Source organism: Paraflavisolibacter caeni, assembly GCF_025628885.1.
GTDB lineage: Bacteria > Bacteroidota > Bacteroidia > Chitinophagales > Chitinophagaceae > Flavisolibacter > Flavisolibacter caeni.
Genome location: NZ_JAOTIF010000015.1, coordinates 1 through 57,671, shown reverse-complemented (window position 1 = coordinate 57,671; position 57,671 = coordinate 1). Strand labels below are relative to the sequence as shown.

At 40.6% G+C, this 57,671-nt stretch carries 53 protein-coding genes (1 of these 53 running past the window's edge); 15 read left to right on the top strand and 38 right to left on the bottom strand.

Annotation, left to right across the window (positions count from 1 at the left end):
- From OCK74_RS16805 to OCK74_RS16725, 17 genes are all read right to left on the bottom strand, one after another.
- Window positions 1-23, bottom strand: partial view of a diflavin oxidoreductase gene (locus OCK74_RS16805; protein WP_279298222.1) — the beginning only. The gene continues 1,678 nt to the left of window position 1, outside the view; the window shows 23 of its 1,701 coding nt (coding positions 1-23); it begins with the start codon at window positions 21-23; the stop codon falls past the left edge of the window.
- Window positions 24-97: 74 nt separating this feature from the next.
- Window positions 98-937, bottom strand: a complete 840-nt coding sequence (gene cobA / locus OCK74_RS16800) for a uroporphyrinogen-III C-methyltransferase (RefSeq protein ID WP_279298221.1) — start codon at window positions 935-937, stop codon at window positions 98-100.
- An 89-nt stretch (window positions 938-1,026) separates the two neighbouring features.
- On the bottom strand, window positions 1,027-1,941 hold the full coding sequence (gene cysK, locus OCK74_RS16795; protein ID WP_279298220.1) for a cysteine synthase A: 915 nt from the start codon (window positions 1,939-1,941) through the stop codon (window positions 1,027-1,029).
- A gap of 95 nt (window positions 1,942-2,036) precedes the next feature.
- Window positions 2,037-2,981 (bottom strand): serine O-acetyltransferase, encoded by a 945-nt coding sequence (locus OCK74_RS16790; protein ID WP_279298219.1) that lies wholly within the window; start codon window positions 2,979-2,981, stop codon window positions 2,037-2,039.
- 261 nt (window positions 2,982-3,242) lie between these two features.
- Window positions 3,243-3,824 carry a molybdenum cofactor guanylyltransferase gene (gene mobA / locus OCK74_RS16785; RefSeq protein ID WP_279298218.1) on the bottom strand — a complete coding sequence of 194 codons (582 nt, stop codon included), beginning with the start codon at window positions 3,822-3,824 and terminating at the stop codon, window positions 3,243-3,245.
- 38 nt (window positions 3,825-3,862) lie between these two features.
- Window positions 3,863-4,171 (bottom strand): Rdx family protein, encoded by a 309-nt coding sequence (locus OCK74_RS16780; protein ID WP_279298217.1) that lies wholly within the window; start codon window positions 4,169-4,171, stop codon window positions 3,863-3,865.
- A gap of 24 nt (window positions 4,172-4,195) precedes the next feature.
- Entirely contained in the window at window positions 4,196-4,651 is a 456-nt protein-coding gene (locus OCK74_RS16775) for a molybdenum cofactor biosynthesis protein MoaE (protein ID WP_279298216.1), read from the bottom strand.
- Window positions 4,652-4,725: 74 nt separating this feature from the next.
- Complete coding sequence (locus tag OCK74_RS16770) at window positions 4,726-4,959, bottom strand: MoaD/ThiS family protein (RefSeq protein WP_279298215.1); 234 nt, start codon at window positions 4,957-4,959, stop codon at window positions 4,726-4,728.
- A gap of 33 nt (window positions 4,960-4,992) precedes the next feature.
- Entirely contained in the window at window positions 4,993-5,907 is a 915-nt protein-coding gene (locus OCK74_RS16765; protein WP_279298214.1) for a GTP 3',8-cyclase MoaA, read from the bottom strand.
- Window positions 5,908-5,954: 47 nt separating this feature from the next.
- On the bottom strand, window positions 5,955-6,689 hold the full coding sequence (locus tag OCK74_RS16760) for a sulfite exporter TauE/SafE family protein (RefSeq protein WP_279298213.1): 735 nt from the start codon (window positions 6,687-6,689) through the stop codon (window positions 5,955-5,957).
- 4 nt (window positions 6,690-6,693) lie between these two features.
- On the bottom strand, window positions 6,694-8,184 hold the full coding sequence (locus OCK74_RS16755; RefSeq protein WP_341483203.1) for a rubredoxin: 1,491 nt from the start codon (window positions 8,182-8,184) through the stop codon (window positions 6,694-6,696).
- A 162-nt stretch (window positions 8,185-8,346) separates the two neighbouring features.
- The gene (locus OCK74_RS16750; RefSeq protein WP_279298212.1) at window positions 8,347-11,910 is read right to left on the bottom strand and encodes a nitrate reductase; all 3,564 of its coding nucleotides are present in this window, start codon (window positions 11,908-11,910) and stop codon (window positions 8,347-8,349) included.
- A gap of 35 nt (window positions 11,911-11,945) precedes the next feature.
- Complete coding sequence (locus OCK74_RS16745) at window positions 11,946-13,262, bottom strand: MFS transporter (RefSeq protein ID WP_279298211.1); 1,317 nt, start codon at window positions 13,260-13,262, stop codon at window positions 11,946-11,948.
- Between the two features lie 629 nt (window positions 13,263-13,891).
- Entirely contained in the window at window positions 13,892-14,812 is a 921-nt protein-coding gene (locus OCK74_RS16740) for an ABC transporter ATP-binding protein (protein WP_279298210.1), read from the bottom strand.
- A 48-nt stretch (window positions 14,813-14,860) separates the two neighbouring features.
- A complete protein-coding gene (gene ntrB / locus OCK74_RS16735; RefSeq protein WP_279298209.1) occupies window positions 14,861-15,631 on the bottom strand; it encodes a nitrate ABC transporter permease in 771 nt (256 codons plus the stop codon).
- Between the two features lie 83 nt (window positions 15,632-15,714).
- Window positions 15,715-16,974, bottom strand: a complete 1,260-nt coding sequence (locus OCK74_RS16730) for a CmpA/NrtA family ABC transporter substrate-binding protein (RefSeq protein WP_279298208.1) — start codon at window positions 16,972-16,974, stop codon at window positions 15,715-15,717.
- Between the two features lie 118 nt (window positions 16,975-17,092).
- Window positions 17,093-18,625: an alginate export family protein gene (locus OCK74_RS16725; RefSeq protein ID WP_279298207.1), complete on the bottom strand. Its 1,533-nt coding sequence runs from the start codon at window positions 18,623-18,625 to the stop codon at window positions 17,093-17,095.
- Window positions 18,626-19,175: 550 nt separating this feature from the next.
- On the opposite strand from OCK74_RS16725, the gene OCK74_RS16720 reads away from it, so the two are divergent.
- Together OCK74_RS16720 and OCK74_RS16715 are read left to right on the top strand one after the other, a co-directional pair.
- Window positions 19,176-19,814 (top strand): Crp/Fnr family transcriptional regulator, encoded by a 639-nt coding sequence (locus OCK74_RS16720; protein ID WP_279298206.1) that lies wholly within the window; start codon window positions 19,176-19,178, stop codon window positions 19,812-19,814.
- A gap of 111 nt (window positions 19,815-19,925) precedes the next feature.
- Window positions 19,926-20,618 carry a Crp/Fnr family transcriptional regulator gene (locus tag OCK74_RS16715; RefSeq protein WP_279298205.1) on the top strand — a complete coding sequence of 231 codons (693 nt, stop codon included), beginning with the start codon at window positions 19,926-19,928 and terminating at the stop codon, window positions 20,616-20,618.
- Window positions 20,619-20,641: 23 nt separating this feature from the next.
- On the opposite strand, the gene OCK74_RS16710 is transcribed toward OCK74_RS16715, so the two are convergent.
- From OCK74_RS16710 to nirB, 6 genes are all read right to left on the bottom strand, one after another.
- On the bottom strand, window positions 20,642-21,826 hold the full coding sequence (locus OCK74_RS16710; RefSeq protein ID WP_279298204.1) for a molybdopterin molybdotransferase MoeA: 1,185 nt from the start codon (window positions 21,824-21,826) through the stop codon (window positions 20,642-20,644).
- Between the two features lie 10 nt (window positions 21,827-21,836).
- The gene (gene moaCB, locus OCK74_RS16705) at window positions 21,837-22,787 is read right to left on the bottom strand and encodes a bifunctional molybdenum cofactor biosynthesis protein MoaC/MoaB (RefSeq protein WP_279298203.1); all 951 of its coding nucleotides are present in this window, start codon (window positions 22,785-22,787) and stop codon (window positions 21,837-21,839) included.
- A gap of 12 nt (window positions 22,788-22,799) precedes the next feature.
- On the bottom strand, window positions 22,800-23,633 hold the full coding sequence (locus OCK74_RS16700) for an MOSC domain-containing protein (RefSeq protein WP_279298202.1): 834 nt from the start codon (window positions 23,631-23,633) through the stop codon (window positions 22,800-22,802).
- 22 nt (window positions 23,634-23,655) lie between these two features.
- Window positions 23,656-25,032, bottom strand: coding sequence for a UDP-N-acetylmuramate--L-alanine ligase (locus OCK74_RS16695; protein ID WP_279298201.1), 1,377 nt, complete (start codon window positions 25,030-25,032; stop codon window positions 23,656-23,658).
- A 93-nt stretch (window positions 25,033-25,125) separates the two neighbouring features.
- A complete protein-coding gene (gene nirD, locus OCK74_RS16690) occupies window positions 25,126-25,533 on the bottom strand; it encodes a nitrite reductase small subunit NirD (protein ID WP_279298200.1) in 408 nt (135 codons plus the stop codon).
- A gap of 144 nt (window positions 25,534-25,677) precedes the next feature.
- A complete protein-coding gene (gene nirB, locus OCK74_RS16685; RefSeq protein ID WP_279298199.1) occupies window positions 25,678-28,179 on the bottom strand; it encodes a nitrite reductase large subunit NirB in 2,502 nt (833 codons plus the stop codon).
- 267 nt (window positions 28,180-28,446) lie between these two features.
- On the opposite strand from nirB, the gene cobA (OCK74_RS16680) reads away from it, so the two are divergent.
- Complete coding sequence (gene cobA, locus OCK74_RS16680) at window positions 28,447-29,226, top strand: uroporphyrinogen-III C-methyltransferase (protein WP_279298198.1); 780 nt, start codon at window positions 28,447-28,449, stop codon at window positions 29,224-29,226.
- Window positions 29,227-29,263: 37 nt separating this feature from the next.
- Window positions 29,264-30,310: a nucleoid-associated protein gene (locus OCK74_RS16675; protein WP_279298197.1), complete on the top strand. Its 1,047-nt coding sequence runs from the start codon at window positions 29,264-29,266 to the stop codon at window positions 30,308-30,310.
- A gap of 49 nt (window positions 30,311-30,359) precedes the next feature.
- Here the strand turns inward: OCK74_RS16675 and rlmB are convergent, their stop codons facing one another.
- From rlmB to OCK74_RS16650, 5 genes are all read right to left on the bottom strand, one after another.
- Window positions 30,360-31,112 (bottom strand): 23S rRNA (guanosine(2251)-2'-O)-methyltransferase RlmB, encoded by a 753-nt coding sequence (gene rlmB / locus OCK74_RS16670; protein ID WP_279298196.1) that lies wholly within the window; start codon window positions 31,110-31,112, stop codon window positions 30,360-30,362.
- Window positions 31,113-31,673: an NUDIX hydrolase gene (locus tag OCK74_RS16665; protein ID WP_279298195.1), complete on the bottom strand. Its 561-nt coding sequence runs from the start codon at window positions 31,671-31,673 to the stop codon at window positions 31,113-31,115.
- Window positions 31,674-31,838: 165 nt separating this feature from the next.
- Entirely contained in the window at window positions 31,839-33,092 is a 1,254-nt protein-coding gene (metK, locus tag OCK74_RS16660; protein WP_279298194.1) for a methionine adenosyltransferase, read from the bottom strand.
- Window positions 33,093-33,166: 74 nt separating this feature from the next.
- Window positions 33,167-34,630, bottom strand: coding sequence for a DUF4270 family protein (locus OCK74_RS16655; protein WP_279298193.1), 1,464 nt, complete (start codon window positions 34,628-34,630; stop codon window positions 33,167-33,169).
- 40 nt (window positions 34,631-34,670) lie between these two features.
- Complete coding sequence (locus OCK74_RS16650) at window positions 34,671-35,483, bottom strand: glycogen/starch synthase (RefSeq protein WP_279298192.1); 813 nt, start codon at window positions 35,481-35,483, stop codon at window positions 34,671-34,673.
- Between the two features lie 94 nt (window positions 35,484-35,577).
- Here OCK74_RS16650 and panC point away from each other — a divergent pair, with 94 nt between their 5' ends.
- The 7 genes from panC (at window position 35,578) to panB (ending at window position 42,732) form a co-directional block, all read left to right on the top strand.
- On the top strand, window positions 35,578-36,420 hold the full coding sequence (gene panC / locus OCK74_RS16645; RefSeq protein ID WP_279298191.1) for a pantoate--beta-alanine ligase: 843 nt from the start codon (window positions 35,578-35,580) through the stop codon (window positions 36,418-36,420).
- An 87-nt stretch (window positions 36,421-36,507) separates the two neighbouring features.
- Window positions 36,508-36,852 carry an aspartate 1-decarboxylase gene (gene panD, locus OCK74_RS16640; protein ID WP_279298190.1) on the top strand — a complete coding sequence of 115 codons (345 nt, stop codon included), beginning with the start codon at window positions 36,508-36,510 and terminating at the stop codon, window positions 36,850-36,852.
- Window positions 36,853-36,866: 14 nt separating this feature from the next.
- Window positions 36,867-37,895: a lysylphosphatidylglycerol synthase transmembrane domain-containing protein gene (locus OCK74_RS16635; protein ID WP_279298189.1), complete on the top strand. Its 1,029-nt coding sequence runs from the start codon at window positions 36,867-36,869 to the stop codon at window positions 37,893-37,895.
- A complete protein-coding gene (gene rfaE2 / locus OCK74_RS16630) occupies window positions 37,867-38,361 on the top strand; it encodes a D-glycero-beta-D-manno-heptose 1-phosphate adenylyltransferase (RefSeq protein WP_279298188.1) in 495 nt (164 codons plus the stop codon). Before OCK74_RS16635 ends, rfaE2 begins: the two co-directional genes overlap by 29 nt.
- A 510-nt stretch (window positions 38,362-38,871) precedes the next feature.
- The gene (gene ppk1 / locus OCK74_RS16625) at window positions 38,872-40,968 is read left to right on the top strand and encodes a polyphosphate kinase 1 (RefSeq protein WP_279298187.1); all 2,097 of its coding nucleotides are present in this window, start codon (window positions 38,872-38,874) and stop codon (window positions 40,966-40,968) included.
- Window positions 40,949-41,854, top strand: coding sequence for a Ppx/GppA phosphatase family protein (locus tag OCK74_RS16620; protein WP_279298186.1), 906 nt, complete (start codon window positions 40,949-40,951; stop codon window positions 41,852-41,854). Before ppk1 ends, OCK74_RS16620 begins: the two co-directional genes overlap by 20 nt.
- A gap of 62 nt (window positions 41,855-41,916) precedes the next feature.
- The gene (panB, locus tag OCK74_RS16615) at window positions 41,917-42,732 is read left to right on the top strand and encodes a 3-methyl-2-oxobutanoate hydroxymethyltransferase (protein WP_279298185.1); all 816 of its coding nucleotides are present in this window, start codon (window positions 41,917-41,919) and stop codon (window positions 42,730-42,732) included.
- Between the two features lie 10 nt (window positions 42,733-42,742).
- Here the strand turns inward: panB and OCK74_RS16610 are convergent, their stop codons facing one another.
- The 3 genes from OCK74_RS16610 to proB form a co-directional block, all read right to left on the bottom strand.
- Complete coding sequence (locus OCK74_RS16610; protein WP_279298184.1) at window positions 42,743-43,987, bottom strand: glutamate-5-semialdehyde dehydrogenase; 1,245 nt, start codon at window positions 43,985-43,987, stop codon at window positions 42,743-42,745.
- A 98-nt stretch (window positions 43,988-44,085) separates the two neighbouring features.
- Window positions 44,086-45,489, bottom strand: coding sequence for a hypothetical protein (locus tag OCK74_RS16605; RefSeq protein ID WP_279298183.1), 1,404 nt, complete (start codon window positions 45,487-45,489; stop codon window positions 44,086-44,088).
- An 85-nt stretch (window positions 45,490-45,574) separates the two neighbouring features.
- On the bottom strand, window positions 45,575-46,609 hold the full coding sequence (gene proB / locus OCK74_RS16600; protein WP_279298182.1) for a glutamate 5-kinase: 1,035 nt from the start codon (window positions 46,607-46,609) through the stop codon (window positions 45,575-45,577).
- A 147-nt stretch (window positions 46,610-46,756) separates the two neighbouring features.
- On the opposite strand from proB, the gene OCK74_RS16595 reads away from it, so the two are divergent.
- Entirely contained in the window at window positions 46,757-47,029 is a 273-nt protein-coding gene (locus OCK74_RS16595) for a hypothetical protein (protein WP_279298181.1), read from the top strand.
- A 42-nt stretch (window positions 47,030-47,071) separates the two neighbouring features.
- On the opposite strand, the gene OCK74_RS16590 is transcribed toward OCK74_RS16595, so the two are convergent.
- Complete coding sequence (locus tag OCK74_RS16590) at window positions 47,072-47,542, bottom strand: septal ring lytic transglycosylase RlpA family protein (protein ID WP_279298180.1); 471 nt, start codon at window positions 47,540-47,542, stop codon at window positions 47,072-47,074.
- Window positions 47,543-47,898: 356 nt separating this feature from the next.
- On the opposite strand from OCK74_RS16590, the gene trxA (OCK74_RS16585) reads away from it, so the two are divergent.
- The gene (trxA, locus tag OCK74_RS16585; RefSeq protein WP_279298179.1) at window positions 47,899-48,210 is read left to right on the top strand and encodes a thioredoxin; all 312 of its coding nucleotides are present in this window, start codon (window positions 47,899-47,901) and stop codon (window positions 48,208-48,210) included.
- A 25-nt stretch (window positions 48,211-48,235) separates the two neighbouring features.
- Window positions 48,236-48,655: a rhodanese-like domain-containing protein gene (locus OCK74_RS16580; protein ID WP_279298178.1), complete on the top strand. Its 420-nt coding sequence runs from the start codon at window positions 48,236-48,238 to the stop codon at window positions 48,653-48,655.
- 709 nt (window positions 48,656-49,364) lie between these two features.
- Here the strand turns inward: OCK74_RS16580 and trxA (OCK74_RS16575) are convergent.
- Window positions 49,365-49,739 carry a thioredoxin gene (trxA, locus tag OCK74_RS16575; protein ID WP_279298177.1) on the bottom strand — a complete coding sequence of 125 codons (375 nt, stop codon included), beginning with the start codon at window positions 49,737-49,739 and terminating at the stop codon, window positions 49,365-49,367.
- A gap of 100 nt (window positions 49,740-49,839) precedes the next feature.
- The gene (locus OCK74_RS16570; RefSeq protein ID WP_279298176.1) at window positions 49,840-50,433 is read right to left on the bottom strand and encodes a class I SAM-dependent methyltransferase; all 594 of its coding nucleotides are present in this window, start codon (window positions 50,431-50,433) and stop codon (window positions 49,840-49,842) included.
- A gap of 218 nt (window positions 50,434-50,651) precedes the next feature.
- On the opposite strand from OCK74_RS16570, the gene htpG reads away from it, so the two are divergent.
- On the top strand, window positions 50,652-52,541 hold the full coding sequence (htpG, locus tag OCK74_RS16565) for a molecular chaperone HtpG (RefSeq protein WP_279298175.1): 1,890 nt from the start codon (window positions 50,652-50,654) through the stop codon (window positions 52,539-52,541).
- Between the two features lie 113 nt (window positions 52,542-52,654).
- On the opposite strand, the gene OCK74_RS16560 is transcribed toward htpG, so the two are convergent.
- The 4 genes from OCK74_RS16560 to OCK74_RS16545 all read right to left on the bottom strand — a co-directional run bounded on the left by OCK74_RS16560 (window position 52,655) and on the right by OCK74_RS16545 (window position 57,247).
- Entirely contained in the window at window positions 52,655-53,155 is a 501-nt protein-coding gene (locus OCK74_RS16560; RefSeq protein ID WP_279298174.1) for a hypothetical protein, read from the bottom strand.
- Between the two features lie 221 nt (window positions 53,156-53,376).
- The gene (locus OCK74_RS16555; RefSeq protein WP_279298173.1) at window positions 53,377-54,399 is read right to left on the bottom strand and encodes a transglutaminase domain-containing protein; all 1,023 of its coding nucleotides are present in this window, start codon (window positions 54,397-54,399) and stop codon (window positions 53,377-53,379) included.
- A 428-nt stretch (window positions 54,400-54,827) separates the two neighbouring features.
- The gene (locus tag OCK74_RS16550) at window positions 54,828-55,814 is read right to left on the bottom strand and encodes a pyruvate dehydrogenase complex E1 component subunit beta (RefSeq protein WP_279298172.1); all 987 of its coding nucleotides are present in this window, start codon (window positions 55,812-55,814) and stop codon (window positions 54,828-54,830) included.
- A gap of 257 nt (window positions 55,815-56,071) precedes the next feature.
- Window positions 56,072-57,247: an acetyl-CoA C-acyltransferase gene (locus OCK74_RS16545; protein ID WP_279298171.1), complete on the bottom strand. Its 1,176-nt coding sequence runs from the start codon at window positions 57,245-57,247 to the stop codon at window positions 56,072-56,074.
- Window positions 57,248-57,671: the final 424 nt, after the last annotated feature.

The window sequence follows — 57,671 nt, the reverse complement described above, 5'->3', positions numbered from 1 at the left end:
TTCAATTTTGGCGATGCTAACATGAACTTCTGATTATTGTGATTTAAAAGTTATAAATGAGCTCGTGTAATGTACCTCTATTCCAACCGGGTAATTACTATGCTCTCTCAGCTTTGTCTTTATAGGCGACTAACTTACCGGCAACAGGAGCAAAATATTCTTCTCCACTATTACTATTTTTCTGCCATCCGAACTGGTGATGGAGCGCTACCACTTTACCAATTATAATCAGGGAAGGTGACAAAAAAGATCTGCTACCAATTTTTTCCTTGTATTCATTCAAACTACAGGTAAAAACATTTTGTAGAGGGGTTGTGGCCTGTTCTACAACTGCCAACAGTTTATCTGCTGTGATTCCGTTTTCAATCAGTTTGTCAACTAATACACTTAGTGTATCCGCCGACATATAAAATACAAGAGTGTCATTCGTATTTGCCAGTTCTTTCCAATATGCATCTGTAACAATATCTGACTTGTAATAGGTAAGAAAACGCACTGCAGTTGAATAGTTACGGGCCGTTAAAGGTATGCCACTATAAGCAGCGGCACCTAAAGCAGCAGTTACCCCCGGAACTATCTCATAAGGAATCTGGTGTACTGATAGCACTTGCAACTCATCCAAAATATTAGAAAAGATGGAAACATCTCCCCCCTTCAGCCGTACTACTAATTTACCCTGAACAGCATATTGCACTAGCAAATCATTGATCGTGGACTGGGGAGTAGAAGCTCCGCGGCGGCATTGCTTTCCTACATATACTACTTCTGCCCCAGGTGAAACATATTGTTTCAAAATATCTTCACTTACCAGACGGTCAGTTAAAACCACCTCGGCCTTTTGCAGCCAGCGGGCGGCTTTTACAGTTAGCAACTCAGGATCACCGGGACCTGCCGCTACAAGAATCACTTTACCTGATTGTGCTATTTGAGGGATCATTTTTAAGATGGTTGGTTTAATTATGAAGCGGAATGTAATATTGAATTACATTCCGCTCGTTATCTTTTCAATCGATTATTCTGCTTTTATTATTGGAACAAACCTTCAATAGACAGGTATCTTTCACCCGTGTCATAATTGAAAGTCAACACTTTAGAACCTGCAGGAATTTCTGCGAGCTTTTTAGCAACAGCAGCCAAGGCAGCACCAGTGGAAATTCCAACAAGAATGCCTTCTTCTTTAGCGATGCGCTGAGCATATTCAAAAGCTTCATCTTTACTTACCTGAACTACTCCATCCAATGTTTTAGTATTGAGTATAGATGGAACAAAGCCCGCTCCCAAACCTTGCAGAGGGTGAGGCCCAGGATTTCCCCCGCTTAATACAGGAGACAATTCAGGTTCAACAGCTAATACTTTCAATGAAGGAAATTTCTCTTTTAACACTTCAGCTACACCAGTAATATGACCGCCTGTGCCTACCCCTGTAATAACGTAATCCAAACCTTCAGGGAAGTCGGCCAGGATTTCCTTTGCTGTAGTGCGACGGTGAATTTCTGTATTCGCTGCATTATCAAATTGTTGGGGCATCCAGGCATTGGGAGTAGCGGCAACCAACTCTCCTGCTTTTTCAATAGCGCCCTTCATACCTTTTTCACGAGGTGTCAAAACAAACTCAGCTCCATAGATAGACATCAGCCTTCTACGTTCAATGCTCATACTTTCAGGCATCACCAGAATCAACTTATAACCTTTTACAGCTGCTACTAAAGCCAAACCAATACCTGTATTTCCTGAAGTTGGTTCAATAATTACACTGTCTTTGTTTAAAATACCTTTTTGTTCAGCATCTTCAATCATAGCTAGAGCTATGCGATCTTTAATACTTGCGCCAGGGTTACTTCTTTCCAACTTGATCCAAACTTCATGTCCGTTACCAAATAACTTATTCAAGCGTACGTGAGGCGTATTTCCAATAGTGTCTAAAATGTTATTTGCTCTCATCTGGTTTGCTGTTTTTGTTTTGTAGTTTATTTGTTAATCTGTTTGTTGGTATCGTTTGAATGGTTAAGGATGACTTTTTTATACAGGCTTTTATATTAAATCACAAAATTCAATGGTTCAAGAAATGGTTCCTTATCCTTTACCCTTACCTCACTTTTATGATACACTACTGAATTGGCTGGTACGCTGTATGTAAGCCATACATTTCCACCAATAATGCTTCCTGCACCAATAATTGTTTTCCCACCCAGAATGGTTGCGCCGGAGTAAATCACTACATTATCTTCTATTGTAGGATGACGCTTGGTACTTGCGTTCTCTTTGGATACATTCAATGCGCCAAGGGTAACCCCCTGGTATATTTTCACATCGTCTCCTATGACTACAGTTTCACCAATCACTATTCCGGTACCATGGTCTATTGAAAAAGACTCCCCAATTTGTGCTGCCGGATGTATGTCAATACCTGTTTTACTATGGGCATATTCCGAAAAGAACCTGGGTAAAATAGATATTCCCTGCTTCCACATTTGATTGGCCAGCCTGTAAATCACGGTGGCAAAAAATCCAGGATAGGCAGCCAGGATCTCTTCAATACTCTGGGCGGCAGGGTCAGATTTCAAAATAGCCTCAGCATCTTTCAATAGACGTTCATAAATGCCTGGCAATGCATCAAAGAATATCTCAGTTTGTGCGCTCACTTCTTCACCCTTCTCCGATGCATCCTTTTTGATTACCTCTGATAATAGAGAGGCAAAAGTACTCTTCAGCCGGTTTAACTTGATTGTCAATGTATTCAGATCACAACCACATTCGGCCTGACCGACAAATAAAAATTCAAACAGGTTCTCTATAAAATCTTCAGCAGTCTGCTTATCCGGAAAGTATTTAAGCCTTTTGCAGTTGTTTTCAATCAACTGTTCTATAAATGATTGTTGCCCAACTTTCTGGTGCACCAGGTTAAGAAGTACATTGTTCTGAGCAGATATATTGTTTTTTGTATTGGAAGCAGAAAAATCGATGGTTGTATTTTTGCTCATTTATTTGTATTAAAAAGTGAAAGATGAAGATGGTACGTCCACATAAATGAAAGTTTTTAGCGCATCGAGCGCATACAACAACATCGTATTTGATAAGCTGACTGCATGTATTATACTCTACAAAAATAGTAGATTGGCTTGCAAAGATAGGGGTCAAATAGATAACCCACCATTCTTGTAGACTAAATATTTAGAGATTGCTATCTTTTTTGCTATAAAAGTCGTCCAGAGATGAAGATTAGGAGGATAAATGATGAAATGTTAAAATTTATGATGCCCAGGCATTGTATTATAATTTCGGAAAGGATCGGGATTATTCAACACAATTCTTTTCGTTTTACCATTTGCAAGAACACTCTGGAAGCTATTCTGGGTTAAACCATGTTGCAACGCTTTGTCATAAACAGATTTTAACCCTTTGGAAGTGTAAATGGCACAGAAAGGCTCAGCTAAGCCATGATTTTCATATACATAAAACTCATAATTCTCGTCAGCTTTGGCAACAGAGATCAAATTTTGGATCGTATCCGTATCCATATCAATTAGATCACACGCCAATAGCAGGATATCACTCTGAGGAAAGCTCTGGTGAACAGTTAACAGTCCGCGTAAAGGACCATTAATATCTACGTTATCTACCACCAAATGATCTGATGAAAATATTCTTCCATAATCCTCAACCTGCCTGTCATTAATAGAAATGACAACCGGAAGGCCAAGGGCAGGGATCTTATTTGCAACAATTTGAGCCCAGGTTTTACCATCCTGCTGAATTAATCCTTTATCGGTTCCCATCCGTTTACTTTCACCGCCACATAAAATAACGCCAAGAAGATTTTGCATAACAGAATTCCTTTCGTTAAAGTTAGGAGTAAGACCGCTTATTTTCTATCACTATGACCCAGACTTTTGTTTGGTGCTACTTCATCCCGAACCATTTGCTTTAGCTCCTTGATCTCCGGGAAACGGCCACTAGTCTTCCTGTCAAAGATGATTTTATCATTTACTGAAATTGTATACGAACCTGAAGTTTGACTTGGCCGTAGTAATACCCCCTTTATATCGCCGGTGAAACTTGTGAGCAACTCCTGCGCCATGTAGGCTGCACGCAACATCCAGCCACATTTAGGACAATATTCTATAATCACTACACCTTCCATTGAAGAGGAACCAGGGGTAATACTCATCATATATGGGAACTTTACTTTCGCTGTTTAAACGTCATAAATGTGCTTATTCACATCGCCAGTCACCTCGTGACAGTTGCAATTGCCTCCCCATTTTTTGGACCCATCAGAAAAGAACTCGCATTTCCAAATAGGGACTTCATGTTTGATTCGGTCAATAATATAGCGGTTTGCCTCATAAGCCTCACGGCGGTGCGGGGAGGCTGTAATCACCACAACAGCACTCTCCCCTACTGCTACTTTTCCTATGCGGTGCTGTGCGATGGCTATATTTAAAGGCCATTTCGCATTCGCAGCATCTAAAATTTGCCGGATCAACTTCGAAGCCATGGGAATATAAGCTTCATATTCAAGGTAGTCCACTTCCCTTCCCAGGTTATGATTTCGCACCTCTCCACTAAATAAAACCAGGGCACCAGCCTTAGGATGGTGTGCACTAGCCAATAAACCTACGATATCTAAAGGTTGTTCGGAAATGAACATGCAATAATTTGAAAATTTGAAAATAAACCTGTCAGTTTGCTTGACTCATGATCAATTGCCTGCGGCTTTTTCTTCTACCCTCCACTGCTGGGTGGCAGGATCACTATTGTATCCCCTTCATTCAGTTCATAATCCACATCAACGAAATCATCGTTAACTGCAAAACGACAACTTTCCAACAGGGCAGCCGATGAAGGCCTTAGCCGGATCAATTGCCGTTTTAAACCATCAATACTTTGTACATCCTTTTCTAGCTCGAAAGTTGGTTCAAAATATTCTTTTAATCCTGCAAACACCTGAACTTTCATGATCGATATGAAATTAAAAATTGAAATATACTTTTATCCACCTATCTGTAACATACTCAATTCACTACCTGTAAACCGAACTGCCTGCTTTTGCTTCAGCGCTTTTTGCAACTTCTGATGTAAGGTCGATGTATCATGGACATCAACTAAAGAAATTGGATGATTGCTGCTCAGGCAACCATAAATATTGCCTTCACTATCTAGTCTTAAACGGTTACAGTCATGACAAAAAGGATCGCTTTCATTAGCTATAATTCCAAAAATATGACCAGCATTTGTTTGCCAGTAATTGGAAGTTGCCGAAGCCATACGTTCTAGCTTGCTTACCTGATACTTTTGACATATTGTTTCAAGTATTTCATCTTCTGTAAGCAAATACTTTTTTCTTTGATGATACAAATGTCCCATAGCCATCACTTCCAGGAAACGGATCCTTATATTTTGCGCTCCTGCATACTCCAGCAAGGGCAAAATTTGCCTATCGTTGATGTCTTTCATGACTACAGTGTTGATCTTTATCTCAAGACCTGCATCAAGCGCCACTTTAATGCCATTCAATACTTTTTGTACACCGTTGCGGCGGCTCATCATAAAGAAAGAGGTTTCATCAAGAGCATCTAGTGAAACATTGATTGACTGCATGCCTGCCTTCTTGAGTCCTTCGGCCTGTCGCTCAAGTAGAAAACCATTTGTTGTCAGCCTTATTTTAGGAATCCCTATCTGCTTTACACCTGCAATAACCTCTCTCAAATATGGATACAATAATGGCTCTCCGCCGGTAAGGCGGACCGTTTCCAGTTGAAGCTCTCTATGTAATCGTTCAATAATGTTCAGCAAACTTTCCTGAGACAATGCTTTTATAGCAGCACCAGTATTTATTTCTTTCACCTCTTCATCCCCCATAGTGCAATACACACAGCCTAGATTACACTTGCTGAGTAGACTCACCCTAAGGGTTTTAAAACTTCGGCCATATTGATCTATCACCTCATTCATTAGCTAAAGAAAATCAATTTTACAGATGCTATAGCCAGCACAGATGCCAGCAAATATTGGATTGTCTTCTGTTGAAAATACCGGCTTCCCAAAAATGCACCCAAAGCTCCGCCAACCAGGGCGGCAAAAAGCCAAAGGTAAGAAGACGTGGTGGCGGTATACCCACTTAATTTCCCTCCTAATAAACCTGCTAGTGAATTGAATACAATAAACAAGGCTGATGCAGCGGCTGATTCCTTAGCATTGGCCCAGGCCAGCATAATTAAGACAGGACTTAAAAAAATTCCACCTCCGATATTGAGCATACCAGAAGCAAAGCCAACAAAAACACCAATCAACAAGGCTAAAGAAAGGTTTACCTTTTCTGCTTTCGGACGCTCTTGCGGAAGCAATCCAATTAACCGGATCACGGGAAAAATAAGTGCCAGTCCAAGAAATATATTATACCACCTTGTTTGGACAGCCCATTGTGATCCTATATAAGCAGCAGGAATTGAAGTAAGCAAAAACGGCCAGCACAAGCTCCACCGAAAGTACCCTGAACGGTAAAATTGGAGAAATGCCATACTGGCAATGATCACATTCATGACCAAAACCCAGGGCTTATATGCCGGCATGGCAATATTAAACAGGGAAAATACTGCGATATATCCACTGGCTCCACCATGCCCTACGGAAGCATACAAAAAACCAACTACCAACAAACATGTCAGCAATAAAACATCTAAAGCCATTCTGCTAAACTAAAGAAGGCTGTTCAATTGTTTGAAAATTTTCCTTCCCGGCGCCACAGGTGGGACATTCATAACTATCCGGCAAGTCTTTAAATGGCAGGCCAGACTCAATGCCATTGGTGAGATCCCCATAAGCTTCGTCGTATATAGTCAAACAGTCACGGCATTGATGCACTAGTTTAATTGGGGATTCATTGCCTGACCCCGGATTATTTTCCTGGTAAGCCTCATGAGGGATCAAATCCTGTTCACTATTCAGCTCATAATAATATTTACAAAGTGAAATGAGATAAGTATCCAGGAACTCTTTTGGAACCTCTTTCCGAAAGAGAATATATTCTTTGGAATTGGGATTAAAATCTCTTGTATATAATATATCGTAACGATCCAGCGCCCTACGCTGGTTGCGACTTTCATTGGGCAATTTTTTGATAATTACAGACCCAAAAAGACTAGTATTTGGCTGCGTCTTTATGGCAAAGCACAAACCATATGTACGAACATCATCCTTATCAAAATGACGAATGAGGTGATGCTTCAGATTAAGGGCATCTTCATTTAAATCTTCTACCTGCCAGCCTAACTCATTGGAAGCATGACGTACATTAATGCGATATTTACCAAGCACATAATCCCAAAGTTTTCGCTGGTGCACTTCAATACCTTTAATAATCAGCGACTTCCAGGGCGTGGTATAAATCTGTCCAATCTTGGTTTCCTTGCAAATAGCACAAATATCTTTTAAAAAGGCGATGGAATACAGTTCATCACGCCGGTAAATACCCAGCCATGTTTTATTATTATATTGATTGAAACCTTCGTAATAAGGCAAAGCAAACTGAGGTAATTTAAGAGGCTGCTCAACAGGCTGACTTACAAAGGAAACTTTTTCAGCAACCACCCTATACAAATCTCCGGCTGAAATATTTTCGATGCCATAGAAAAGCTCCTTGTTTCCCAAAATAATTTCCTCGATGATTTTACAAAGACGTGGAATATCTCCGGTATAAACCAAATCATTCCAGGCATATACCTGGGACGTTTTGGGGAAACGAACATACAGGTACCAATAATTGTTTTTTTCAGAAGAAACAAAATTTAGATGGCCGGTGAAGAATGGAATAAAGGTCTGACCGGAATCAGAAAGATTGATACGCAAACGAGGATGAAAATCAAAATGATCCAATACATCCCTGTACACACCCTCACTTACCCATATGGCACTTTGAAAAACACCTTCTGTAACATAAGAGCTTACTATATTAGGAAACTCATCACCCTCGGTCTCAAAGAAAATATTGGCCAATTTCAGGTCTTCCTCCAGCTGGGCAAGCTTTTCCACCTTTACTTTCAAAAACATTTGCTGGCGGGTGCCAAACTGAACATCCTCAATCCTGGCTTTTTCAGCGGCTGTTATAATAGAAAGCAAATCCCCTGCTGAAACAATCCCTCCAGCCAAATTAACCTTGACAGTTTTGTATGTTTTTTGAAACATTTATTATTGCAATTTGAATTTCCGGGCCATTGCCCTTTTACCATTTAATTGCTTTATAGGCACAATAGAAACCATGGTTCACACAGCGTTCCGGAAATGTTCACCACCTGTTTCTTTGTGCCTATAAAGCTTAATATTCTAAAAACAAGTATGGTCTTTTCTTCAGCGATCAGCCATTACTTTCATTTTTTCTTCTATCCTTTTTAATCCTTCGAAATCGATATTTTGAGATAGGCTTTCTTCTAAAATTCTTTGCACTTCCGGCCGGCAAGAACCGCAGCCTGTTCCCGCACCAGTCTGAGCACACAGATCTTTAAAATTTGTGCAGCCTTCTGCTATTTTATTTTTGAGATTTTCACTTCCAACACTATTACAGCTACATACCAGCTTACCCAGCACCGGCTCTGCCTTACTACCACTACGAAGCAATTGCAAGCGCTTTTCACTGAGCTCAGTTTTCTTTGCTATAAGTTCCTTGAATTCCTGAAATTCAGCCTTGTCTCCAATCAAAATTGCTCCAACCAGGCGGTCCTGGTGAATAATACATTTTTTATAATAGCGTTTTGCCCTGTCGATGAATGTAATTTCTTCATAGTCTGTTTCATTGAGCCTTTCAGGAATGCCGACACTACACAAATCAAAACCATGAATTTTGATTATGTTCATCAACAAGCTACCATCATAGCATGCAGCAATGTCGCCGAGCAAATTCTTTGCAACGATATCGGCCTGCTGTTCTGCAGCTGCAGTAATACCATAAAGGAAACCTTTGAATTCAGCAATCTCTCCAACTGCAAAAATGTTAGGGTCACTGGTTTGCAGACGCTCATTCACGATTACACCCCGCTGACAAGCCAACCCACATTCTCTTGCCAGTTCAATATTGGGAACTGTGCCAATTGCAAGTACCATAGCATTGCACTCAATATACTGTCCGCTTTTCAATCGAATGCCCGTCAGTTGTTCCTGCCCATAAAACACTTGCACTTCATCATTATAATAAATATCGCAACCCTGGTCCACCATTTCTTCGTGCAGCAACTGGCTGCCAAGAATATCTAATTGCCTGTCCAGGAAACGGGAAATGCGTTGAATAATGGTAATTCGAACACCAACCTCTCGCAGGGATGCAGCCAGTTCCAAACCTAATAGCCCACCTCCAACAATCACTACATGACCATCCTTAGGTACATGATTGATAAAATTGTCGGCATCAGTGCGGCTACGCATCGTAAATATCCCCTGCATTTGGGGTACATTTTTCGGTACAGCAGCACGGCTCCCTGTGGCCATTATCAAAACGTCGTAATATGTAGTATTACCATTGGAGTCGATAACACACTTATGCTCCCTGTCCACTTTTTCAACACTTACACCGCGTAACAACCGGATATTATAGCCAGGTTCTTCTTCATCCTTCATCTTCACCAGCTGATCCCAACTTTGTACACCACTGATGTAATCAGGTAACATCACACGGTTATAAAAAGGAAAATTCTCTTTGCTGAAGATGATGATCTCATCATCTTGATTCACTTCGCGGTAGGACTTGACAAAGCCAAAAGCACCGGCACCTGCACCAATCACAACAATGCGCTGCTTTGGCTTTTGATATTTTTCTACATGTACTGCACAAAATTTGAAATCAGGTTCCTTTGAAAGAGGATCCACCAAACTACTGGTTACATTATTAGTGCGGTTTAAATCATTACCCAGGATCTTACCCCAATGCATAGGCAAGAACACTACACCTTTTTTAATTCCCGTTGTTAGTTTGGCCTTTACCCTTACTTCGCCCCTTCTGGAACGAATATCTACAACATCATCTTCCTTGATGTTTAAACGGCGTGCATCCTCAGGATTTATTTCAATGAAAGCCTGTGCAATATGTTGCTTTAGCTTATTTACCTTTCCGCTCCTGCTCATTGTATGCCACTGGTCGCGAATCCGGCCAGTTGTCAGAATAAAAGGAAAGTCTGCGTCCGGCTTTTCACTAGTGATCTCGTCCGGAACTGGATGAAGAATAGCTTTCCTGGAAGGTGTATAGAATATCTTATCTGTAAAAAGTCTCTGTGTACCTCTTCCTGTTTCGTGTTGAGGATAGGGCCATTGAACAGTTTTCTTTTCTTTGATGATTTGATAGTTCAAACCAGTAATATCAATGTTAGTTCCGGCTGTCAGTCGCGCGTGTTCATCGTAAATAGCTGAAAAATCTGGAAAGTCAAAACCATGGTATCCCATTTTTTGGGCAAAGCGGCAGATAATTTCAGCATCAGGCAATGCTTCCCCGGGAGCATCTACTATTTTATTCAAATAGCTGATGCGACGCTCAGAATTGGTCATAGTGCCTTCCTTCTCTGTCCACGTCGCCGCAGGCAATATAACATCTGCATATTTTAATGTTTCCGGCTTGTTGCTTGCATCCTGCACCACAACAAATTTTGCTTTTTTCAAACCCTCTTCCACCATACGCACATCAGGCATACTTACAAGAGGGTTGGTACAAATGATCCAGATCGCTTTTAACCGGCCACTGTTCAGGGCTTCGAACATTTCGGTAGCAGTGAGTCCTGGCTTATCAGCTATGGCAGTGCCCCCCCAGAAGTTTTCCACTTCTTTACGATGAGCGGGGTTGGCCAGGTTTCGATGCGCTGGCAACATGTTAGCCAGCCCACCTACTTCTCTCCCACCCATGGCATTGGGCTGGCCGGTAAGCGAAAAAGGTCCCGATCCGGGTTTTCCTATATGACCCGTAATTAAATTGAGATTGATTAAACTTAAATTTTTATTGACACCAACGGCACTTTGGTTCAATCCCATTGTCCACATGGTAATGAACCCTTTGGCATTGCCTATATGCCGTGCGGCCAATTGAATATCCTCTTCTGATATGCCACATATTTTGGCAGCCTCAGACAGCGTTTTACTAAAAACAATTTGCTTGTATTGCTCAAAGCCTTCAGTATGGTTTTTAATAAAATCAAAATCCACATCTCCATTCTCAATGAGCAGCCGGCCTATTGCATGGTTAAGGGTGATATCCGTTCCTGGATTGATTTGCAGATGCACATCTGCTATAGAGCAGGTATCCGTTTTCCGGGGATCGGCTACAATAATTTTTACGTTTGGATTTGCAGCCTTGTGTGCCTCCACTCTTCTCCATAATATGGGATGACACCAGGCAGGATTAGCTCCTGTTACAAAAAAACAATCAGCCAACTCAATGTCGTCGTAACAAACAGGTACGCTATCTTCACCTAATGCCATTTTATAACCAACAACAGCGCTACTCATGCACAGGCGGGAATTTGTATCTATATTATTACTTCCAATAAAACCTTTAATCAGTTTATTGATAACATAATACTCTTCTGTTAAGCACTGACCAGATACATAAAATGCAACCGAATCAGGACCATATTTATTGATAAATGTTTTAAAAACTGCTGCTGTCCGCTCCAGGGCCATATCCCATCCTACTCTTTGGAGTGGCATGTTTTTATTAAAACGAACCTGGGGATACAACAAGCGGTCGGTTTTATCATTGGCAGCATAGTGCAAATTCATTCCTTTGCTACAGAGCATACCCCTATTAACCGGATGATTTTTATCACCTTCTACAGTAATATTTCCTTTTTTATCCTTATTTACCACGATACCACAACCCACTCCGCAATAACAGCAGGTTGTTGTGTAAGAATGAGTATTTTGCTTCGTTACCGTCATCAAAAAGGGTTGATAATTTAATTTTTAAAACATAATCACGCTCTTGCTGCAGCAGCTTCTTCCATTATTACAACACTTTCCTTTGCCTTAACTTTTGGCAGGTGTACAAGCATCACTATACCTCCAACTATGGCAACACCAATACCTATGTAAAAGAAGGCCTGGGCATAAGTGATGTTTTCCGATTTAAATAAAAAACCAATCAACATGGCACCGATATTCCCCCCTGCACCAACAATTCCGGACACACTTCCAATAGCCTCTTTATTGATAAAAGGAACAATAGAATAGGTGCCCCCGTTAGCCATTTTTAAGAAAAGCGCAAAAAGCAACATGGAGGCAATCGCCATAGGCAGGTTGCCAGCTTTAGCAAATAATATAATACCAAGCCCTTCCAGCACTAAGAAGCCAGCCAATAAAAGCCCCTTTCCTCTAAGTCCGTAAATCTTTCCAATTTTATCACTGAAAATCCCACCTAAGGCACGGGCAAAAAGATTCATAAATCCAAAGATGCCAGCCAATGTACCGGCCAAAATGATTGAAGTTTTAAAGTTGTCTACAAAATAGGTAGCTGCCACATTATCAACAGTAATTTCAATACCAAAGCAAGCTGCATAAGAAAATGCCAGTACCCATGTTCGATAATCTTTTAAGGCTATGATAAAGGTGCCTTTCTTTTTTTCCTTTGCTACACGTTGAATTTCTTTATAATTACCGGCAGGCGTGTCCTTAGTAAATTTATAATAGACAAAGGCCATCACCAGCAACAAAGCACCTGGCACGATCATAGCATACCTCCAGGAATCACCAGTACCGGTATAACCAAGACCAACAAAAGCGGCTGCGATTAGAGGCATAACAATATTAGTAACACCACCACCGAGATTACCCCAACCACCAGCAACAGCATTAGCTGTGCCAACAACGGTTGGTGCAAACATTACGGAAGTATGAAACTGGGTGATTACAAACGAAGCACCGATGACACCAATAATTAATCTAAAAATCAAAAAACTCTCATAACTATTGGCCAATCCAATACCGATAACAGGAACAGCGCCAATCAAAAGTAAAATCGTATAGGATAAACGAGGACCTAACGTATCACACAATCGTCCAATGATCAGCCGGGCAATAATAGTAGCAGATACAGAAGCGATAGTAATATTACCTACCTGCGCTTTAGTTAAATGTAATTGCTCTCGAACAATTGGCATCAGCGGAGCAATGCCAAACCAACCGAAAAAACAGACGAAAAAGGTCAGCCATGTAATATGGAAGGTACGCATCTGGATACCTCTGGCAGAGAAAATATTCAGTTTATCAAGGGGTTTCAATGTATTTGCAGCCATAACTAATCAAAAATTTGAAGAGGTTTTAATTCAATATTTGAAGGATCAAAGGAAGGATTGGTGCTTTTTCAGACTGGCATTGGTTTACCAGAAAGAAATCCCTATTGAACCACCATCGGCTGGTGTAATTGTTTTTGAAACACATTTTTGTTGGTTTAAGTTTTTAACAGAGCAAGTCATCAATTCTTTGGAGCGACAAATCGACAACTCATATTATATTTTTAATCAATTATTCTATTATTAGTAAAATTATAGAATTTGTTCTACAAACAACCTAACAAAAACAGATATAAATATATTTAATTCATTTGCCAAAGCATCAAATAATCAAGAAACAGCTTTTCCTTTCAAGTCTACGGATTATCCTTAAATAAAAAAGATCTCCATTAAAACAACATAAAATCATGATAAACATTTAGTTATAAAATCAAATTGCCCCACCTTTTTAAGGCAGGGCAAATAAACAGGGTCTTGGTTTTGGTTAAGAATGAAAAATAATAAACAGTAAAAACAAAGTTAATACTTCATATTATTAATTATACACAATAAGAAGTTGCATATTTTAAACCAACTGTTTAATTTGATATTTTAATAATATTTATCAGCTATCTTTAATTAGCGCCAGATTACTAGGCCGTCTTTTTCATATCATTGATATCTTCAATGGAAAATTTATCAATCAACAGCCCCATCAATTTGTCATGAATATCCATATACACAGGGTCATGCACTATATCCTTCTTATTCCTTGGACGCTCTAATGGAACATCAACTATTTCTTTAATAGTTGCAGCCGGTCCATTATTCAAAACCACCACTCTGTCTGCCAGGAAAATCGCCTCTTCTATATCATGGGTAACTAAAACAATGGTCTTTTCACGATTATCAAGGTTCCAAAGTTTCAAGAGCTCCACATGCATTGAGCTTTTTGTCAAAGCATCCAACGCACCAAAAGGTTCATCCAGAAGCAAAATACTGGGATTGATCGCAAATGCCCTGGCAATGGCCACTCTTTGTTTCATCCCACCAGACAGTTGCCCAGGAAGCTTATCCTTATGCGCCCAAAGGTTTACCATTTTCAAATTCTCTTCTACAATTTTCTTTTTCTGGGCAGAAGAGCCTGTTTTTATTGCAGAATCCACAGCTTCATATATATTCTGAAAAACTGTAAGCCAGGGAAGCAAAGAATAGTTTTGAAAAACAATGCCGCGATCCGGGCCAGGGCCACTTACCTTCTTCCCATTTGCTATCACTTCACCATTCGACGGCTTCACCATGCCGCTGATCATACCCATCAATGTTGACTTACCGCATCCCGAATGCCCTATCAGCGCAACGATCTCCCCTTTTCTTATCTGCAAATCAATATCTTTTACCGCCGTATAAACACCCTTTGCCGTAGGGAAACTAACAGTAACATTTTTAACATCAATACTTAGGGCCGGGTTCAAAAGGGGGCCAATAATTGCATCAGCCACTCGCTCCTTGATACGTGACTGTTTCTGAGGATCAATATTATGTGCCTGTACTTTATTATTAAGGGTTTCCATAATCTAAATTTTAATAGATGTAATAATAATTTTTCATCAATCACCCTGTCAAACAGCATATGTAAAACGCTTCTGAAGCAGTGAAAACATTTTATCAAGCAGCAATCCAACCAAACCAATGATGAGAATGGCACACATCACCTTTTCAAGGCTTAAGGCATTCCAGCTATCCCATACAAAAAAACCAATGCCCACGCCTCCGGACAGCATTTCGGCTGCAACAATTACCAGCCACGCTACCCCTATACTCAATCTCAAACCTGTTATAATCAAAGGAAAACTTGAAGGCAACAGTATTTTAGTTATATACTTCCAGCGAGAAAACCCAAAAGCACGCCCAACATTTTTATGATCCTGCGGCACAGAAGCAACTCCCAATGCCGTATTAATTAGTGTTGGCCATAAAGATGTAATCACGATTACAAAAATGGTAGCCTTATCCGACACATGCATCATAGCCAAACCCAGCGGAAACCAAGCCAAAGGGGATACAGGACGCAAAACCTGAACCACCGGATTCAATATATTGAAAACAGTCTTATTAGAACCGATCAGGATTCCTAATGGAATAGCGATCAATGACCCTAACCCAAATCCAATTGCCACCCTTTTTAATGACAAGAACAACTGAACACCTATGCCTTTATCATTTGGCCCTGCATCATAAAATGGATCAGCCCACATTTCAAAAAAAACAGACATCGTTTTCCAGGGAGTTGGCAATTCGCCCTTTGTTACCATGCTTGCAATTTGCCATAATGAGAACAAAACTGCAAAACCTGATACCAGGTAGACGAGGGATAATATCTTCTTATTCATAATAGACTATTTAATAAATGATTGGAATCCTAACCCCAACCACATAGTACCCTGTCAATGCGGCTGGGGTTTTAAAGAGTTATTTATTTTTTAGCCACAGCCAGGTAGCTATCAACATGATTGGGATCAAAAACAGCTTTATCAATGGTTACTGTAAAAGGCTGCATATCATCGTCCGCAACGGAAAGCTTCATTTCACCAGCAACCTCTTTATACAGATCACTCATGATAATTTTATCAGCAATAGATTTATAATCAGAAGGGGGTGTACTCAACAAGCCAAAGCGTACATATTGCGACATAAACCAAATCCCATAAGACTTTCTTGGAGCATTGGTTAAGCCGTTGTTGAAAAACTTCATATAATCCTCGTATTTCTTATCACCAAACTTGCAACCTGTATTATTCGTTCCCATTAAACGAGCCTCAATAACTTCGGCAGGAGCATTTACATATTTGGTTTGCGAAAGGATCTCAGCAGCTTTCTTGCGATTAGAAAGAGAATCCAGCCATATAGAAGCCTCAATAACAGCTTTCATCACTTTTTTCAAGTCATCTTTTTTGGCACCAGCAAAAGCCTCATTCACTACCAATGCTTTCTCCGGATGATTCTTCCAAATATCTTGTGAAGCAATATGCGTAAACCCTATTCCTTCTTTTACTGCAACACCATTCCAGGGCTCACCCACACAAAAACCATCCATATTATCCACTTTCATATTAGCAACCATTTGAGGAGGAGGAATGGTCTTTATACCTACCTTTTTTGCATCAACACCTGTTGCAGCCAACCAGTAACGCAACCAGATATCATGTGTACCACCAGGAAAGGTCATCGCAAATTGCAACTGCTTCTGAGCATTTAATTGATCAACGGCACTTTTCACTTTTGCAGTTTCATTATTACCTACCAGGTCGCAAAATTTATTAGATAAAGTAATGGCCTGACCATTATTATTTAAAATCATTGCAATCTTCATTACACTACCAGCCTTGCCTCCAATTCCGGTAAATACAGAGAATGGCATACCAAATAAGCAATGAGCTCCCGCTAACTCGCCGGTTAAAATCTTATCACGAACATTTGCCCAGGAAGCTTCTTTTGACAATTCAACTTTCACTCCATATTTCTTAAACAACCCTAGCTCTTGTGCCATCACCAGAGAAGCACAATCAGTCAAAGGAATGAAGCCCAGTTTAATTGATTCAGATGTAGCGGTTGAAGAACTATCAGCAGTTGCGGTCTTTGCATCAGAACTTCCGCAGGAAGTAAGAACACCAAACATGAAAGAAGTTAAAACCAAGACTACAAAAGTCCTATTGAACATAAGTGTCAATTTCATTGTAAATATTTTTATTTAATAAATGATTATTTGTCGGACAGAAAAGGCAAGGAATGAACAGCAATACTAGTCGACAAGACAAGTAAGAAGAGAAAAATCAGAGACCTATCAAACCAATTTATTTGGCAAAAAACTCAGGCTTGATATTTAGCTGCAAAAATGACCAGGTAGAATTCAGATCAGAGGCTCCTGGCACAATACCTTTTGCATATTCCATGCTTTTAGAAGCGGCCATAAAACTAAAACCCCATTCAATAGTTGTGAACTTATTTAAATTGTAAGTAGTCACCAGATCAACTTCACTTCCCAGGTATTTATCAAGTGCATTGCCAGCAACATCTTTTTGATCCTGCGCCAGTGCGAAGTAGTGATAATCAACTCCTACGCCCAACCTTTTATTTGCAGAAGTGTATTTAAGTTTTAGATATGGATTATTTAAACCACCTACAGGTGAACCTGTGCCAGCGTAGAAGTAATCCATGTATCCCCAAAACTTATGTGGTGTTCCATATAAAGGATCAAAACGATGATTCTTAGTAGATGTCGAAAATGCATCGTTGCCAGAGAGATAGTCCCAACCTGCAGTATAGGAAAATAACTTCTTCGCGTAACTGAGCGACAAAGTAGTTGTAAATCCAGCCAGAGAAACCCCATCTCTGTCTTTACCTCCCTGATAATAAGCACCGGCTGTCAGAGCCCAATATTGCTTTTTATCCAACAGGCTATTGATCATCACACCTGTAGTCAAACGTGAATTCACACCACTTTGATTATAGCGGCGACCAAATACATAGCCAGTATCAGTACCAGCAATGGTTTTTACAGAATCCAATTTATATTTCCCAAACTGATCAACAAACAGCAATCCTGAGACTTTGGTTTGTTTGATTTTCTTTGCGGCATACAAAAACTGCATGGCCTTATAGTTCTGATTCAAAGCGTTGGTGCTTGGCATGTTTTGCAATGCAGGAGCACCAGTTTTAACACTGACACCAGTTGAATTAGTTAATGGCACCAAACCTGCAGGGGTAGGCACCAGGTTTCCCTTACTATCTTTTATATAAGCCGGCAAATTCGCTGGTGTATAATAAGTACCATTATAATTAAAGGCGTCAGTATTTTGATTGAAAGCAGCTCCCAAATCTACCTGCCAACCATTTTGAAGTAACTTAAAAACAATTGCATCATGACGACGAGCCTGTTGCAACCAGTCAAGATTACCAATTAAACGGGAATCATCATACACCAATTCTTGCCTGCCGACTTTAAATCCAAAGTAATCAACAGGTGAATGTTTAAAAGACGTATCCTTTTTATTAGCCAAAGCTACTTCAGCCCACGCTTCATGAATACCCAAACGAGCACCATCAGCATTACTGATTGTAGACGCATCCTGCCCCCATACCCGAACATCCTGAACAGATGTCTGGAAAACAACCTTGTTCCATTTATAGTTAAAAGTTAACCTGGCTCTCTGGGAAGTAAAAAAAGCAGGTTTATAACCTTCAGGCTTAAGCGTACCTACGCCATCACGAAACTCACTCCTTGTTCTCAATTGGCCGGCAAGAGAAAGCTGGGCATTTGCAGAATAAAAGCCAATGACGCCCAAGCCAAGCAGCGTACACGTTTTGATAACTCGATTTCTGTACATTTGTTGTTGGTTTTTTTAAGTTGTTAACAGAGCAATTTAAAATTCAAGCCCCGTTCGGATCGCGACTCCTTGCGGGGCAAATCTTTTATAACACTTCAATATTCATTTTCAAAATCATCATAGTATTCAATTAATTAAAAAGTAATTGATATGTCCCCAATTCACTAATTAATATTTTTAATATATATTTAAATAACTTGAAAGAAAAACTCAAATCACCACATTTTCATGACCTACATCACAAATATAACCACAAACAGCACACAAACCCATCCATTTGCATGATATTCGTCAAATAATTATTTTTACTATATATAAAATACTATACCAATTCATCCATAATACTAAATACCAACCTTAATTTTATTCATATTATTCATTCATTATATACCTCTCTGGATACAAGAAATAGTTACATAAATGAAGAATTTGCCTCACCCAAAACAACTATTCTGTATACATTTATGTTCTTTTACAATCCCCTGGAAAATAGTATCGGTTTTTATTTATGAAAAATCCTAAGCATGACTGCGACCTAAAAACCTGCTTTATGTGCAGGCAAAGTCTAAAAGAATGGAAACAAGCCATTGACGCCAATAGAAAGATGTTTTATTTTAAAAAGGGAGAAATGCTTTGCTATGAAGGAGATGAAGTTAACGGGATTTTTTTCGTATACTCCGGGACGGTAAAAGTTCATAAAAAGTGGGGGACAGATAAAGAACTGATCGTACGATTTGCAAAAAAAGGCGATATTGTTGGTCATCGTGGACTTGGAACAACAACGACCTTTCCCATTTCCGCTACAGCTTTGGGACCTGTTAGTGCCTGCTATATTGATCTGCAGTTTTTTCTTACTACACTGAAAATAAACCAGGACTTCCTTTTTCAATTAATGATATTCTTTGCAGATGAACTCAAAGAATCAGAAAGTAGAATGCGCAATCTGGCGCACATGCCGGTAAAAGGCCGTATAGCACAAGCACTTATTAACCTCAAAGAAAAGTTTGGCTGTGACAAAAATGGATACATTGATATAACATTAAGTCGCCAGGATATGGCTTCCTACACCGGCACCACTTATGAAACAGTTTTCCGCATTCTAACCGAATTTATTGAAGACAATGCAATTGAGGTATCCGGAAGAAACATTATGTTAAAAGATATCAGGAAATTACTGAGCTTTGTTTAAGACCTAACCGCGTATTCTTATTAATTTTCTTCAGCTTAGAAAACACCAGCTTATCTTATTACTTATTTGTAATAATCAGTCATTGAACAAAACCACATACTTTAAAACGATATGAAAAAATGCAAAAGCGGTTGCGATTTGAAAAGCTGCTTTCTATGTACCATGTGTATACCAGATTGGCTTCCCGCCATAGATGCTAACAGGCAAAATTTCCTGTACAATAAAGGCGAAGTGATATTTAAAGAGGGCGACCCTGTGCAGGGTATCTTTTTTTTATATTCCGGCCTGGTAAAAATTCATAAGCAGTGGGGAAGTGACAGGGAACTGATTGTTCACTTTGTAAGAAAGGGAGAAATACTAGGCCACCGCGGACTGGGAAAAAACCTTATATACCCGGTTTCAGCTACCGCACTTGAACCAATCACAGTTTGTTATCTGCCATTGAGTTTTTTTAAAAGCACACTCAAAGTAAATAATGAACTTCTATTTCAATTGATGGTTAATTGTTTTGATGAATTAGAAGAATCCGAAAAGAAAATGCGAGACCTGGTTCATTTGCCTGTAAAAAGCAGAGTCGCCCAGGCCATATTCACTTTAAAGGAAAAGTTTGGTTACAATGAAGAAGGCTTTATCGATATTGCATTAAGCAGGCATGACCTGGCTTCATTCGCCGGAACAACATACGAAACCGCCTTCCGCACTTTAAATGAATTCATAAATGATGACCTAATAGAAATGTCCAACAAAAAGATCAGGATCAAAAATGAAAAAGAGCTATTAACCCCGATAATGAATGCACACTGATGAAAGAAAGTATTGTATAGATATTAAAAAACCAAACATTCAACCAGGTCACCTTTACGCAACTCCATTTTATCTGCAGGCTGCCAGGCAAAACCATCCGCATGGAAAGCAGCCAACACATCTCCGGAGCCATTAAAATTCAAGGGAACAGCAACTACAGGAGCTGACTGAATTTTTACAGGAAAGAATTCATCCAATGAAGTTTTCTTTTTTCTGGTTCCGGAAAAAGGCAGTTCAAGTATCCTGGAACGCTCCAGGCCAAATGCATGAATAAGATAAGTTTCAATAAAAAGCTTAAAAGTGACATGACAGGAAAGCGGGTTGCCCGGCAAAGCAAAAACAATACCCCCATTCGGCATTGCACCACACCAAATAGGCTTACCTGGCTTGATTGCCACTTTATGAAATAGCTTTTTAATCCCCAGTGATTCCAGAACTTTTGGAACATAATCAGCATCTCCGGCTGACACCCCGCCACTCATGATCAACATATCACAAGACATTGCCTCCTTAAGTGTCTTCAATAACTCATCCTCACGATCCTGGATATGCGCATATTGGAAGGGAATAATATGCCATTGCTGCAATAAAGACTTTAAAAGATGAGCATTACTGTTCCTTATTTGTTGTGGCAAAACAGGCTGATGAACAGGCACCACCTCATCACCTGTTGTAAACAGGGCCACTTTAGGGAGACTTTCAACTATTACATCAGCTTTACCCAATGAAGCCAACGCAGTAATCACCGCCGGCTTGACTGGGATTGAAGCACCGATCACCAGTTCCCCTACCCTTATATCCTCTCCCTGGCGGGCAATATTCTGAAAGGGCCGGAGTTCTGATGCATGAATGGTTACACGTCCGCCCGTTTCCACCGTATCTTCTCTTCTGATAACAACATCTGATGATAATGGTAAAGGCGCACCCGTCATGATTTTATAACACTGACCTGCAGCTATGCTTTTAGCTGCCATCTGGCCAGCAAATACCGTTTCAATGATTTGAAACTCACGCATCCCACTTTCAAAATCCTCCAAACGAACAGCAAAACCATCCATTGCCACTCTATTGAAGGGCGGATAATCCCTATCAGCTACGATAGGTTCAGCCAAAACCCTACCAAGAGCCCGATCCAGCGAAACAGTTTCCTTTCCAAAGGAATGAGCTTGGGTTGCAATTATTTTTTGTGCTTCCTGAAAATTAAGCATACATAAGTTTTTAATGCCCCCCACCTTTCATCATCTTTCTTGCATGAAAAACAGCCGGCAGAATAGCTTCCAGCGATTCCCTTGCCCCATCCGAACTGCCCGGCAATGTAACGATCAGTGTTTGAGCAATAGATCCCGCAACTCCACGACTCATCATTGCAAGGGGTGTGCGCATTTGTCCAAAAGAGCGCATGGCCTCCGTTATACCATCAGCATCTCTTTCAATGATTTCTTGAACAGCACCAACCGTGTTATCTCTTGGCCCTAATCCTGTCCCTCCTGTGGTAAATATGAAATGAACATCTTCGGCTACCCATTCCCTTATTTGCTCCTGGATCAAGCCCTTATTATCAGGAACCACTTTATAGTGCACAACATTAGCATTTAATTCCGACAACATTTGTTGGATCAGCCTGCCACTCTTGTCCTCCCTTTTTCCTTCTGCCGTTGAATCCGAGCAGACAAGAATCGCACAGGTAGGTGGTGTTGAAAAATATTTCTTACGGTCGCTTTTACCTCCTTTCTTTTCCAGCAGTTTAATAGACCCGATCTCAAGCTGAGTATCCACTGGTTTGAGCATATCATAAATCTCCAAGGCTGCAACTGATACACCCGTCAGCATTTCCATCTCAATGCCTGTACGCCCAATTGACTTTGCTTCCCCCATAATAACAATACCACTACGCATAAAAACTTCCGGATTAAAATACTCATGATGCGCTTCTTCCTTCAAAAACTCAAACTCCACATCCATGCCATCAATAGTAACGGGATGGCAATGAGGCAATAATTGTGGCGTTGCTTTGGCACCAAGGAAAGCCGCCGCACGAGCAACATCAAATAAATTCCCCTTTGGAAGTTGTTGATCCTCTATCAACTTGATGGTTTCAGGAGAACAAAAGATAATCCCTATTGCCCTTGCAGTACGTAGTGTGATTTGCTTGTGCGTTATATTCCGCATGTAAAACGATGATTATAAGTTTGATACTATAAATTGTTTGGCAGGCTTCCTTTCTATTACATCAATGCTATCTCCAACCTGTAAGATACCCTCCCCCTGGTGCAAAAGATTCTGACCAAAATAAATATTATTATTGCTCAAGCGGTATGTAGCCAATGTTTTTAATGGCTCCTTTCCCGCTTTTCCTTCATCTTGATTAATCGTAGTCACCACACAACGGGAGCAAAGTTTAACCCCGTAAAAATGGATGTCATGAATAACAAAATGCGACCATTGATCTTCTTCGAACGGCTGCCCTCCTGTAAAGACAATATTGGGACGAAAACGGTTCATAGGCAGCTTTTCTTTCAGGCGATTATTTAAATCATCCAGAGAAGCTTGCCCTATAACCAAAAAAGGATAGCCATCTGAAAAAGAAGTGATTTCTCTATTCTTTGCATACCTCCTATCCACCTGACGACGTGTCGTTTCTGGCATATAAACTAACCGGCATTTTGCTGATAGCATATCTGAGAACCAGTTATCTACATCATGCCCCACTACCTTGGCCCTACAACGGTCACCCCATACTTGCACCAGAGTTGTTTCACCCGTTTGAGGTGCAAATGAAATCACAATAGAAGCATTATTCTTTTTATGATAAACCCTTAACCCGCCTTCAACAACTTCAACCTGCAGCAATGCCATCTCTGCGTTTGTTCGCTGCGTCATGAATTCACCTTGTTCATCTACCAACATCCATCTTCTGTCATATTGTAACCCCCGATCAGTTACAACTGCCGATGAAAGAGAAATCCCACCAAGCGACTTGATGGGATAAATAAATATTTCACTTACTTGAAGCATGTGGCGAAAATAAATTAATTGATTACACTTCTTCCCAAACAGATGTTGCAAAAAACTCCAGCGATGGATCCCTTGCCCCCATCAGCAATAACACGCAATCCTGGGTTAAATGAGGTCGAACTGCCTCTAGCAGATCCCCTCTGTTTGCCACAAAAAAGGCAGGTTTACCCAAAGCGGCCAAATCATTGATCAGGTCACCGGCTGAAATTGTTTTCTCTGCTGTACCGCCGGCATAAAATATCTCACTCATCCATATTTCATCCTGCGGACGTAAAACAGCAGCTATTTCTTGCACAAAATCATGACGTAAGAAATTCGTTGGTCCATATCCGTGAGGCTGGAACCAGGCGATTACTTTAGAAGCCACTGGCTGGCAAGCACGAATGCTGGCTGCACACTTGGCCGGGTTGTGGGCATAATCATCAATCACCCAAACCCCATCTTTTTTACCCAAAACCTGGTGTCGCCGGTAGATCCCCTGGTAGTTTTTCAATGCATCAGCACAAGTGGTCAGCGCTACGCCAATTTGATTGGCCACAGCTACTGCAGCCAGTGCATTTTCCATATTGTGTTGCCCAACCGTATTGAGTTGAAAGGGAACATCATTGATCTTAAAACGTACAATAAAGCCCTGCTGTTCAAAATCTGTAGCGACATAGCCAGCTCCAGAGTTCACATCAAGAGAAAAATCAAAAGCTATATTTTGTGATAATTGCTTAGAAAGAGTGTGAGATTGATTGACTATAAACTTTTTACTGTTGGCTTTGAAAGTAGTAAAAATCTCCATTAATGTATCCAGCTCCTTATGATCTTTATCCATATTCAGCAATAGGCCGATTTCGGGCTTGTATTGTACAATAGAACCATCACTCTCATCAGCTTCAATAACCAACCACTCCCCTTTGCCCATTTTTGCGTTACCAATTTTACCTTCTTTGATAAGACTGGTAAGCCCTGCCCCACTAATAATACCGGGCTGCAAACCTCCCTGTTCTAAAATTTCATACAACATGGCCGCGGTCGTACTTTTTCCGGACGTCCCACCCACAGCAATTGTCTTTTTACTCTGCGCTATCAAAGCCAGCAGTTCACTCCTTTTAATAATCGGTATGCCAAGTTGCTTTGTTTTTTGCACTTCCGGCACAGTGTCTTCTATTGCTGTAGAAACCACCACCAGGTCTGTATTAGGCGTAATACCTTCACCATTTTGCAAAAAACAACGAATACCTTCAGCTTCCAGCTTCTCCTTGGTTTCATTGGGAACATTCGGTAGAAAATAACGGTCAGAACCAGCAACTTCTTTACCAGCCCCTTTCAGGTATTGCGCCAACGCACTCATACCGCTTCCGGCAACGCCAATAAAAAATATATTTTGAATTTCGTCTAGGTTGGATATCATGTAGTTTGCATTAAGCAACAAATATAATGTTATGCTCCACAAAAAGACCGGCAAAAGCCGGTCGAAAAAATTATGGAAATATATAAACAGCCATTATATTGTCTCTATGCCAACACCAATATACACCTTGCCCTCTTTTACTTTCACAGGGTAAGTTTTAATGCTTTCACAGTCATCGCTGTTTAAGCAATCACCAGTCAGCAGCGAAAACGTTTTTTTATGAAAAGGACAAGCCACTTTAGGCTCACAATGTTCGCCATGACTGCCAATCATTCCTCTCGATAAAACCATTTGCTGCTTATGTGGGCACAGATTCTGTGTAGCAAACCACTCACCTCTGCGTGTGAAATTATATACAGCAATTTGCTCTTCACCATACTTAACACAAGCTCCGCCATTTTCCGGTACATCCTCAACAGAACAAGCTATAAACCACTTGATCCTGGCTCCTGTTACGGAACTCTGAACATTCTGAAATTCTAAAGATTCGCTAAGGCTCATAAATATTATTTTTTATCTAATCCCTAAAAAGTTCAAAACCTTAAAAAGAGAATATATTTTGATAAGATTTGATTAAATAGAACAATCACACGCTCTAATGATTGACCAACCTAAGTCTCCCCTTTAGAGGACGGGGGTGTCTATTTACCACTCAACTGCTTTTATCTGCGCTCTCATACTTTCGAATTTTACCGTTGGATCCTTTTCTACAGGAGCATTCACAAAGTGATTAAAGCGCTTGCGGAGTTCAGGGGTTTCTACCACCTCTTTCCATTCACATTTATATGTCTCAACCAGATATTGCATTTCAGCTTCTAGTTGTGCTCCTATACCCAGGCTGTTATTGACAATTACATTTTTCAGGTAACTCATACCACCTTCCATTTTATTGAGCCATGTAGCAGTACGGGTCAACGGGTCTGCGGTCTTAATATAGAAAATCAGGAAGCGGTCGAGATATTTAATACAAGTCTCTTTATCTACATCCGCGGCTAACAATTGCGCATGCTGCGGCTTGGATCCACCATTGCCACACACATATAAATTCCAGCCTTTTTCTGTAGCAATGATCCCAAAGTCCTTACCCTGCGCTTCAGCACACTCACGAATACAACCGCTCACACCACCTTTCAACTTATGCGGCGCACGAACACCCCGGTACCTTTCTTCGATTTCAATAGCAAAGGATACACTGTCATGCAATCCAAAACGACACCAGGTACTACCAACACAACTCTTTACAGTTCGCAGGGATTTACCGTAAGCATGACCACTCTCAAAACCTGCCGCGATCAACTCTTCCCATATCTTCGGCAGATCGCTTACATGGGCTCCAAACATATCTATACGCTGACCACCAGTAATTTTTGTATATAAGCCATACTTCTTGGCAACTTCTCCCAGGGCAATCAATTTCTCTGGAGTAATTTCACCTCCAGCAATACGGGGCACGACTGAATAGGTACCACCTTTTTGGATATTAGCAAGGTAACGGTCATTACTATCTTGTATCGTATCCTGTTTCAGGATCATATCATTCCAAAGACTTGCCATAATACTGGCAACTGCCGGCTTACATACTTCACATCCATCGCCTTTACCATAAAGATTTAAAGTTTCATCATAGGTCTTTATTCCGTTTATTTTAATGAGATCAAAAAGCTCCTGGCGTGAATAATCGAAATGCTCACAAATCACATTCTTCACATACAGACCCTGTGATTTCATAGTTCCGGCAATTAGGTCTTTTACCATAGGCACACAACCTCCACATCCGGTCCCGGCCTTGGTGCACTTTTTCATTTGATCTATAGTACATGCATTCTGTTCAGTTACAGCTGCACAAATAGCACCTTTGCTAACAGCCTCACATGAACAGATCAATGCATCATCAGGAAGATTCATTACACCCGCACCCTCACTGGCGGCTCCACCCCTGCTGCCTAGTATCAAATCTTCTGGATCTGGCGGTAAAACGATTTTGTTGTTTACTGTTTGTAACAACATATTATAAGCACTGGCATCGCCTATCAGGATACCACCCAGCAAATGCTTTCCATCTTGAGTAATATTGATTCTTTTATAAGTACCCTTGTGGGTATCTTCAAAAATAACAGAACGACACTCAGGTTCAGAAATAAAAGGATCACCAAATGAGGCCACATCTACACCTATCAGCTTCAGCTTTGTACTCATATCAAAGCCGGTAAAAGATTTCGAGCCACCACAAATGTTAGCAGCCACAACCTCCGCCATATCGTAACCAGGAGCCACTAGGCCGTAGATCATGTTGTTGTATAAGGCGCACTCACCAATAGCAAAAATGGAAGCATCACTGGTTTGTAGCTTTTCATTGACAAGAATACCGCCACGACTACCAACCTCAAGCCCTGACAAACGAGCCAACTCATCTCTGGGACGAATACCAGCAGAAATAACAAGCATGTCCACATGAAGTTTGGAATCATCGGCAAATTGAAGAGCTTCAATTTTACCATTTCCCTCAATTGAACTTGTATTTTTATTTAAATGTATTTGCAGCCCAAGCTGGCTCAGCTTATATTGCAGCATTTTACTTCCGACATCATCTATTTGCCTTGGCATCAGTCGAGGCGCAAATTCTACCACATGCGTTTCAGGTATACCAAGATCCAATAGCGCCTTTGCCGCTTCCAACCCCAAAAGCCCTCCTCCTATTACTGCACCTCTCTTTGCTTTTCCAGCATAAGACTGAATAAGCTCAAGGTCTTCTATAGTACGGTAAACAAACACCCCATCTTTTTCAACTCCGGGAATGTTAGGCACAAAAGCAGACGAACCCGTTGCTAAGACCAGGTAATCATATTGAATGGCCATCCCATGCAGAGAGTGAACCGTTTTAGCAGTACGGTTAATCTCCTGTACAGGATCACCTAAATAAAGGGTAATACCATTTTCTTTATACCAGTCAGAAGAAGAAAGGCTAAGATCGTCCGCTGTTTTACCACTAAAATATTCACTCAAATGAACACGGTCATAAGCAATGCGGGATTCTTCCCCAAATACAATAACATTGAAATCTTTAGATTTTGCCACAAGCTTCTCACAGAACTTGTAACCCACCATTCCATTTCCGATAACAACAACTGTTGGCTTGGTCGTCTCCATGCATAAAGTTTTTTGAAATGATCACATCAAAAATTCAACATAAACACATAAATAATTTATATCATTAATGCATTTACTGTGCAATGATACAAATTTTATCATTCAAAATGCGATTTTAATCATATTAAAGTTTATTTTTGAATAAGAAAAGGCACTCCTAAACCCTAAATACATCACATTGATTTATTTTTAATACATATTGCAGCTGAACAGTTTGATTGCCTCAATAACCATAAATAGCTGTGCAATCTTATAAAACATGTAATTATGAGTAACCTAATGAAGAAAGCACCTGAATTGATAGTAGTAGGGGCTGGACCTGGCGACCCGGATTTAATAACACTGAAAGCAATGAAAGCTCTTCAACGTGCTGATGTTGTTTTATATGATAATTTGGCCAACCAGGAGATCATGAATCATTGCTCCTCGGCTTGCGAGAAAATATATGTAGGCAAATTGCCATATGGCGATTATACACCTCAAGAGGTCATTCATGAGTTAATCAAAGAAAAAGCATTGACCAAAGGCACAGTAGTCCGTTTGAAAGGTGGTGATCCTTTTGTTTTTGGCAGAGGCATGGAGGAAATTTTATATGCAAGAGCTGAGGGCATTAGCGCTTCTTACATTCCCGGCATTTCCAGCATGCAGGCTGCAGGCTTTGAAGATATTCCACTTACCCATCGTGGCATTAGCGAAAGCTTTTGGGTGATCACTGGCACTAAAAAAGATGGCACCTTATCGGAAGATTTAAAAACAGCTATTCAGACCAGGGCTACAGTCATTATATATATGGGTATGAAAAAATTGGAAGAAATCTCCAGGGCTTATGTAGAGAAAAGTGCGGGAGATTTACCTGCCGCCATTATTCAACATGCATCACTTCCCCATAAAAAAATGGTCATAGGCACTGCGAAAGAATTAGTACAAATGGCAGCAAACAAACAACTGAAACATCCTGCTCTTATTATTATCGGCGAAGTGGTTAGGCTTGCTTCTGATAATTTTTGTGAACAAGTGGAAAACTTTGCCATAAGAAGAATAGCATAAGGATTTAATCGATCCGTATTTTCGCACTTTTGCAACTATGGAACTGAATTTAAAAGCCGCCTTTCTCAAAAAGCTGATGGTACATTATGTAGGGAGTAAGAATAACCTGGATCCCCTTCTCCTTTCTGAAGAAGCGCTTAAATTGGATGAAGAAACAATACAGATTACTGGTGAAAGCTTTCTGAACAAGTTCAAAGACGCTGTTGAGTATTTCAGCTTCCATCATCCGTCCTCCCTGGAGTTCAATGAAGTCTATAGTTATGCTTCATCCCTCTACCAGGATAAAAGCAGATTTGAGGAGCTTTCAGTTAAAATAGCCCGCCATCTTTATGAATCTTCTACACATCCAAAAGTAAAAGGTGGCGAATTATATGTTGCTTTATTTGAAGAACTTCCAGTTGAAGGAAGATTTTATACGGCCTTAGGTTTATTTAAAACCGAGAACAAATCACTTTTTTTGGATGCGCGCCATGCAAACAGCGAATTCAGCCTGGAGATAAAGGAAGGTGTCGAACTCAATAAAATTGATAAAGGCTGCCTGATCATATTTACAAAGATGGACGAAGGCTTTGACGTACTTATCTTTGATAACCAGAACCGTGGAGAAGAAGCCCAATATTGGAAGGAAGGATTCCTGGGATTGACACCTCAGAAAAATGAGTTCCACCACACCAACCAAATTCTTACACTAACCAAACAGTACATTACAGGCCAGATGGAGGAAGAGTTCAGCCTGGAAAAGAAAGAACAAATCGACCTCCTGAACAGGTCGATCGATTATTTCAAAAACAAAGAATCTTTCGATATCAATGAATTTCAAACCGAGATATTTCAGAAGGATGAAATGATTGAATCATTCCGCAACTTCGGTTCTCGCTTCGTCGAACAAAACGATTATGACATTGCAGCCTCCTTTGAAATTGACCCGCAAGCCGTTAAAAAACAACAAAGGATCTATAAAAGCATCCTGAAATTGGATAAGAATTTTCATATTTATATCCATGGCAACACCGACCTCATAGAAAAAGGCATCGACCTCGACGGCAGAAAATACTATAAAATCTACTACCAGGAAGAATCCTGATTTAAACAATACTTCATTCTTTTGGCCCTGAGCGTAGCAAAACTCCCCTTTAGGGGTTGGGGGCTTGCCTCTGCTTCATCGCCTCATATAAGATCATCCCGGTGGCTACGGATACATTCAATGATTCAAACGCACCGGCCATTGGAATTTTGAATTGCTCGTCACAGATCTTCATCAAGGCAGGATACACACCTTTATCCTCACTTCCCATCACCACTGCGCTTGGTTCTTTCCAGTCTACTTCATGAAGTGCCTTCTTAGCTGTCATTTCAGAAGCAAACACCCTGATACCATTCAAATGCAGTTCATCAACTGCCTTCATTAGACTATTGACCCGGCAAACATGTAAATGCTCCAGGGCACCAGCAGACGACTTCATAGCCTCTTCATTCAAAGCACCCACCCCCTTATCAGGAATGATCATCGCCTGGGCGCCGCAGCAAACAGCAGTACGGGCAATGGCTCCAATATTTCGTACATCTGTTACGCCATCTAATATGATGAATAAAGGCGTTTCACCCTTACCCACAACATGGTCAATAACCTGTTGCAAATCCAGGTACTGCACCAAAGCGGCAAAAGCAATAATCCCTTGGTGATTGGCCCTGGTAATTGAATTCAGCTTCTCAACCGGAACAACCTGGATGGGAACATTATTCTTTTTTGCCAGTTCCCGGATGGTATGAACAATTTCACCACCCGTATTCTTTTGCAAAAGAATTTTGTCGATGGGACGCCCGGATTGCAGCGATTCGATCAAAGGCTGACGCCCTATGATTAGAGATGTTTTCTTTATAGCCACTTACTTAAGTTTTCCTTCCAGTAATAAAATTTTCACTTTCATGATGGCTGTTACAGCCAGGGCATCAGTAATGATCCCCTGCTCCACCATCTGATAAGCTTCTTCAAATGGAACCTTTTTTACCATTAAATCTTCAGTCTCTTCAGGAGACGCATCTTCCTGCCTTAGATCTCTGGCCAGGTAGATTGACCCATATTCATCACTAACCGAATTAGACAAGTGAAGATCCATCAACTTTGTCCACTCCCCGGCAACAAGGCCGGTTTCTTCTTTTAATTCCCTCTGAGCAGACTCTAAAATATCTATACCAATTGGACCACCTCCTTCCGGAATTTCCCAACTATATTGGTCGAGCACAAACCGGTATTGACCAACTAGATAAGTATTCAAATGCTCATCCAAAGGAATGATCCCTATTGCATAATTCTTAAAATGAACCTTACCATAGATTCCTTTCCCTCCTGAGGGATTCAACACATCATACTCAGTAAGCTTGATCCACTTGTTATCATATACTTCTTTTTGCCCTAATATCGTCCACGGGTTGATATGCTCCTTCATACTCAGAAAATAAAAACCTCCCCAGCTTAGGGGAGGCAAGTAAATATCATATGTATTGGAAATCAGGAATTCGGAATACGTACATAAACAAAGTACTTTACCAATTGAATACTAATCATTTAATTCTTAATCCCAAACTCCAAATTCCTAACTACCGATTCCCAATTAGCTAATGCCAAATGCTTGTTTCACCTTAGCAACATAATCCAGCTTCTCCCACGTAAACAATTCCACTTCTTTCACTATACGTTTGCCTTCTGGCGATACAAACTCTTTAGTCAATACCTCTGGCTTACGACCCATATGTCCATAAGCAGCTGTTTCACTGTAGATAGGATTACGAAGTTTCAGGCGTTCTTCAATAAAATATGGACGCATATCGAAAATCCCTTCTACGATCTTTGCAATTTCACCATCAGTCTTATTCACCTTTGCTGTGCCATATGTATTCACATAAATCCCCATTGGCTTTGCCACACCAATTGCATAAGACACTTGCACCAATGCTTCCTCACAAACGCCGGCGGCTACCAGGTTTTTAGCTATATGACGGGTAGCATAAGCAGCAGAACGGTCCACTTTTGAAGGATCTTTACCACTGAAAGCACCACCACCATGTGCACCTTTACCACCATAAGTATCTACGATGATTTTACGTCCTGTCAAACCAGTATCACCATGAGGTCCGCCGATAACGAACTTACCTGTTGGGTTAATGTGATATTTGATCTCTCCCTTGAATAAATTAGCATAGGTACTGTACTTGGTCTTTATTCTTGGAATGAGAATATTGATAATATCATTCTTGATCTGCTCTTGCATTTTCTCTTCAGTATCAAAATCATCATGCTGAGTAGAAATTACAATGGCATCAATTCTAATGGGCTTATTATTATCATCATACTCTAAAGTCACCTGGCTTTTAGCATCTGGACGCAAGTATTTGATTTCTTTATTTTCTCTGCGCAACTCTGCAAGTTCTTGCAATAATTTGTGGGCTAAGTCTAGTGCCAGCGGCATGTAATCTTCTGTTTCATTGGTAGCATAACCAAACATCATACCTTGGTCACCTGCACCTTGCTCTTCTTTATCCTTTCTGTCCACGCCCTGGTTAATGTCTGAAGATTGCTCATGAATGGCAGATAAAATGCCACAAGAGTTGGCTTCAAACATGTATTCACTCTTAGTATATCCAATCTTGCGAATCACTTTTCTGGCGATATCCTGTACATCTAAATATGCACTTGACTTTACCTCACCAGCCAGAATAACTTGGCCAGTAGTAACAAGAGTTTCGCATGCAACCTTAGACTGAGGGTCAAAGGCCAGGAAATGATCAATTAGAGCATCAGAAATCTGGTCCGCAATTTTATCTGGATGACCTTCAGAAACACTCTCTGATGTAAACAAATAAGGCATGGGTATATTTTATTTAGAATTATGTAGAGTTAATTAACTTTTAAACGACGGCAAATATAAACAGCAATGTCCAATTAAATCTTCGAGTATACAATACGAACCCTCATCCGCATGGCAGGATCTCCAAAATTACCACCAGCCAACACCACTCTCCCATCAGCAATTTTGTCTAAAACCTGCATGGTTACCTTCTGGTTTAATTTCTTATCATAAACTGTTGCACTCAGCGGAGCATATAAACGCAAAGTGTAATTGGGTTCTTTCCTGGTCACAATACCTTGAACATGTCTTGATATATTAAACCTGAATGTGTTATCAAATTTCAACTGCCCGCCAAAAGAGCTGAAAGGTATTGCAGCGCTTGCTGTAATAGGAAGATCATTTTCCAGGTTAAAGGCCGTATCCTTTGCATAATTGATCTTGTCAAGCATCAATTGCACTGGAGGAGTAAGAACATTTTCTAACTCTGAAGACTGTTTATAAATGATCAACTCAGCCAGGTGAATCACATTGTTGCCAAAAGTATCCAATGCAGGAATCCGAAGGTTGGCATAAGATCCGGGAGCACTTTGCAGGTAAACCTTATCATCCTGTGGCTGCCCATTGTTTAAATAAGTAGCCCATCCACCTGCAGGCGTTCTCTTTATAGGGTTAGCCACACCTCCCGGATGAGACGCCCCGGTCGATGTCGTGCGTGCATGATGCACAAAATCAGTAACACTAGTATCCTTCACACCATTTATAGTTGTCCGGAAGTATACACTCAATTTTGTATTTGTGTTGTCAAATAGATTAAAATAGCCTAATCCATTGCCAGCAGCATCTGCTTTGATCGCCAAACCACGGAAAAGTGTATAAAATATGGAATCCTTATTATAACCTCCATTGGGGCCGTAGGCCGTATCATAACTGGCAAGACGGCGGCCAAGCTCTGTATCCAACTTGATCCGCAACACATTGGCAACCCTCTGTGTATCACTACCGTTAATAACGGTTAGAGAATCTTTTAAAGAACTTAGTGCAAAGTTTTTTGAACCCAATTCAGATCCGGCTGTAGCATAGTCAATCCCATCGCTGAATTTATAAATAGCCGTATCTACAAAACCGGAATTTTGAGCAATCTCAAACACCCGTACGGTTTGCATACTATTGGTATCGCCATATTTTCCTGAATAACGAAGCGACAAAACAACAGAATCAATCAAAAGCGAATCGCGATCAACAAATGGATAAGCTCCTTCAGCTGCCGATGAGCTGACATTGAAATAGGCATCTCCATGTGTTTGCCCAAATTCAGGATCATTACCAATATGCCCTATCCCTACCAGGTCACTGGCGAGAATTTTTGTTGTATCGTTAAACAGTATGTTATCGGACTCTACCGCGAAATAAGTCTCAAAAGTATTTACATTATCAACCGGGGGTATCAGATCTCCACCTAATTCAGTGGCTTCATTTATCTTTTTGCACGAGCTGATTAAGAACAAAATGCCAGTCAATCCTAAAACCAAGGATGCAACCCATCTGCGTTTATTCACAAAAGATTATTGAGCTGTTAAAAAATTACTATGTATAAAACTACTTCGCAAGGTCGCTATACAACTGTAAATAGTCTGTTAAATCAGACTCAGGATTATAAGGCAGGGTTTTCTTTCCTTTTACTTTAGAAAACTCTTCAACTAGTTTAGGATCAACACTTTCATCACCAAAAGTGATAGCGTCGGCATTGGTAGCTCCGCCTCTTAAAAGTGCTTCATTATCCGCATCTTTGAAAACTTCAAGATCCTTTTCTTTTAACGATGGATGTATCAGTGCCTTTTCGATAAAATCGCTGCCAAGGCTTTCCTTGAATGTGGTCTGCCCTATTGTAAATACCACTTTACTGTGAGAGAAAACAGGCTCTTTTTTATAAACTGTTTTCAAATAGAACGGAATCAATCCGGTCATCCAACCACTACAATGAATGACATCAGGAGGCCATCCAAACTTTTTTACCGTCTCTAGGGCACCTTTACAAAAGAAGACTGTGCGTAAGCCGTTATCATCAAACCACTGGTCATTCTCATCAGCAAACACAAATTTCCTCTTAAATAAATCTTCATTGTCCAAAAAATACACTTGCAAACGAGCATTGGGTAAAGAGGCTACTTTGATCTGCAGTGGAAAATCTTCATTATCAACAGATACATTGATCCCGGACAGGCGCACAACCTCATGCAACCGATGACGGCGCTCATTGATTGTGCCAAAACGGGGCATGATACAGCGAACCTCAAAACCACTGTCGTTCGACTTGATAGCCAGCTTGTTTACAATTTCCGAAAACTCCGTTAATTCCAAATAAGGCGACATTTCGTTGGCAATAAATAAAATTCTTTTCTTTGCTGACATTGTTACCGTTTTAATCGCTTTTTTTACAAAAGGTTTGCAAAGGTAACTATTTATTATTATAAGGACTAAACCACCTAATTGCCCTGAGACTACAATGATCATATTTAAAGAATCCAGCCGTATTAACAGTCACCTGCAATCTTTGAAAAAAGATGGGAAAAGGATCGGCTTTGTGCCCACTATGGGAGCTCTACATCCGGGGCACCTCTCACTCATAAATACTTGCAAGAGTGAAAATGACATTACAGTTTGCAGCATCTTTGTTAATCCCACCCAATTTAACAACCAGGAAGATTACATAAACTATCCTGTCACAATAGAAAATGATGTTAAACTTTTAATAGAATCAGGGTGCGACATTTTATTTTTACCTCCAGCCTCCCAGGTGTATCCCAAAGACTACCAAAAAAAGCACTATGATTTGGGAAATATTGAAAATATCTTAGAAGGCTTCTACCGCCCCGGTCATTTCCAGGGTGTATGCCAGGTAGTGGACAGGCTGCTGACAATTGTCGACCCGCAGGCTTTATATATGGGCCGGAAAGATTATCAGCAATGCATGGTCATTCAGAAACTATTGGAATTAACAAAAAGACAATCCCTTCAGCTTAGGATTTGTCCAACCCAACGAGAAACTGACGGCTTAGCCATGAGTAGTAGAAACCTCCGGCTGAACAAAGAGGAAAGGAAACAGGCCCTGAATATCAGCAAGGTGTTGAATTTCATGAAAAAGGAAATAGAACACCTCCCTATTCCTCAAATCAAAGAAATAGCTGTAAAAGAACTGGAAAAGGACGGCTTTGTGGTAGACTATATAGAAATCTCTGATGCCCAGACACTTGAGCCTGCGAGCAGCAATTCTAAACCTTTAGTTGGCTTGATCGCAGCATCATTGAATAAAGTGAGGCTAATTGATAATATGGCATTAAATAGTTAAATAAACATCTCTTATCGTAGCCCCTTCGTTTTCAAATTCTCAAATTCTCAAATTTTCACATGCTTCCTTTACTACCTTTGCGCCGTTATGAATATTGCAGTTTTAAAATCAAAAGTGCACCGTGCGGTAATTACGGAAGCAAACTTACATTATGTTGGTAGCCTGACGCTGGACGAAGACCTAATGGATGCGGCCAATATGATCGAAAATGAAAAGGTGCAGATTGTGAACGTGAACAATGGCGAACGCATTGAAACCTATCTGATTAAAGGGAAAAGAGGGTCTGGTGTGTGCTGCCTTAATGGCCCGGCTGCCCGGAGAGGGATGACAGGAGATGTAATTGTAATTATATCTTACGCCTCAATGAGCTTTGAAGAAGCTAAAACTTTTAAGCCATGGATTGTTTTCCCTAAAGAGGGAAATAAACTCTAAGCAAACTATTGAATGTGAAATCCCTCCAAACCATACTGCAGTATCTTTTCTTTCTGGGCCTGGGAATTCTGTTCGTCTGGCTTACAATTAAAGATATCAACCAGGAACAATGGCAACACATAAAATTTTCAATTAAGAATGCAAGGTACGGGATGATAGCTCCGGTATTTGCCATGATTTTTTTAAGCCATTACAGCAGGGCGCTGCGCTGGAAAATTTTAATGAAACCATTGGGTTACACGCCTACAACCTTTAACACCTTTGCAGCCGTAATGATTGGCTACCTGGTGAATGCAGGGGTACCTCGTCTGGGCGAAGTGGTTAAATGCACCCTGCTCGCCCGCTATGAAAACGTTCGGGCAGATAAACTGATAGGAACGATCGTTGTCGAAAGAGCCGTCGATGTAGTTTGCCTGATGGTAGTGTTTATACTCGCACTGGCATTCCAGGGTCATATCATCGGTTCCTACACGGCGGATCTGTTTACAAGCTTTTTCGAGGACAAGGCAGGCCAGTTTTCAATCTTGAAATTGGCACTCTTCTTATTTGGCGTGGTAACATTTATAGCGCTTATTTATACTTTATTAAAACGCTTTGGCCACATAGATGCGGTGGCTAAAGTCAAGAAGATAATATTAGGCGTGCTGCTCGGGCTTAACAGCATCAGGCTCATAAAAAACAAAGGCCTCTTTATTTTTCATACGCTTTTCATTTGGACAATGTACCTGGCGAGCACCACAGCAGGCATTTACGCATTAAGGGAAACAGATCACTTGGGCATAGGTGCCGGATTAGCTACTTTAGGCATTGGCAGCATTGGTATGATCGTTACGCCGGGAGGCATTGGAGCTTACCCTTACCTGGTAACCAAGCTGATGTTGTTGTACCAAATATCCGAAGAAACAGGCACAGCCTTAGGATGGCTGCTTTGGTCAGCTCAAACGATCATTATCCTCTTTGGCGGCTTGATTTTAGCAGCGCTTTTCTCTTATCACAATAAAAACAAAAAAACAATTGCGCACAGGCAACACCATATTCCATAAGATTCTTTCTCCTCAGGAACTTCAAAGAAAACTGGCACAATGGCGGACAGCAGGTAAAACGATTTCCTTTACCAATGGCTGCTTCGATATCCTTCACGAAGGTCATATTGCATCCTTATCGGAAGCCGCCAAACATGCAGACCTTTTAATTATCGGCCTGAACGCCGATGCCTCAGTGAAAAGATTGAAAGGAGATGCCCGTCCCATTAATAATGAAAATTCCAGGGCCTTGATCCTCGCTTCCTTATCGATGGTAGACGCAGTGGTCATCTTTTCTGAGGATACCCCTCGCGATTTAATAGTAAACATCAAACCAGACTTTCTGGTAAAAGGTGGCGACTATAAAGTAGAAGATATTGCTGGCGCCAATGAAGTTCTGGAAGCTGGCGGAAAAGTGATCATTAACCCTATTATAGAAGGGTTTTCCACCACAGGAATCATTAAAAAACTGCAGGATCCTTGCTAAAGGTCCTGCATCCCCTTCTCCTTTGTCATATCCTTCAAATTCCTCTTTCTTCCCTTCCACAAGCCCGCGATTTTATATTTTACAATTTCCACCCCAACCTTATAGCTTACTCCATAGTTACTCCCTACCTACTTCGTACTTAAGCCGTACATCGGCCGTACCTAAGCCTAGGCTACTTCGACCATCTTTCGACTATGCTTCGATCTGAATGCAGCAAATGCTCATAAATAAGGGGAAATCAACCTACAGGCAGAACGCCCTAAAAAGCCCTGAACGAAGTCAAGGGAACTAAGCCTAAAGGTACAAAACCAACCCCCACCTGCCAAGTTTTGCCCCCCTCACTTTACCTTTCTCCCATTCGTCATTCATTTCCCTTCCCCTGCCAAACTTTTCAATTCATTAATTCATTTATGCATGGATGTCAGTAATTTAGACTAGCGATGAGAAGTTCGTAATTAGGAACCAGACGATTCCTATAAACTAGGCGACTCAATAAATAATAGAACACTTATGCCCGACCCGAAATCGAAACTTATTTCAAGAGACATCAGCTGGCTGTCTTTCAATGCTCGTGTATTACAGGAAGCAGCTGACCATTCCGTGCCACTCCGTGAACGAATACGCTTCCTGGGAATTTTTTCCAATAACCTGGATGAATTTTTCCGGGTACGTGTAGCTACGCTTAAACGTATGGCTCAGGTTGGAGGTAAAGCCAAATTGCAAATGCACCTTGAAGAAAACCCGGATAATATTTTACAGGAAATCCAAATGACGGTATTGAATCATCAGAGCGAATTCAACCGCATCTGGGAAGAAATCCTGGAAGAACTCAAAAAAGAAAAGATTTTCCTTGTTACAGAAAAAGACCTTAATGCTGAGCAACAGTCTTTTGTGCGAGACTTCTACGAGGAGGAAGTAAGTCCAAACGTAATACCCTTAATGATCGAAAACATCCCGACCTTCCCTTACCTGCGTGAAAAGTCGATTTACCTGGGTGTGGTCATGTGGATGCAGGATAGTGCCTTAAAAAGAAAATATGCATTCATTGAAGTACCTGCTAATGCCGTCGGCCGCTTTATCTTGCTCCCCTCACCTCCGGGAGAACACCACATAATTCTATTGGAAGATGTCATTCGCTTCAACCTTCCGGAGATCTTCAGCTACTTCGGATTTAACCGCTATCAGGCCAACATCTTCAAGGTTACCCGGGATGCTGAGTTTGATATTGATAGTGACATATCAACAACACTGATTCAACAACTGCAGAAAGCATTAAAAGGCCGGCGCAAAGGCAAAACTGTACGGTTTGTATATGATAAAGAAATGGACCCGGGTCTATTGGAATACCTGATCCAGCGAATGAATCTTACAAAACGTGACAACCTGATCCCGGGCGGTCGTATCCACAACTTCCGGCATTTCATGGAATTCCCCGAACAGGTGTTTAATGGTAAGGAAAATAAGCGAAAGCCATTCGACCACCCTCTGCTCCTCGAACAAAGAGTTACAGATGTGGTCATGGAAAGAGATATAATGCTCCATTTTCCATACCATGCATTTTATCCCGTGATCGACTTGCTCAAGGAAGCTGCCATTGATCCGGACGTTACCTCTATTAAAATTACTTGCTACCGCCTGGCCAGCCAATCTAAAATAATCAATGCCCTGGTCAATGCCGTTCGAAATGGCAAACAGGTAACAGTCATGCTTGAACTCCGGGCCCGATTTGATGAAGAAGCTAACCTTGCCTGGAAAGAAAGACTGGAAGATGAAGGTGTTAAGGTATTGATAGGCATTCCAAACATGAAAGTGCACGCAAAACTTTGTGTCATCCGGAAACGAGTTGGAGAAAAGATCATTCACTACGGATTTGTTAGCACTGGCAACCTGAATGAATCAACTGCAAAAATTTACGCCGACCATTGCCTCCTTACGTCCAACCGGAATATAATGGCAGATGCAAACCGTATTTTCAATTATGTAGAACACTACAAAACAGGGCTCCATTTTTTAAAAGCCTGTACCACGATCTCGCCAAGTCCTATGTACCTGCGCAAAGAAATCATGAAGCTTATTCAAACAGAGATTAAAAACGCCCGGCAAGGCAAAATAGCACAGATCATTGCAAAAATGAATTCCCTCTCAGATGAAGAGATCATCAATGCTTTATATGATGCCGCCAAAGCCGGCGTGGAAATCAAATTGATTATACGTGGAATCTTCTGTATGATGTCCCAAAATGACAAGTTTATCATTCCAGTAACGGCCATCAGCATTGTTGACCAATACCTGGAACATGCAAGGGTATGGGTATTCAATAATGGAGGAAATGAGAAAATATTCATTTCTTCTGCCGACTGGATGATCCGTAATCTTGATCACCGGGTAGAAGCTACATGTCCTATAATTGATGATAACATTAAAAAAGAACTAAAAGACATACTCAACATACAACTAAAAGACAATGTAAAGGCCCGCTGGCTCGACAACAAATTGAGTAATGAATATGTGCGTAATGAGAGTAGCCATAAGGTCCGGTCTCAAGTAGAAACATATCGTTATTTATACCAAAAAAACGTTTCAACCATTGAAGTTAGCAGCAATTGACATCGGCAGTAATGCTGCCCGCCTTTTGATATGTGATGCAATCACCAACGCTTCTGGCAAACAGGACTTCGTGAAAGTTGCCCTCGTTCGTGTTCCCCTTCGTTTGGGCTTTGATGTATTTGAATCAGGGAAGATTTCAGATAAGAAAATTGACATGATGATTAAAACCATCAAGTCGTATAAACTATTGATGGATGTTTATGATGTCCCTTATCTCAAAGCCTGTGCAACTTCCGCCATGCGTGATGCAGAAAATGCTAAAGAGATCATTGAAAAAATAAAAGCAGAAACAGGCATAGAAATTAAAGTGATCAGTGGGCAGGAAGAAGCCACTTTTATATATGAGAACCACATAGCCGACAACATGAGCAGCGATGAAACATACCTCTACATCGATGTTGGCGGTGGTAGTACCGAACTTACCTTTTTCACTGATGGCAAGCTGGCAGCTAAACAATCCTTTGATATTGGAACGATCCGTCTGCTGAAAAACCAGGTGGACGAAAAGTCATGGAACAAGATGAAAAATTTTATCAAGACAAAAACAGGCAAGTACCATCATATAACTGCTATTGGTTCAGGTGGCAATATCAACAAGGTATTTTCCCTTTCCAAACGCAAGGACGGCAAGCCCCTTAGCCTCAACTTATTAAAAGACTATTATAAAGACATGAGCAATCTTTCCGTTTTGCAACGTATGAGTTTATACAAATTGCGTGAGGACCGGGCTGATGTCATTGTGCCTGCTTTATCTATCTATCTCAATGTCATGCGTTGGGCCGATGCTAATGAAATATATGTTCCCAAAATTGGTCTTTCCGATGGATTGATCCATACATTATACAGTGAGGTAGCTAAAAAAGCGAAGGGTCACACCACTGCCTGATATTCATCAGGTATAAACACTTCTCGTCTTTATCTTCATATTTCATACTTACTTTTGTCCCCATGAGTGTTTCTTCTGAATTAAAACGGATAACAACCAATACGGTTCAAAAAATGAAAGCTTCAGGTCAAAAGATCTCGATGCTTACAGCATATGATTATTCTTTTGCCAAGCTTTTTGACCGCGCAGGCATTGATGTGATTTTGGTAGGCGACTCTGCCTCCAATGTTATGGCAGGTCATGAAACGACCCTACCCATAACGCTGGATCAAATGATTTACCACGCATCCTCTGTGATCCGGGGTGCGAATAGATGCCTGGTTGTGGTAGATCTGCCTTTTGGCTCTTACCAGTCCAACTCAGACATAGCCCTGGCTTCTGCCATCCGTATCATGAAGGAAACCGGTGCCCACGCCATTAAACTGGAAGGTGGAGAAGAAGTTTTAGATTCCGTTAAACGGATCATTTCTGCAGGTATCCCTGTAATGGGCCACCTGGGTCTTACTCCTCAGTCTATTTATAAATTTGGCACTTACAATGTACGGGCAAAAGAAGAAGCTGAAGCTGCTAAATTGAAAAAGGACGCCCTTCTGCTTGAAGAAGCTGGATGTTTTGCTGTTGTACTTGAAAAAATTCCAGCAATGCTAGCAAAAGAAGTGACCGAAAGCTTGCAAATTCCTACGATTGGCATTGGTGCCGGAAGATACTGCGATGGCCAGGTTTTGGTCATGCACGATATGCTGGGTATCAATGTGGAGTTTAAGCCTAGATTTTTACGCCAGTACCTCAGTTTGCATGAACAAATTGACCAGGCTGTTAAAAGCTATATTAACGACGTTAAAACCAAAGATTTTCCAAACGACGCAGAATCCTATTAATAAAAAGAACTTATCCTCTTACCTGGCCATTCCCCTTAATAATCCATTTCTCTGTAACCAGTTTCTCAAGGGCAAAAGGTCCACGGGCATGGAGCTTTTGGGTAGAGATACCGATCTCTGCTCCTAAACCAAACTCTTCGCCATCAGTAAACCGCGTAGAAGCATTGGCATAAACAGCTGCGGCATCTACTTCATGTAAAAACCGCTCACAGTTCTTTTTGTTCTCAGATACTATAGCCTCAGAATGACGCGTCGAATGCTCCTGGATGTGTTCCAAAGCTTCATCTATATCCTTAACCACTTTCACCGCACACTTCAAACTAAGAAACTCTCGGTCAAAATCTTCTGGATTCGCCTTTTGCAGATGAGGATAATCTTTCAGTAGCTTTTGTGCTTTGCTGTCCGCAAAAATCTCAACCTCATATTTTTCAAACATAGGTTGCAAACCTTTCAGGAACTGCGGTGCCACTGCATTGTCAACAAGCACTGTATCTACTGAATTGCATACCGAAGGACGCGAAACCTTTGCATTCACTACTATTTTCAGCGCCTTCTTTATATCGGCTTCCTTTTCTACATAAACATGACAAACACCAGCACCAGTTTCAATAACAGGCACGAGGCTGTTCTTGCGCACAAATTGAATAAGACTATCCGAACCACGTGGAATGATCACATCAACATACTTGGTGGCAGTAAACAACTCTTGCACTACCTCTCTTTCAGAAGGCAGCAGGGTAACACAATCAGGGCTAATACCCGCTTCTTTTAAAACGCCTTTAATGATCTTTACAGCAACTACATTCGTATTTTCCGCATCTTTACTCCCTTTCAGTAAACAGCCATTCATACTGCGCAGACAAAGAGCGGCAATATCAAAGGTTACATTGGGCCTTGACTCATAGATAGCTCCTACAATCCCGAGTGGAACAGTCACCTTCTGCAGCAGCAATCCATTATTCAACTTGCGCTTTTCCAAAACTTTACCAGTTGGATTTGGCAGCTTGCTGATCTGCCTTATAGCGTTTGCAATGTTCTTAATGCGCTGTTCATTTAAGAGCAACCTATCGACAAGAGGATCAGAGGGATCCTTCTTCTCAACATCCTTTTTATTGGCTCTTATTATTGCATTGCTGTTTCCTTCAACAGCATCAGCCAGGTCTTTTAATAATTTCTTCAACTGTGCATCGGTTGCATTGCGAAGCGAAACTGATGCCTTGTAAGTTTTTATAATAAGTGGTTCTATGGTTTTCATGATTCTGTTTACAAAGTTGATAATTCAAATTGGCTTTCCTAAACTCCCTCCACCAAAATACTTGATATAAATGATTTCAAATGTAAAAATCTAATAAATCAACCTTTTATATGGTTGATTTTAAAATATTCGGCTAATGCATCATTATATTTCATGAGCACAGATTCAAACAACCACGCATTTGCTTGCGTCTCTCTGATCAATAAATAATATTGCACTGCATCTTTTAGATCACTATCCTCCAGGCTTACCAACATCTTAACCATCCAGAAATTAATGACTTCTTGCGAATAGAACTGCTTCACTTGAGGCAAGGCTTCCTTTATAGTTTTTGCATTGTAAATATTGCTGAAGCGGGCATCTCGGGTTCCCTTTAGTAACGCCCCCATTGCAAGAGATATTTGCAGGTAAGGATACTGCTGTTGCAACTCATTGACATATGCCTTCGCTTTTTCTTCCACCCCTTCTAAAAGCAATGCTGTGCTGGTCTCATACATGCTGGCTACTACCATTGGATTGGTTGAGTGCGCATCTAAAACCTTAGCCAGATGATCAGAAAAAGCTTCTTCATCAACATCTTCACCCAACTGTTCTTCACCTTCTATCAATTCATCGTTTGCTGTATAAAAATCATCCATGATTTCCTGGTTCATTCCAGTGGGGAACTCAGCCTGGTCTAATAATTCATTCCATATATTGTCCCAGCGGTTTTCTTCTTCAGGCTTCAATTCAGTGATTTCTGCCGGCAATACTCTTGTCAGGCATTCAGCATTAATGATCACCTGCTCAGCCATGGTCCTTTGTTTTACCATTTCCGGGTTCATCAAATCAACCATCATCACGTTCTGGACATTTAAGGCGTCAATCTCTCCCAAAGGAATGTCATTCAGGCTTATTTGTTCTTCATCTTCGTCAAATGCGTTGTAATCAGTTTCACCCATTTCCACCTCATCCGGTTCTTTATCAAAATCTTCTCCAATGGTATAATAATAATTCCCTTCACCAGCTATTCTTTTCAATTTCGCAAGAACATCAGGATACTGGTTTCCGGATTGTACAATTAGATGCGGCTTACCATCTTCTGAACCTACAGAAATGTCTAAGAGAGGAATATCATCGGAATCTTCTTCCAATATAAACTTTGTAGTTTCAAACTCACGATGCGGTTGAATTTCATATTCCATCGCGAAATCGTGACCAGCATAAATGATGTTATGAGCCAGGTTGTAGTCTATTTCCGTAAATACCTGGTAAAATTCAGGACCATAGCGGTTCTCTACTTCATCTTCCGGCTCATTGAAAAAATAAAAGGTATCTTTTATACCCAGGCAAAGTAGGTCAACAAGATAAATGCCTACAGTAATATTTCCATTGTTATGCCTGCGCATAACAATGACATCAGCCATCTTGCTTTCTTCCCAGTCCTTATTCACCAGGCATTTAAATATAGGCAGACTTCTGGCTTTGGTTTCTATATACTTCTTGGGAGATAATTGCTGCATGGTTAACCTTTATTTAATTTTAATTGTAATTTGAATAACCAGAAGACTTTCCATTCGTAATCTCCTGCCTTGATCCCTCTTCAGCTCAAAACATAACAATATCATCAGCATGTGCAGCCAGGGTATTTTTCTTAGCTGTTTGCTCTGCTATCTCCGAAGCCCCCAGCCTAACCTTAGCCACACCAATTATCTGCTCCTCTTCATTGATTAATTGAACGACTTCTCCGGAAGAGAAACTTCCTTGCACATCACGGATACCAACTGCCAGCAGGCTTTTGCGGCTGAACAAAGCTTTTTCTGCGCCCTTATCCACCTGTATGCCGCCAAGTGTGATGGACCCACTTGCCAGCCATTTTTGCCTGGCTTTGAGATTTGACTTCTGTGCTTTAAAAGTAGTACCAGAATTTCCAGATAATGCGTCATGGAATGGTTTCGCTCCTTTTAATCCACTAATAATCACCTTGATACCTAATGATGTGGCCAACCGGGTGAAAGTAAGTTTAGACAACATCCCTCCTAACCCAAGACTGCTTTTTTCATTATTGACAAAGCCCATTATTTGAGTATCAATGGCATCGACAAACGGAATGATCTTTTTCTCGGCATCCATAAAACCACCCACAGAAGTACAAATGATCAGCGTTTCTGCATCAAATCCAATAGCAATGAGTGTTGCCAATTCATCATTATCAGAAAACTTTAATTCAACATTACTTACCAGGTCATTTTCATTCACTACGGGAAGAATGTCGTTTTCCCAGAATTCATGAAAAGTGTCTTTCAACTGCAAGAACTGGAACCGGTTTGAAAAGTGATGGCGTTCACATAAGGCTTGTGCCACAGTAATACCATACTTGGAAAAATGTTTATGATAAAGCTGTATCAGGATCGGGTTCCCTACTGCAGCTGCTGCTTTGCGCTCTATCAGCGAGCCCTTATAATTTTTAATAAAAGCTTTACCACTTCCTACAGCCCCACTTGAAACCATCACCACTCGGTACTTTGCTGACAATGCAGCTATTTCTGCTGCTAGCTTTTTAATGATTGCCTGGTCTATTGTTCCATCACTGGTGGTAATAACAGCCGAACCTAATTTAACAACCAAAACCGGTTTTTGCATGTAAGAAACTTTTTGAATGGGGTGCAAAAATACTTTTCCCTAAGGAAAGAAAAATGAATATTGGATTTCAGCAAGGAGAAAGCTATTGAATAATGATTCTATGAAGTAAATTTGTAATAACAAATTACTTCACTTAAACACCCCATTATGAAACCTAGACAGCAACTTGATTTAATGAACAAGATTATTAGGGAGTTGGAAGATTTAAAAAACAGTCAAACATCTGTGTTGAAAAAAATTGCTCAAATAGAAGCAGACAACATCAACCTGAATGAGGAAGCACTAAGCGATGCTTTACCTGAAATTCATGAAAGAGTAGACGATAGCATTCAAAAGGTTTCAGACCTTATTGATAAATGCCAGGCAAGCCGAAATACATTCGAACAGGACCACCAGAGCGAATTGGTAGAACCAACCTGATGCTCATCAATTACAACTTGCTGATGAATAATAGGTAAATGCCTACTTTCTTTCATTAGTCCCCCACTTGAGTACTTCCACCTTAACCTTTACCCTGCCCTCCTTTACCATTCCAAGCTTATGGGCTGCCCCCTTGGAAAGATCAATTATAACGCCTTCAGCAACATTTTCATCGGTTGGACCACGATCTATGATCCGCACATGCACAGTATCGCCTCCACCTTCAAGATTGGTAATTCGAGCTACAGTTCCTAATGGATAACTGGGATGTGCAGCCACCATTTCTTCTTTATCAAAGATTTCGCCACTGGCTGTCTCTTTGCCTTCAAAGGCACGACCATACCAGGATGCCAGTCCTGTCTTAGATTCTTTTACCTGCAAGCTATCAGCCACCGGGGTAGCCCTATTTTCGGATTTACAATTGGAAAGAAAAGCTACTGAAAGCAAAAAGAATATTGGAATAATAACTCCTTTTCTCCCCACCTTATATAAACATTGAATGCCCAATGCCATAAAACAGGATTTACTAAAAAGCATGTTGAAGTTGATAATTTGGCTAGGAAACGGTTACTGCTTACTTATCCATCTTAATACTTTGGCTATAGATGCAAGAAGACTGCCAAGTTTTCAGACTGATATTCAACAACTTACACTAAAACCCTCTCAAATCAGTACTTTTTACAGGCTATTTTCCATACACTCATGGCATTATTTGCCTTAGATGACAGTCTTAAAGATATTATCTGCAGTGGCATAGGTTATGCTATAAACACTAATGCAAGTTTAAAAAGTGAAACAAAGAAGCTTTTGACTTTTTAAGTACTGACGGATCCTTAGATTTTTATTGTTCAGACAATTAAAACATTGCTATGGAAACAAAAACAAATAAATCTTTTTCAGAAGTTATAAATGGAGATAAGCCTGTTTTGGTTGACTTTTTTGCAGAATGGTGCGGCCCTTGTAAAATGATGCCGCCCATCTTAAAAGAGTTAAAACAAATGGCAGGAGATGATCTTACTATATTAAAAATTGACGTAGACAGAAACCCTGCGGTAGCTTCATCTTTAGCAATACAGGGCGTTCCTACATTAATTTTGTTTAAAAATGGACAGATTAAATGGAGACAATCTGGTGTGGTTCGCGCCCAGCAGCTATATCAGGTTATAAAACAGTTTTCCTGAAATAAATTCTCTTAAATAAAACAATATGAAATCCTTCAAGTTTCACATAGTTCTTATTCTTACGGTCTTGATATGCTCTTTAACGCCTGTTCTATCCTCAGCTCAGCATATTGCCGATTCCAGCAAAAAGGTAAATGTCATAAGTCAGAAGAAGTTCAAGCGCCAGATGAATAAGGAGAATGTAGTGATCCTGGATGTACGAACTCCTGAAGAATATAATTCAGGGAATATACCTGGATCTATTTTGATCAACTATAAGGACAGCACCTTTGCCAAACAGGTGAATGCTCTTGACAAAAACAAGCACTACCTGGTATATTGCAAAAGTGGTAATCGCTCCAACAAAGCCACCCAATATATGCTGAGCAACGGCTTCAAAAGAGTTGACCAATTAGAAAATGGTTATGCTAAATGGGAAAAATCAAGCGGTAAATCCTCTAATTAGAAAACTATTCTACATAAGGATCAGATACGGCAATTGCTCCAGCAACCCTACCTGATCCTTTTATTCATGCGCATTAGAAAACGTCCAATAATATATCCTCCTAAGATTTAGGCCGCAATTTCCATCTCCAATTATCTACCGCAACCCCATGGCCATTCAGATCGCTTTTGACCTGTTTTGTCCCCTGCATCTGCTATTTCTCATTCGAATCATTCAACATTCCCTTCTCCTCGTTACTCCGCCCTACTAACTCCCTACTTACACCGTACCTACGCCCTATCTAAGCCTACCTGAGCCTATCAGTTTCTGCGCTATCAGTCTGGTATTTAATTACCTCAGCATCCCAAATCCCCCCTAATCTACTCTCTTTTACATAGCTGGAGTAGGTTTGGTGTATAGATCAAGCACACTTCAAGCATACTTCAAGTATACTTAGTGCACGAAACAGATTTCACCCCCTCCCTGCTCCCCTAACCCTTGAGCCGTACTTGAGCCGTACATTAGCCGTATCTTAGCCGTACTTGAGCCTAGAAAACCATTTATCGCCCAACCAATACCCTAATATCCCAATATCCAACATTCCCTTCATTTACAGATACCTGATTCCTTTTCACCCTTTTATGAATTCCTCAGAATACCGGTACCCCAATCCATCTACCTGACTATTCCTGCATACAAACATCCTATTCTCCCAATCTCCAGATCAACATTATTCTTCTTTGGTTGCACCTTGGAGCAAACGTTCTTCAATAATCTTCTTGAATGCATTTTTAGGAATAGCACCCTTCTGTATCATTGGAGTGCCTTGAACAGGAATAAATAAAAAGGTAGGAATACTTTGTATTCCGAATAATTGAGATAATTCAGATTCTTTGTCAGTATCAATTTTATAGATCATCAACTTGCCATTATACTCAGTTGCCAGTTCATCCAATACAGGAGCAACACTCCTGCAAGGTCCACACCAATCTGCATAAAAATCAATGATAGCAGGTAGCTGTCCCTTATACTCCCATTCACTTGCCTGCTCATAATCAAATATTTGATCCTTGAATTCCTGGGCGGTCATATTAATTGTTGCCATAATGGTTACTTCACGAAGAATATGCCAGAAAAGCAAAAGCCATTTAAAGGGTGTTTAAATGGCTTTACGGTAGTAATAAATTCAGGAAATGATGCCATAACTAAAGTTTTTGACCTACGAACCTCAACACAGCCCCCCTCCCTTGATAAAATGCTCCCTCATTGATAACAGTCTCTTTCTCACGGATATGTAATAAATACAAATGTTGAAAATCATTACAGATGCCTGGAGCATCATAAAGTATTGCGTTATCCTTTGGCCCTCCCGTAGCAAAATTGAGTTGATCTTTGGCAAAAGCTTCCAATACGAGAATGCCACCCGATTTCAGGCACTTGCAAATTTCCTTATGAAACCCCATTCTGATCCGCTCCGGAAGGTTTACGTAAAACAAGCCAACCGCATCGTATTGTTTGACTGCCTTAAACTTTTTCAAGTCAAGTACCTCGTAGTTAATTTGAACACCCCTTTCGGCTGCCTCTTGCAAAACCTTTGCTTTAATAAGCTCACTGGAACCAAATGCATCAACCTGCCAGCCTTTGGAAGCTGCATAAATCGCATTCCTGCCATCACTTTCGGCCGGCAATAAAATACTACCAGGTTTAGTAGTGTTGATGAAACGTTTAAAGAACCTGTTTGGTTCAATATCATAATCTATTGTTTGGGAAGCAAATCGTTCGTTCCAGAACTCTTTCATGATTTCTGAATTTGTTGTTTGCAATTTGACAAAAGAAAATTGCTTTAACAATGATTTTAATCAAAGGAGATTACTCATTTTCAAAGTCTGGTTTATTATTCATTCCCTATTTCAATTCTTTATCTTGTCCTCTCCTGCCAATTTGACAAGCAGCCCTCTTTTGGAACAAGCCTTGATAGGTAAGGCTTCTAAAGCAAAACCAATTAACTTTTTACAATATGGTACAAGAAAAAGGAACGATTTCGATCCATACAGAGAATATTTTCCCAATTATCAAAAAATTCCTCTACTCAGACCATGAGATTTTTCTTCGCGAATTAGTCTCCAATGCAGTAGATGCCACCCAAAAAATAAAGCGTCTGGCAGCTTTAAGCCATTACACTGGTGACTTGGGTGATCTGAAAGTGGAAGTTTCTTTAAATGAAGAGGCTAAAACCATCACCATTTCAGATAATGGTATTGGAATGACCGCTGAAGAAATTAAAAAGTACATCAACCAAATAGCTTTCTCCGGTGCTACAGAGTTCATGGAGAAGTTCAAGGAAGCCAAAGACGCTAATGAGATTATTGGCAAATTTGGTCTTGGTTTTTACTCGGCTTTCATGGTGTCAGACAAAGTGGAAATTCAAACACTTTCTTTCCAGGAAGGATCAGAACCTGCCAAATGGGTTTGTGACGGAAGCACTGAATTTGAAATAACAGAAGGCTCCCGTACCCATAGAGGTACTGATGTTATTCTGTATATTAACCAGGAAAACGAAGAGTTCCTTCAGAAATATAAACTCCAGGAGATTTTAGAAAAGTACGGACGCTTTTTGCCTGTACCCATCAAATTTGGTACAAAAACAGAGCAGGAGCCAGATGGCGAGGATGCTGATGGCAAACCAAAGTACAAATCGGTTGAAGTTGACAATATCATCAACAATACCACTCCAATTTGGACCAAGTCTCCTTCTGAATTAAAAGATGAAGATTACCTGGAGTTCTACAAACAACTGTATCCTTTCTCAGAAGATCCTCTTTTTTGGATCCATCTGAATGTGGACTATCCATTCAACCTGACCGGGGTTCTTTATTTCCCCAAGGTAAAGAACGACTTCGATCCTCAACGCAACAAAATTAAACTCTTCTCCCGCCAGGTATTTATTACCGATGAGGTAAAGGATATCGTTCCAGAGTTTTTGATGTTGTTACATGGTGTTATCGACTCTCCGGACATTCCTTTGAATGTTAGCCGTAGCTTTTTACAGGCCGATAGCAATGTTAAAAAGATCAATAGCTACATCACTCGCAAGGTGGCAGATAAATTGTCCGAGCACTTTAAGAAAGACCGCAAAGCCTATGAAGAAAAGTGGAATGACATAGGACTCTTTGTTAAATACGGAATGATCAGTGATGAAAAGTTCTATGATAAGGCTAAGGAATTCGCTCTTTTAACGAATACAAAAGGTGAGCACTTTACTTTGGAAGAGTACAAGGAGAAAGTAGCTCCTTTGCAAACCAATAAAGAGGGCAATCTTGTTTACCTGTACACCATAGATGCAGCGAAGCAGGATAGCTATATACAAGCCGCACACAAGAAAGAGTATGATGTTTTGGTCATGAACTCGCCTATTGACAATCACTTTATCCATCACCTCGAAATGAAGCAGGAAAAGACCTCATGGAAACGGGTAGATGCTGATGTTGTAGAAAAGCTCATAGAGAAAGATGAAAATCTGTCGCACGTATTAACGGAAGAAGAAACAGGCAAGCTGAAGACGATATTTGAAATGGCCATCAACAAGCCGGAGATGAAAGTGGAAATTGAAGCCCTGAATCCCGATGCAATGCCGGTAACTGTAACTATGGAAGAATGGATGCGCCGCATGAAAGATATGGCACGCTTAGGTGGCGGAGGAATGGGCTTCTATGGCTCACTTCCTGACAGCTATAAAGTAGCCATCAATGGTAATCATAAATTGATTGACCGCATTCTCAAAACTGAAGGTGAAGAACAACAGGTGCAGCTTGCCCGCCAGGCTTATGACCTGGCATTACTTTCTCAAGGTATGCTTACAGGTGCAGACCTGACCAACTTTGTAAACAGGAGTGTTCAGATGATTTAATAGATTTAGAACTATAAAAATGAAGCCCGAAGTAAATATCACCTTCGGGCTTTTTTATTAAATGAAATATCTAGGTATTCCCTATAGTTAAATGCTTAAATCTACTTTCTCCATTACTGTCCGAAAAACGAATCAAGATCCAGGCTACTTTGCAGATCATTCTTACACAGTTGCAACATAATAGATCCAATACTTTCATTGCTAAATACCATTTGAGCATTCTTCACTTCTACAGCAGCCGCTTCAAGAGCTTTCTGGTGGTATTGCCTGACAACACTTTTCCCTGCTACCAACCGCGCAAATGACTGAAGATATGGATTATCAGAATGAGCTATTTCTTCATAACTTAGAGGCTTCAGTTCATGGGCGGCAGCCTGCATAATTTGGTAATTATTGCTACTTAAATTCTTCTCTGCGATGGAATGGAACCTGTCGCCAATTCGTAAAGCAAAAATGGTAAGTATAAGACTATCCAGAAACTCGTAATTAATTTCGTTTACTTCTACATTCCGGAAAGTATAAATTCCTTCCATGCCAGAAATTAATAACAAAGGATTGATGCCGTAATCTTTTGCCTTTTCATTGATTGTTTGTAAAAACACTTGTTCATTCATGAAGAGAAATGCCGGTTGTTTAAGTCATTGCGTGACCTTGACCGCGCTCAAATATAACGCTCAAATTCTAGTTAAATTATATTAGAGAAGGGCTATCACCTATTTCCTCCATGTCTACCATCATTGCCACTACTGTAATTCATATTAATTAATTACATGGCATAAGAACTTTGCCATCTCAATTACCTGTTAACTGATTTATTCATAACGATACCTCCAGGTTACCTGACCCTATTTGCGGCTGTTTCTTTTTTTACCTGTAATTTATAACGCATGATCACGTCACCCTTGTAAATGATGTGTAACCATTGATCTGCATCATTCTCAACGGTATAAGTGTAACTTAACTTGTTACCTGTTTTCAATGTACCAGGTTTAGCAAAAAGCCAAAGGGCTGAAATAAGGGTGGGGTCAGATAGATTTCCAGAAGCAACAACCAAGTCGCCCTTTGGATCATCTGTCTCTATTTCAAATTCGAGCTTTTCACCAATTGAAGCTTCTATGATCCCATTGGAAGGTTTGTATGATAAGATATTATGTTTGATGAATGCAGACGGTTTAAAAGGCGAATGATTAAATTCTCTTAAGGTTGGAGGTTCAGGCAGCAGTGTCCATTTCAAATCTTCAGGAAAATGATCCTGAATGAATTGAGCAGGCGACGTTAAAAAATAGCTCTCATCAAAGTGTTTTATATAGTCACCACTAAAGCTTATAAATCCACTAGCCCATGTAACGTCCAGTAAATGCCATGAGCTATCGAAATAAACTGCATTCCAGGTGTGATTTGAACGGAACTTCATCCCTCCTCTGTTATCCCCTCTTGCAAAGCCAATGATTATTTCGGAACGGATACCTACTATGTCACAAAGGGCTTTGAAAAGCCGGGAATAACCATCACAGACCGCTTCCCTTTTCCGAAGCACATTCTCAGCTACCCGCATCTCCAAAGATTTCAGTGCGCCAGTATCTTCACTAAAATCATAAACATCATTTTTTACCGGAAAAACCCTTTTAAAACGAGGGTTGGTTTTGTAAGCAATGTTTTCAGTAATCCAACGAAATATAGCCCTTACTTTTTCCAAATCCTTTGAATAAGGAGCTACCAGCTTCAGAGCCAAAGTATCGGGAGTTAATGCATCAATAGAAAGAACCCGGTAATCAATAGCTGAAAAGTCCGTACGCTGCCTTTGAGCAAAAGACAAGTTTGTAAAGAATACCAATAATATGCACACCAGCATTCTCATGAGGCTCCTATCTCCTGTTTCTTTACCTTCTACCAGAATTGCATTTAATTACCTGAATGTTTATCCAGACAGTATAACAATTTACAAAATTACCCTGGGATTAAAATTATGATGATTAAACAGGAGGAATGCCTTTTTGCATCAAGATAAATGACAATGGAGTTGAAAGTAAATTTCTTAAATAAGGAAGTAAAGTCTTCTTCTTTGGTACCTGTTAGAAAAAATAAAGGCCGGATAGAAATCCAGCCTCGTGTAAAATCCAATATCCTATGAAAAACCAAGTCAAAGATGCAAATGAAAAATGGAATTTCAAAGCTTTTATCCAAAATAATTTTTTTTTATACGTAAAAAAGAAAGAGGTCACGTTTTTTAAACGCGACCTCTTTCTTTTATTACTAAAATCAGAAAACTAAGATAAGAGTTTTTACTTACTTTTTCATGTACATTACTTCCTTCACCAGCTTTACTGTGCGTGGTACATCGGGTAATGCTGCTGCCACCAAATTAGGCGCATAGTGAAGAGGGGCATCAGCCGCAGTGATACGGCGGATCGGAGCATCTAAATAATCGAAGCCTTCCTTTTGAATGCGATAAGCGATTTCTGATGAAACAGAAGCGAACGGCCATTCTTCGTCGATGATCACAAGGCGGTTTGTCTTCTTCACGCTTTCTAAGATGGTCATCCAATCAAGAGGACGAATTGTACGCAGGTCAATCACTTCTGCGCTCACACCTTCTTTTTCCAATTCAGCAGCCGCACCGAGTGCAACTTTCATCATTTTATTGAAAGCAACGATCGTAACATCGCGACCTTGCCTTTTAATATCAGCTTTTCCAAGTTCGATGTAATATTCCTCATCGGGAATCTCGCTTTTCTCGCCATACATCAATTCACTTTCCATGAACATCACCGGATCTTCCTCGTAACGGATAGCCTGTTTCAGCAAGCCCTTTGCGTCATAACCATTGCTGGGCGAAACCACTTTAATACCAGGTATGTTGGCATACAATCCTTCAAACGCTGTAGAGTGTTGGGCTCCTAACTGACCAGCAGAGGCATTACCTCCACGGAAAACGATAGGGCAGGAAATCTGTCCACCGCTCATTGCCAGCATTTTTGAGGCAGTGTTCAAGATCTGGTCTAATGCCAGAACTGCGAAGTTCCAGGTCATAAACTCCACAATTGGACGCAGGCCTTTTTGTGCTGCGCCAACACCAATGGCAGTAAATCCTAGTTCTGAAATCGGTGTATCTAAAATCCGGCGGGGGCCAAATTCAGCCAGCATACCCTGGCTTACCTTATAGGCACCATTATATTCAGCAACTTCTTCTCCCATCAGAAAAACGCGGTCATCACGACGCATTTCTTCACTCATTGCTTCACGTAAGGCTTCACGAAATGGAATTAATCTCATGCAGGAAAGTTTAAAATAAGCGGCTGCAAAATTAGAGGAGCAGGTCGATAAAACCTAATACAAACTAAATTCATTTAATCTGGCTCAATAATTTATATGAGAAAAAGATGAATCATACCCAGATTGTAGGCATCATAGCAGGTATTATTGCCACTAATTCCTTTTCCGTGCTGGTCAATATTACTATTATGATATTCAGAATCAAATACAACGGAACGAAGTAAAGGCAATGACGAACCTCTATTCTTGTAATATGCTTACAATTTTTCAAGAATCAAGGCACTGGCCCCTCCTCCCCCATTGCAAATTCCAGCCATTCCATAGCGAGCATTGTTATGTTGTAAAATTGAAGTCAAGGTGACACTAATCCTTGCTCCGCTACATCCAATCGGGTGCCCCAGAGCTACAGCACCACCCCATACATTTAACTTATCGGTAGGGATATTCAGTTCCCTGGCATTTATAATGGCGACGCAGCTAAAAGCTTCATTTACCTCGAAAAAGTCGATATCATTAACTTTTAAACCGCTTTTATCTAAAGCCCTTTGCATGGCTTTAACGGGGGTGGTAGTAAACCATTCAGGCGCCTGAGACGCATCAGCAAAAGAAACAATACGAGCCAGCGGCTTTAAACCCAACTCCTTTAATTTCTCTTCACTTACCAATACAACAGCAGCAGCGCCGTCATTTATTTTGGAAGCATTGGCTGCTGTAATGGTGCCTTCCTTAGCAAAAGCTGGCTTTAAAGCCCCCATTTTATCAAAATTGGCCTTTTTGTATTCTTCATCTTCGACCACTATAACGGAGTCTTTACCTGGTATTTCAACCGGAACGACCTCTTTTTTAAAAAGGTATTCCTGCCATGCCTTTTGCGCCCTGGTATAGCTTTCTTTAGCAAAATTGTCCTGGTCCTGACGGGTAATATTGTAAGTAGTACTGCACAATTCGCCTGCATTGCCCATATGGTAATCCTTGTACGGGTCCCACAAGCCATCCCGGATGATACCATCGATGATCTTGTCGTGCCCAAGCCGGTATCCATTGCGGGCTTTTTCCAGGTAATAAGGGATATTGCTCATGCTTTCCATGCCTCCCGCCACTACAATGTCATTGTCGCCGCATAATATGGACTGAGCGCCTAAAGTAATAGCTTTCATGCCGCTGGCGCAAACCTTATTAATGGTTGTACAATTTACTGTTGTAGGAATACCTGCATAGATGGATGCTTGTTGGGCGGGGGCCTGCCCCAGATTTGCACTTACGACATTTCCCATAAAAACTTCCTGCACCTGTTCTGGTGCTACTCCTGCTCTATCTAGAGCAGCCTTGATTACTATTGCGCCTAATTGGGTTGCAGGAACAGAAGCCAAAGCTCCATTCAAACTACCGATTGGTGTACGGGCTATACTAGCTAAATAAACTGATTTGGACATAAAGCAACCGTTTTACTCTAAGTTATGGCAAAGTTGGGAGATGGACGTAGGGAGCTTGGTGGGGAGTTAATATTGAGGATATTGAGATTTCGGATATGGGATTTCGGATTTCGGGAGGCTGATGTAATCAAGTGCCAGGCTGGTAGAGCAGATATGGCTTAGATACAGAGTTAGTACGGAGTAGACAGGGAGTTCCTATGGAGTTACACTGCAGTATGGTCTCTATAAGGTCTCTATAACATCTCTATAAGGTCTCTGTAAGGTCTCTATAAGGTCTCCTATGTTTGTTTTTTGAAGCAGTATTTTTTGAGAGGAGTCGGGAAGGTCTGGGTAGTTTTGAGTCCATCAGTGAAAAAGGGTGAGCGTACAATTTAGGTCTAAGTAACCCCTGAGGGTATACTGTTATAGAGATTTTACCTCCCCT

Bases quoted from the DNA above. Each gene is read 5' to 3' on its own strand.
- cobA (WP_279298221.1), bottom strand. From the start codon at position 937: ATGATCCCTCAAATAGCACAATCAGGTAAAGTGATTCTTGTAGCGGCA.
- cysK (WP_279298220.1), bottom strand. From the start codon at position 1,941: ATGAGAGCAAATAACATTTTAGACACTATTGGAAATACGCCTCACGTA.
- OCK74_RS16790 (WP_279298219.1), bottom strand. From the start codon at position 2,981: ATGAGCAAAAATACAACCATCGATTTTTCTGCTTCCAATACAAAAAAC.
- mobA (WP_279298218.1), bottom strand. From the start codon at position 3,824: ATGCAAAATCTTCTTGGCGTTATTTTATGTGGCGGTGAAAGTAAACGG.
- OCK74_RS16780 (WP_279298217.1), bottom strand. From the start codon at position 4,171: ATGATGAGTATTACCCCTGGTTCCTCTTCAATGGAAGGTGTAGTGATT.
- OCK74_RS16775 (WP_279298216.1), bottom strand. From the start codon at position 4,651: ATGTTCATTTCCGAACAACCTTTAGATATCGTAGGTTTATTGGCTAGT.
- OCK74_RS16770 (WP_279298215.1), bottom strand. From the start codon at position 4,959: ATGAAAGTTCAGGTGTTTGCAGGATTAAAAGAATATTTTGAACCAACT.
- OCK74_RS16760 (WP_279298213.1), bottom strand. From the start codon at position 6,689: ATGGCTTTAGATGTTTTATTGCTGACATGTTTGTTGGTAGTTGGTTTT.
- OCK74_RS16755 (WP_341483203.1), bottom strand. From the start codon at position 8,184: ATGTTTCAAAAAACATACAAAACTGTCAAGGTTAATTTGGCTGGAGGG.
- OCK74_RS16750 (WP_279298212.1), bottom strand. From the start codon at position 11,910: ATGACGGTAACGAAGCAAAATACTCATTCTTACACAACAACCTGCTGT.
- OCK74_RS16745 (WP_279298211.1), bottom strand. From the start codon at position 13,262: ATGGCTGCAAATACATTGAAACCCCTTGATAAACTGAATATTTTCTCT.
- OCK74_RS16740 (WP_279298210.1), bottom strand. From the start codon at position 14,812: ATGGAAACCCTTAATAATAAAGTACAGGCACATAATATTGATCCTCAG.
- ntrB (WP_279298209.1), bottom strand. From the start codon at position 15,631: ATGAATAAGAAGATATTATCCCTCGTCTACCTGGTATCAGGTTTTGCA.
- OCK74_RS16730 (WP_279298208.1), bottom strand. From the start codon at position 16,974: ATGAAATTGACACTTATGTTCAATAGGACTTTTGTAGTCTTGGTTTTA.
- OCK74_RS16725 (WP_279298207.1), bottom strand. From the start codon at position 18,625: ATGTACAGAAATCGAGTTATCAAAACGTGTACGCTGCTTGGCTTGGGC.
- OCK74_RS16720 (WP_279298206.1), top strand. From the start codon at position 19,176: ATGTGCAGGCAAAGTCTAAAAGAATGGAAACAAGCCATTGACGCCAAT.
- OCK74_RS16715 (WP_279298205.1), top strand. From the start codon at position 19,926: ATGAAAAAATGCAAAAGCGGTTGCGATTTGAAAAGCTGCTTTCTATGT.
- OCK74_RS16710 (WP_279298204.1), bottom strand. From the start codon at position 21,826: ATGCTTAATTTTCAGGAAGCACAAAAAATAATTGCAACCCAAGCTCAT.
- moaCB (WP_279298203.1), bottom strand. From the start codon at position 22,787: ATGCGGAATATAACGCACAAGCAAATCACACTACGTACTGCAAGGGCA.
- OCK74_RS16700 (WP_279298202.1), bottom strand. From the start codon at position 23,633: ATGCTTCAAGTAAGTGAAATATTTATTTATCCCATCAAGTCGCTTGGT.
- OCK74_RS16695 (WP_279298201.1), bottom strand. From the start codon at position 25,032: ATGATATCCAACCTAGACGAAATTCAAAATATATTTTTTATTGGCGTT.
- nirD (WP_279298200.1), bottom strand. From the start codon at position 25,533: ATGAGCCTTAGCGAATCTTTAGAATTTCAGAATGTTCAGAGTTCCGTA.
- nirB (WP_279298199.1), bottom strand. From the start codon at position 28,179: ATGGAGACGACCAAGCCAACAGTTGTTGTTATCGGAAATGGAATGGTG.
- cobA (WP_279298198.1), top strand. From the start codon at position 28,447: ATGAGTAACCTAATGAAGAAAGCACCTGAATTGATAGTAGTAGGGGCT.
- OCK74_RS16675 (WP_279298197.1), top strand. From the start codon at position 29,264: ATGGAACTGAATTTAAAAGCCGCCTTTCTCAAAAAGCTGATGGTACAT.
- OCK74_RS16665 (WP_279298195.1), bottom strand. From the start codon at position 31,673: ATGAAGGAGCATATCAACCCGTGGACGATATTAGGGCAAAAAGAAGTA.
- metK (WP_279298194.1), bottom strand. From the start codon at position 33,092: ATGCCTTATTTGTTTACATCAGAGAGTGTTTCTGAAGGTCATCCAGAT.
- OCK74_RS16650 (WP_279298192.1), bottom strand. From the start codon at position 35,483: ATGTCAGCAAAGAAAAGAATTTTATTTATTGCCAACGAAATGTCGCCT.
- panC (WP_279298191.1), top strand. From the start codon at position 35,578: ATGATCATATTTAAAGAATCCAGCCGTATTAACAGTCACCTGCAATCT.
- panD (WP_279298190.1), top strand. From the start codon at position 36,508: ATGAATATTGCAGTTTTAAAATCAAAAGTGCACCGTGCGGTAATTACG.
- ppk1 (WP_279298187.1), top strand. From the start codon at position 38,872: ATGCCCGACCCGAAATCGAAACTTATTTCAAGAGACATCAGCTGGCTG.
- panB (WP_279298185.1), top strand. From the start codon at position 41,917: ATGAGTGTTTCTTCTGAATTAAAACGGATAACAACCAATACGGTTCAA.
- OCK74_RS16610 (WP_279298184.1), bottom strand. From the start codon at position 43,987: ATGAAAACCATAGAACCACTTATTATAAAAACTTACAAGGCATCAGTT.
- OCK74_RS16605 (WP_279298183.1), bottom strand. From the start codon at position 45,489: ATGCAGCAATTATCTCCCAAGAAGTATATAGAAACCAAAGCCAGAAGT.
- proB (WP_279298182.1), bottom strand. From the start codon at position 46,609: ATGCAAAAACCGGTTTTGGTTGTTAAATTAGGTTCGGCTGTTATTACC.
- OCK74_RS16595 (WP_279298181.1), top strand. From the start codon at position 46,757: ATGAAACCTAGACAGCAACTTGATTTAATGAACAAGATTATTAGGGAG.
- OCK74_RS16590 (WP_279298180.1), bottom strand. From the start codon at position 47,542: ATGGCATTGGGCATTCAATGTTTATATAAGGTGGGGAGAAAAGGAGTT.
- trxA (WP_279298179.1), top strand. From the start codon at position 47,899: ATGGAAACAAAAACAAATAAATCTTTTTCAGAAGTTATAAATGGAGAT.
- OCK74_RS16580 (WP_279298178.1), top strand. From the start codon at position 48,236: ATGAAATCCTTCAAGTTTCACATAGTTCTTATTCTTACGGTCTTGATA.
- trxA (WP_279298177.1), bottom strand. From the start codon at position 49,739: ATGGCAACAATTAATATGACCGCCCAGGAATTCAAGGATCAAATATTT.
- OCK74_RS16570 (WP_279298176.1), bottom strand. From the start codon at position 50,433: ATGAAAGAGTTCTGGAACGAACGATTTGCTTCCCAAACAATAGATTAT.
- htpG (WP_279298175.1), top strand. From the start codon at position 50,652: ATGGTACAAGAAAAAGGAACGATTTCGATCCATACAGAGAATATTTTC.
- OCK74_RS16560 (WP_279298174.1), bottom strand. From the start codon at position 53,155: ATGAATGAACAAGTGTTTTTACAAACAATCAATGAAAAGGCAAAAGAT.
- OCK74_RS16555 (WP_279298173.1), bottom strand. From the start codon at position 54,399: ATGAGAATGCTGGTGTGCATATTATTGGTATTCTTTACAAACTTGTCT.
- OCK74_RS16550 (WP_279298172.1), bottom strand. From the start codon at position 55,814: ATGAGATTAATTCCATTTCGTGAAGCCTTACGTGAAGCAATGAGTGAA.
- OCK74_RS16545 (WP_279298171.1), bottom strand. From the start codon at position 57,247: ATGTCCAAATCAGTTTATTTAGCTAGTATAGCCCGTACACCAATCGGT.